The 57,671-nt window shown below is 45.7% G+C and carries 55 protein-coding genes and 2 tRNA genes (1 of these 57 cut by a window edge); 34 read left to right on the top strand and 23 right to left on the bottom strand.

What is annotated here, in order from left to right; genetic code table 11:
* Nucleotides 1–177, top strand: the 3' portion of a protein-coding gene (locus CZ502_RS05185; protein WP_076460220.1) for an asparaginase. Its footprint begins 816 nt before the window's first position; only the last 177 of its 993 coding nucleotides appear in the window; its start codon lies beyond the left edge, outside the window; the stop codon is at nt 175–177.
* Between the two features lie 57 nt (nt 178–234).
* Here CZ502_RS05185 and CZ502_RS05190 read toward each other — a convergent pair whose 3' ends face one another.
* The 6 genes from CZ502_RS05190 to CZ502_RS05215 form a co-directional block, all read right to left on the bottom strand.
* Nucleotides 235–1,212 carry a linear amide C-N hydrolase gene (locus CZ502_RS05190; RefSeq protein WP_076460223.1) on the bottom strand — a complete coding sequence of 326 codons (978 nt, stop codon included), beginning with the start codon at nt 1,210–1,212 and terminating at the stop codon, nt 235–237.
* A gap of 28 nt (nt 1,213–1,240) precedes the next feature.
* A complete protein-coding gene (locus CZ502_RS05195; protein WP_076460225.1) occupies nt 1,241–2,242 on the bottom strand; it encodes a DUF1002 domain-containing protein in 1,002 nt (333 codons plus the stop codon).
* 190 nt (nt 2,243–2,432) lie between these two features.
* Nucleotides 2,433–3,470 (bottom strand): zinc-dependent alcohol dehydrogenase family protein, encoded by a 1,038-nt coding sequence (locus tag CZ502_RS05200; RefSeq protein WP_076460227.1) that lies wholly within the window; start codon nt 3,468–3,470, stop codon nt 2,433–2,435.
* Between the two features lie 88 nt (nt 3,471–3,558).
* Nucleotides 3,559–4,440 (bottom strand): alpha/beta hydrolase, encoded by an 882-nt coding sequence (locus CZ502_RS05205; protein WP_076460229.1) that lies wholly within the window; start codon nt 4,438–4,440, stop codon nt 3,559–3,561.
* A complete protein-coding gene (locus CZ502_RS05210) occupies nt 4,440–5,396 on the bottom strand; it encodes an alpha/beta hydrolase (RefSeq protein WP_076460231.1) in 957 nt (318 codons plus the stop codon). The genes CZ502_RS05205 and CZ502_RS05210 overlap by 1 nt, the downstream gene beginning before the upstream one ends.
* 1 nt (nt 5,397) lies before the next feature.
* Nucleotides 5,398–5,937: a DapH/DapD/GlmU-related protein gene (locus CZ502_RS05215; protein WP_076460233.1), complete on the bottom strand. Its 540-nt coding sequence runs from the start codon at nt 5,935–5,937 to the stop codon at nt 5,398–5,400.
* Nucleotides 5,938–6,056: 119 nt separating this feature from the next.
* Here CZ502_RS05215 and CZ502_RS05220 point away from each other — a divergent pair, with 119 nt between their 5' ends.
* Entirely contained in the window at nt 6,057–6,941 is an 885-nt protein-coding gene (locus CZ502_RS05220) for a LysR family transcriptional regulator (RefSeq protein ID WP_076460235.1), read from the top strand.
* A 40-nt stretch (nt 6,942–6,981) separates the two neighbouring features.
* On the opposite strand, the gene CZ502_RS05225 is transcribed toward CZ502_RS05220, so the two are convergent.
* Together CZ502_RS05225 and CZ502_RS05230 are read right to left on the bottom strand one after the other, a co-directional pair.
* A complete protein-coding gene (locus tag CZ502_RS05225) occupies nt 6,982–7,401 on the bottom strand; it encodes a MerR family transcriptional regulator (protein ID WP_076460237.1) in 420 nt (139 codons plus the stop codon).
* Nucleotides 7,402–7,442: 41 nt separating this feature from the next.
* Nucleotides 7,443–7,925 (bottom strand): flavodoxin, encoded by a 483-nt coding sequence (locus CZ502_RS05230; protein ID WP_076460239.1) that lies wholly within the window; start codon nt 7,923–7,925, stop codon nt 7,443–7,445.
* A gap of 160 nt (nt 7,926–8,085) precedes the next feature.
* On the opposite strand from CZ502_RS05230, the gene CZ502_RS10785 reads away from it, so the two are divergent.
* From CZ502_RS10785 to CZ502_RS05240, 3 genes are all read left to right on the top strand, one after another.
* Nucleotides 8,086–8,235: a hypothetical protein gene (locus tag CZ502_RS10785; protein WP_200804220.1), complete on the top strand. Its 150-nt coding sequence runs from the start codon at nt 8,086–8,088 to the stop codon at nt 8,233–8,235.
* Between the two features lie 319 nt (nt 8,236–8,554).
* Entirely contained in the window at nt 8,555–9,091 is a 537-nt protein-coding gene (gene hpt, locus CZ502_RS05235; protein WP_076460242.1) for a hypoxanthine phosphoribosyltransferase, read from the top strand.
* 58 nt (nt 9,092–9,149) lie between these two features.
* On the top strand, nt 9,150–9,701 hold the full coding sequence (locus tag CZ502_RS05240; protein ID WP_083673324.1) for a PepSY domain-containing protein: 552 nt from the start codon (nt 9,150–9,152) through the stop codon (nt 9,699–9,701).
* 44 nt (nt 9,702–9,745) lie between these two features.
* Here the strand turns inward: CZ502_RS05240 and lepB are convergent, their stop codons facing one another.
* The 10 genes from lepB to rpmH all read right to left on the bottom strand — a co-directional run bounded on the left by lepB (nt 9,746) and on the right by rpmH (nt 21,432).
* Entirely contained in the window at nt 9,746–10,351 is a 606-nt protein-coding gene (gene lepB, locus CZ502_RS05245) for a signal peptidase I (protein WP_076460248.1), read from the bottom strand.
* A gap of 169 nt (nt 10,352–10,520) precedes the next feature.
* Nucleotides 10,521–11,765: a carboxylate--amine ligase gene (locus CZ502_RS05250; RefSeq protein ID WP_076460250.1), complete on the bottom strand. Its 1,245-nt coding sequence runs from the start codon at nt 11,763–11,765 to the stop codon at nt 10,521–10,523.
* A gap of 20 nt (nt 11,766–11,785) precedes the next feature.
* Nucleotides 11,786–13,336: a UDP-N-acetylmuramoyl-L-alanyl-D-glutamate--2,6-diaminopimelate ligase gene (locus CZ502_RS05255; RefSeq protein ID WP_076460252.1), complete on the bottom strand. Its 1,551-nt coding sequence runs from the start codon at nt 13,334–13,336 to the stop codon at nt 11,786–11,788.
* Between the two features lie 131 nt (nt 13,337–13,467).
* Nucleotides 13,468–15,387 (bottom strand): asparagine synthase (glutamine-hydrolyzing), encoded by a 1,920-nt coding sequence (gene asnB, locus CZ502_RS05260; RefSeq protein WP_076460254.1) that lies wholly within the window; start codon nt 15,385–15,387, stop codon nt 13,468–13,470.
* 200 nt (nt 15,388–15,587) lie between these two features.
* Nucleotides 15,588–17,531, bottom strand: coding sequence for a tRNA uridine-5-carboxymethylaminomethyl(34) synthesis enzyme MnmG (gene mnmG / locus CZ502_RS05265; protein WP_076460256.1), 1,944 nt, complete (start codon nt 17,529–17,531; stop codon nt 15,588–15,590).
* A gap of 9 nt (nt 17,532–17,540) precedes the next feature.
* Entirely contained in the window at nt 17,541–18,929 is a 1,389-nt protein-coding gene (mnmE, locus tag CZ502_RS05270; RefSeq protein ID WP_076460258.1) for a tRNA uridine-5-carboxymethylaminomethyl(34) synthesis GTPase MnmE, read from the bottom strand.
* A 154-nt stretch (nt 18,930–19,083) separates the two neighbouring features.
* Nucleotides 19,084–19,869, bottom strand: coding sequence for an RNA-binding cell elongation regulator Jag/EloR (gene jag / locus CZ502_RS05275; protein WP_076460260.1), 786 nt, complete (start codon nt 19,867–19,869; stop codon nt 19,084–19,086).
* A gap of 103 nt (nt 19,870–19,972) precedes the next feature.
* Nucleotides 19,973–20,806, bottom strand: coding sequence for a YidC/Oxa1 family membrane protein insertase (locus CZ502_RS05280; protein WP_200804221.1), 834 nt, complete (start codon nt 20,804–20,806; stop codon nt 19,973–19,975).
* A gap of 3 nt (nt 20,807–20,809) precedes the next feature.
* Nucleotides 20,810–21,163: a ribonuclease P protein component gene (gene rnpA, locus CZ502_RS05285; protein ID WP_076460262.1), complete on the bottom strand. Its 354-nt coding sequence runs from the start codon at nt 21,161–21,163 to the stop codon at nt 20,810–20,812.
* A 134-nt stretch (nt 21,164–21,297) separates the two neighbouring features.
* Nucleotides 21,298–21,432 carry a 50S ribosomal protein L34 gene (gene rpmH / locus CZ502_RS05290; protein WP_003665227.1) on the bottom strand — a complete coding sequence of 45 codons (135 nt, stop codon included), beginning with the start codon at nt 21,430–21,432 and terminating at the stop codon, nt 21,298–21,300.
* A 493-nt stretch (nt 21,433–21,925) separates the two neighbouring features.
* On the opposite strand from rpmH, the gene dnaA reads away from it, so the two are divergent.
* The 16 genes from dnaA to CZ502_RS05370 all read left to right on the top strand — a co-directional run bounded on the left by dnaA (nt 21,926) and on the right by CZ502_RS05370 (nt 40,137).
* On the top strand, nt 21,926–23,245 hold the full coding sequence (gene dnaA / locus CZ502_RS05295; protein ID WP_076460264.1) for a chromosomal replication initiator protein DnaA: 1,320 nt from the start codon (nt 21,926–21,928) through the stop codon (nt 23,243–23,245).
* Between the two features lie 176 nt (nt 23,246–23,421).
* Nucleotides 23,422–24,564 carry a DNA polymerase III subunit beta gene (gene dnaN, locus CZ502_RS05300; RefSeq protein WP_076460266.1) on the top strand — a complete coding sequence of 381 codons (1,143 nt, stop codon included), beginning with the start codon at nt 23,422–23,424 and terminating at the stop codon, nt 24,562–24,564.
* A 265-nt stretch (nt 24,565–24,829) separates the two neighbouring features.
* Nucleotides 24,830–25,051 carry a S4 domain-containing protein YaaA gene (yaaA, locus tag CZ502_RS05305; protein ID WP_076460268.1) on the top strand — a complete coding sequence of 74 codons (222 nt, stop codon included), beginning with the start codon at nt 24,830–24,832 and terminating at the stop codon, nt 25,049–25,051.
* A gap of 8 nt (nt 25,052–25,059) precedes the next feature.
* Nucleotides 25,060–26,184 (top strand): DNA replication/repair protein RecF, encoded by a 1,125-nt coding sequence (recF, locus tag CZ502_RS05310; RefSeq protein WP_076460270.1) that lies wholly within the window; start codon nt 25,060–25,062, stop codon nt 26,182–26,184.
* Nucleotides 26,181–28,130: a DNA topoisomerase (ATP-hydrolyzing) subunit B gene (gene gyrB / locus CZ502_RS05315; RefSeq protein ID WP_076460273.1), complete on the top strand. Its 1,950-nt coding sequence runs from the start codon at nt 26,181–26,183 to the stop codon at nt 28,128–28,130. Before recF ends, gyrB begins: the two co-directional genes overlap by 4 nt.
* Before the next feature lie 41 nt (nt 28,131–28,171).
* Nucleotides 28,172–30,685, top strand: coding sequence for a DNA gyrase subunit A (gene gyrA, locus CZ502_RS05320; RefSeq protein WP_076460276.1), 2,514 nt, complete (start codon nt 28,172–28,174; stop codon nt 30,683–30,685).
* Nucleotides 30,686–30,886: 201 nt separating this feature from the next.
* Nucleotides 30,887–31,183 carry a 30S ribosomal protein S6 gene (rpsF, locus tag CZ502_RS05325; RefSeq protein ID WP_076460279.1) on the top strand — a complete coding sequence of 99 codons (297 nt, stop codon included), beginning with the start codon at nt 30,887–30,889 and terminating at the stop codon, nt 31,181–31,183.
* A gap of 36 nt (nt 31,184–31,219) precedes the next feature.
* A complete protein-coding gene (ssb, locus tag CZ502_RS05330) occupies nt 31,220–31,786 on the top strand; it encodes a single-stranded DNA-binding protein (protein WP_076460282.1) in 567 nt (188 codons plus the stop codon).
* Between the two features lie 33 nt (nt 31,787–31,819).
* Nucleotides 31,820–32,056: a 30S ribosomal protein S18 gene (gene rpsR, locus CZ502_RS05335; RefSeq protein WP_003665240.1), complete on the top strand. Its 237-nt coding sequence runs from the start codon at nt 31,820–31,822 to the stop codon at nt 32,054–32,056.
* A gap of 194 nt (nt 32,057–32,250) precedes the next feature.
* Nucleotides 32,251–34,272, top strand: coding sequence for a DHH family phosphoesterase (locus tag CZ502_RS05340; RefSeq protein ID WP_076460285.1), 2,022 nt, complete (start codon nt 32,251–32,253; stop codon nt 34,270–34,272).
* A 5-nt stretch (nt 34,273–34,277) separates the two neighbouring features.
* Nucleotides 34,278–34,730: a 50S ribosomal protein L9 gene (gene rplI, locus CZ502_RS05345; protein ID WP_076460287.1), complete on the top strand. Its 453-nt coding sequence runs from the start codon at nt 34,278–34,280 to the stop codon at nt 34,728–34,730.
* A 22-nt stretch (nt 34,731–34,752) separates the two neighbouring features.
* A complete protein-coding gene (gene dnaB / locus CZ502_RS05350) occupies nt 34,753–36,141 on the top strand; it encodes a replicative DNA helicase (protein ID WP_076460289.1) in 1,389 nt (462 codons plus the stop codon).
* A 116-nt stretch (nt 36,142–36,257) separates the two neighbouring features.
* Nucleotides 36,258–37,445: an MDR family MFS transporter gene (locus CZ502_RS05355; RefSeq protein WP_076460291.1), complete on the top strand. Its 1,188-nt coding sequence runs from the start codon at nt 36,258–36,260 to the stop codon at nt 37,443–37,445.
* Between the two features lie 12 nt (nt 37,446–37,457).
* The gene (locus CZ502_RS05360) at nt 37,458–37,766 is read left to right on the top strand and encodes a hypothetical protein (protein ID WP_076460293.1); all 309 of its coding nucleotides are present in this window, start codon (nt 37,458–37,460) and stop codon (nt 37,764–37,766) included.
* Nucleotides 37,767–37,955: 189 nt separating this feature from the next.
* The gene (locus tag CZ502_RS05365) at nt 37,956–39,077 is read left to right on the top strand and encodes an NAD(P)-dependent alcohol dehydrogenase (protein WP_076460295.1); all 1,122 of its coding nucleotides are present in this window, start codon (nt 37,956–37,958) and stop codon (nt 39,075–39,077) included.
* Between the two features lie 181 nt (nt 39,078–39,258).
* Nucleotides 39,259–40,137 (top strand): PPK2 family polyphosphate kinase, encoded by an 879-nt coding sequence (locus CZ502_RS05370; protein ID WP_076460297.1) that lies wholly within the window; start codon nt 39,259–39,261, stop codon nt 40,135–40,137.
* An 83-nt stretch (nt 40,138–40,220) separates the two neighbouring features.
* Here the strand turns inward: CZ502_RS05370 and CZ502_RS05375 are convergent.
* Both CZ502_RS05375 and CZ502_RS05380 read right to left on the bottom strand, forming a co-directional pair.
* A tRNA-Lys gene (locus tag CZ502_RS05375) sits at nt 40,221–40,293 on the bottom strand.
* A gap of 138 nt (nt 40,294–40,431) precedes the next feature.
* Nucleotides 40,432–40,504, bottom strand: a tRNA-Lys gene (locus CZ502_RS05380).
* A 177-nt stretch (nt 40,505–40,681) separates the two neighbouring features.
* On the opposite strand from CZ502_RS05380, the gene yycF reads away from it, so the two are divergent.
* The 13 genes from yycF to CZ502_RS05445 all read left to right on the top strand — a co-directional run bounded on the left by yycF (nt 40,682) and on the right by CZ502_RS05445 (nt 54,138).
* On the top strand, nt 40,682–41,389 hold the full coding sequence (gene yycF, locus CZ502_RS05385) for a response regulator YycF (protein WP_076460300.1): 708 nt from the start codon (nt 40,682–40,684) through the stop codon (nt 41,387–41,389).
* A 13-nt stretch (nt 41,390–41,402) separates the two neighbouring features.
* A complete protein-coding gene (gene walK / locus CZ502_RS05390; RefSeq protein WP_076460302.1) occupies nt 41,403–43,268 on the top strand; it encodes a cell wall metabolism sensor histidine kinase WalK in 1,866 nt (621 codons plus the stop codon).
* Nucleotides 43,246–44,544: a YycH family regulatory protein gene (locus CZ502_RS05395; protein WP_076460304.1), complete on the top strand. Its 1,299-nt coding sequence runs from the start codon at nt 43,246–43,248 to the stop codon at nt 44,542–44,544. Before walK ends, CZ502_RS05395 begins: the two co-directional genes overlap by 23 nt.
* A 12-nt stretch (nt 44,545–44,556) precedes the next feature.
* Nucleotides 44,557–45,399, top strand: coding sequence for a two-component system regulatory protein YycI (locus tag CZ502_RS05400; RefSeq protein ID WP_076460307.1), 843 nt, complete (start codon nt 44,557–44,559; stop codon nt 45,397–45,399).
* 12 nt (nt 45,400–45,411) lie between these two features.
* Nucleotides 45,412–46,218: an MBL fold metallo-hydrolase gene (locus tag CZ502_RS05405; RefSeq protein WP_076460309.1), complete on the top strand. Its 807-nt coding sequence runs from the start codon at nt 45,412–45,414 to the stop codon at nt 46,216–46,218.
* A gap of 105 nt (nt 46,219–46,323) precedes the next feature.
* Nucleotides 46,324–47,592 (top strand): S1C family serine protease, encoded by a 1,269-nt coding sequence (locus tag CZ502_RS05410; RefSeq protein ID WP_076460311.1) that lies wholly within the window; start codon nt 46,324–46,326, stop codon nt 47,590–47,592.
* 88 nt (nt 47,593–47,680) lie between these two features.
* A complete protein-coding gene (locus CZ502_RS05415) occupies nt 47,681–48,178 on the top strand; it encodes a phosphatidylglycerophosphatase A family protein (RefSeq protein WP_076460593.1) in 498 nt (165 codons plus the stop codon).
* 320 nt (nt 48,179–48,498) lie between these two features.
* A complete protein-coding gene (gene trpX / locus CZ502_RS05420) occupies nt 48,499–49,485 on the top strand; it encodes a tryptophan ABC transporter substrate-binding protein (RefSeq protein ID WP_076460314.1) in 987 nt (328 codons plus the stop codon).
* Between the two features lie 6 nt (nt 49,486–49,491).
* On the top strand, nt 49,492–50,817 hold the full coding sequence (locus CZ502_RS05425; RefSeq protein WP_076460316.1) for a M20/M25/M40 family metallo-hydrolase: 1,326 nt from the start codon (nt 49,492–49,494) through the stop codon (nt 50,815–50,817).
* A 473-nt stretch (nt 50,818–51,290) separates the two neighbouring features.
* On the top strand, nt 51,291–51,770 hold the full coding sequence (gene rlmH, locus CZ502_RS05430) for a 23S rRNA (pseudouridine(1915)-N(3))-methyltransferase RlmH (RefSeq protein ID WP_076460319.1): 480 nt from the start codon (nt 51,291–51,293) through the stop codon (nt 51,768–51,770).
* A 126-nt stretch (nt 51,771–51,896) separates the two neighbouring features.
* On the top strand, nt 51,897–52,166 hold the full coding sequence (locus CZ502_RS05435; RefSeq protein WP_076460322.1) for a hypothetical protein: 270 nt from the start codon (nt 51,897–51,899) through the stop codon (nt 52,164–52,166).
* Nucleotides 52,167–52,242: 76 nt separating this feature from the next.
* On the top strand, nt 52,243–52,794 hold the full coding sequence (locus CZ502_RS05440) for an NADPH-dependent FMN reductase (RefSeq protein ID WP_076460325.1): 552 nt from the start codon (nt 52,243–52,245) through the stop codon (nt 52,792–52,794).
* A 171-nt stretch (nt 52,795–52,965) separates the two neighbouring features.
* Nucleotides 52,966–54,138 carry an iron-containing alcohol dehydrogenase gene (locus CZ502_RS05445; RefSeq protein ID WP_076460327.1) on the top strand — a complete coding sequence of 391 codons (1,173 nt, stop codon included), beginning with the start codon at nt 52,966–52,968 and terminating at the stop codon, nt 54,136–54,138.
* A 140-nt stretch (nt 54,139–54,278) separates the two neighbouring features.
* Here the strand turns inward: CZ502_RS05445 and CZ502_RS05450 are convergent, their stop codons facing one another.
* From CZ502_RS05450 to CZ502_RS05460, 3 genes are all read right to left on the bottom strand, one after another.
* Nucleotides 54,279–55,610 (bottom strand): ISL3 family transposase, encoded by a 1,332-nt coding sequence (locus CZ502_RS05450; protein WP_076460150.1) that lies wholly within the window; start codon nt 55,608–55,610, stop codon nt 54,279–54,281.
* A gap of 192 nt (nt 55,611–55,802) precedes the next feature.
* Nucleotides 55,803–56,579, bottom strand: coding sequence for a VOC family protein (locus CZ502_RS05455; protein ID WP_076460329.1), 777 nt, complete (start codon nt 56,577–56,579; stop codon nt 55,803–55,805).
* A gap of 1 nt (nt 56,580) precedes the next feature.
* Nucleotides 56,581–57,393, bottom strand: a complete 813-nt coding sequence (locus CZ502_RS05460; RefSeq protein ID WP_076460331.1) for a pyrroline-5-carboxylate reductase family protein — start codon at nt 57,391–57,393, stop codon at nt 56,581–56,583.
* Between the last annotated feature and the right edge of the window lie 278 nt (nt 57,394–57,671).

Consider the following 57,671-nt stretch of genomic DNA (forward strand, 5'->3'; position numbering starts at 1 on the left):
CTTACTAAGTATGAAGTTGGTCGCCTCGCCCTCCTTGAAGGGGCCATTAGCGCGCGGGACATGACTTCCGAAAGTGCAATCACTAAGCTAATGTGGGGTCTTGGTCAGGGGATGGATGTTTCTACAATCACCGATTTCTTTAATACTGACGTGGCCGGTGAAGTAACCCTCAATTAACAGAAAATAAAACGGCGTTCTGCTAAGCAAACAACTTGCTTAAAAGAACGCCATTATTTATTTGATTTCTTTTACCGTCAACCGGTCCGGGAGGTGGTAGACCTTGGGCTTCGTCCAGGTAAGCATCTCATCCGTTAGCTGCAGTTTTGTCGTATTCCCACGATGGTATGACTGGAAATAATACTCCCGCTCTTCTGCAACAGTTACTGACCGGTAAACGGAGTACGTCGGCTGGTGGTGCCGGTTTTGCGGAACGGTGACGCTATCTAGCAGGTGAAACTCACTGACTACCCCAGCCTCCTTGTCTGCCGGCACATCAGAACGTTCCCGCAGGTAAGCGGCCCGAATAAAGCGGGCACTCGGTGAATAGTAGCCGGGCGGGTTGGCTTTACCAGAAAGGCGGCCGGTTGTTACCCGGGGAGTATTTAGTGGTACCCGCCCAGCTCGAAAGTCAGCAGTAAAGTCCACGTACTTTTCCATTTGGGAAAGCTGCTGCGCAAAATCAGGGCTATTAGTCACGACTCCTAGTGGGTTTTCAATTACCCGCATTGGCTGGGCATTGGGTTCAATCACCACGACCCGGCCAGTCCGGTCCGCAACGGCAAAGTGCATCTCTGCTTTACCATACTTGATATTGTTGTGGACATCGCTCATCAACTCAATTTCATCGAGGTGGTCGATCACATCGGCGACTGACTTAAAGTTGCCCAAGAGGTAAAAGGCGAACTCAAACGCCGCTAACTGAACTTTCTGCTCGTTTGGCTCGTCGACTAGCTGCGCGCCGTTATCAAAAGTTAGCTTTTGGGCCATGAGCCCGTATTCGTTCACACCATCGGATACGTCTACCCGGCGGGCTGATAAGCTACCGCCGCCGATCAGCGCATACTTATTTTGGTAAGCACGGTGACGGTAGACTGATTCCCACTTAAATTGGCGGGGGATAAAAAGCGGCGAGACCGCTAAAACTGGCCAGTCCATTGTCCGGGCAAGCAGATGATGCTGATCCAATGTTACTTGGTAAATACTCGTACACATCGCGCATTCCTCCTGCCTAGTCTAACATTTAGAACCAACTACGGATCCAGTTTACAAACTTTGTCCACCATGACTGGGCCTGCTGGGAAACTTCCCGGGCATCTTGCGAATTCAAGAACTGCTTTGCCTTGTTCATCACATCCCCAGAAGAGTTCTTCACGTTATTGATCGTATCGGTAACGTGGGAGCTGTAGTCCTTGCTTGAACTAATTGGCGAATTATTGAACTGAATCAACGCGTTGATAATTGGTTGTTCATAGTTTTTCGTTTCGTTATAGATATCGCGGGCCTTTAGTTTTTGGTCAAAGGTCGTCTGGATATCATTTTGGGTTGGGGTGTCCCCCTGCTTCTTTTGTTGGTTGATTTCCTTCGTCGTATCACCAACCGCTGCCATTAATTTACCAGGATAGCTATGATCATCCTTATTGGCTTCAATTGCCCCGTTCGTTGCTCCCAGCATTTCGTTAGCGGACTGGGTGTTTTGTTCATTCAAGCTAACCCCGTCGGCCGCAATCGCCTTATAGACCCCGGTCAGTGCCGACTCACCTGATACTTCCCGGTTAGCACTGACGGTGATTGTCACATCAGTAACCCCGGCCATTTGGGCCACCATGGCGTATTGCTGGGCAGTCACCTTCGTAATATTATTATTGCCGTTAAACTTCTTAACATTAACCTTTATTCCTGAGCCAGGATCGGTCGGCACAATTGCGACTGAACTAACCATGGCCGCATTGGTCGTGGAACCATTAGGGTTAATGTACTTCTGGTAATCACTTGCGGTCGCGGTTAAGGTCGTGAAATTATCATCGACTGCCAAGACATTATTAAGTTCATTCTTATCGGCCGCTCCAGCTCCGTAGACGACATACGACTTGTTTAAGGTGTGCGTCTGTTGGCTATTGCTATTGGAGCTTTCACTAGTAGTTGTCTCCGCAGCCCAGACAGTGGACTGGGTAACCGGGACGGCTAATAAAGACACTGTTAGCGTGGATGCTAATAGTAGCTTGGTTAATTTTTTCGAGAGCATTTTATTTCTCCTTTATCAATCCATATTTCCTAAATGATAAAAAAACCGCCCATAAAATACTAGTTATTTACTAATATCTTTAGAACAGTTTAAATATCATTAGTTTACATGAGAGCGCAGAGATAAAGGTAACCACTCTGAAAACATCCCGGGATTAAACTTTTCCGAGCACGAAAAGCAAACTCCCTAACTAGCCTTCACTGACGATAACCAGGGACTTGATTGCTTCCCGCTTGTCCATTGCTTCGTAGGCCTTTTGAATCTCATCAAGGTTAAACCGCTTTGTAAATACCCGGTCAGGATGGATTTCACCCTTCAATACGGCGTCTAACAGGACTTGCCGGTCGTGGGTAGTAACGGAGGCAATGCCGCCCCGAAGGCCGATGTTCTTAAAGAATAGCCGGTTTGATGCTGGTTCCGTTTGGGGAACGCCGACCCGGCCGACAATTGCACCTGGTCGTGCTAACTGCCCCGCTTGTTCAATTGCGGATACCGCGCCGACACATTCGAGAACCGCGTCAACGCCATTACCGTCCGTCAATTCCATGACTGCCTTGATGGCATCGTCACCACGGGCGGAGACAATGTCAGTTGCCCCGAACGCCGTTGCTAGCTTTGCCCGGTCTTCGTGGTGGCTAAGGGCAATGATCCGGCTAGCACCGCGTAGTTTGGCTCCAATAACCCCGCAAAGGCCCACTGCACCGTCACCGATAACAGCAACCGTATCGCCTTCCTTAACCTCTGCACTAGCAGCAGCGTGGTAACCAGTTGCCATCACGTCAGAGAGCGTTAAGAGGTCATTCAACTGTTCATCGGTATAGTCTGCAGGCTTACCGGGAACCTTTACTAACGCCCAGTCAGCGTTGGTAAAACGAAGGTACTCACTCTGGTAACCACCGCCATCGTTTTCATCATTCATGCAGTTGCCATCAAAGCCAGCTAGGCAAGCTGCGCAGTGGCCACAGCCATGGGTAAACGGGGCAATCACAAAGTCACCGGGCTTGACGTTCTTCACATCTGCACCAACTTCTTCAACGATTCCAATAGCCTCGTGACCAACCGTCGAACCATGCTTCCGGTTAGAAATCCCCCGGTACCACCACAAGTCAGAACCACATACACACGCCCGAACAACCTTGAGAATTGCGTCAGTCGGCTTTTGAATCGCTGGCTTTTCAACTTCATGAATTTCCATCTTCCCAGGTTCCATAAATACGGTTGCTTTCATCAATATCCGCTCCTTTATCGGTCATTAGTCTTAACGCGTTAACTATAAACCTTATAGTCGACTTTAAGGCAAGTAATAACCCCTCCTGCTAATGTCGTTCTGTTGTCCATAAAAAGTTAATTAGTTCATGGTTTACCTGCGAATTATTGTGGAGCTTGCTGTGCTGCGCATCTTTTCCGGTGATTTCGACTTCACGGTATGACTTTGCCCGCCCTGCAAGCAGGTATTTTAGCGCTTTGGCAGAATTTACTGGGACATCCCCATCGGAATGGCTGCCATCTCCAAGGTCACCGTAGATGTTTAAGACCTTCGTTTCACGGGGAAATGTCTTTCGTAAACTTAACAATTCTTGATAGGTCGGATCCATCCAGTCTGGTTTACCTCCCGAACTCAGCCGCACCTGCTCTGCCTGGGGCTGACCAACTAGCCCATTATAGTGCCCAGCCAACGCGACGAGGTGGCTAATCTGCGGCAACTTGTTATTATCGTAATTGTCTTTGACATAGTTGATAATCTCAAGGTTGCCCATCGAGTGGCCAACGAGGTTAACCGTTGAACACGAATACTGCCGTTGCAGCGCGACAATGACATCCTTCACGTATGTTCCACCATGGTGATAACCTGCAACATAGTCTCCGTGCTTGCCATAACCTGCTAGTTTGTTATCTTCAAGGTTAACTTCCACAATCGGATTAACCGCCTTGGCGGGGAGCTGCCGGCTAAAAGTAACGTTTCCTTTCCGGTCAACGTTAGCTTTAACCACCGTCTTTGTCACTCCGGCACTCCGGGCAGCATTGACCATTTTCTCTTCTGCACGAGAACTACTCCCCCACCCGTGAACGAAGATCGTGGGCGTTGAGGACTGCACATAATGGATCGTTTCTGCGTGAATAGTATGCATGTCTGCAATTGCGCTGAGTCCCAAGATTACTAGGACTATCCGTCTTAAAACCGTTAAATATTTTTTCACTAGTTAAATACCTTCATAAAAAATTGTTGAATCTTCGTGAATGGTATCTTATCGACCCGATCATAAAGGTCAATATGTTCACAGTCATCAACGATATATAACTCCTTAGGCTCATTTGCTAAATTATAGGCCCGTTCCGAAAATTGACGTGAGTGGGCGTGATCACCCGCAATAAACAGAATTGGCCGAGGCGAGATTTCAGCAATGTAATCTAAGGCGGCGAATTGCATCATTGCAAGATTTGATGTCGTTGTGAAATCTCCCCGTGCGTTAGCATGGAATCCCCGGGGAACGGCATAAAACCGTTGCCATTCGTTCGTTATCGGATCGGTCTTGGGCAATGCTTCAACACTCGGGTACGGCTTGGTAGGGAAGCTTGGCTTATACTCAGGGAAACCATTAGCATAATCCGTCCACCGTTGGTTAGCAAGATCTAGCTTCATCTTATCAAGTTCTTCTTTTGATAGTTTTAACATCCCCCGGAAGTCAGTGATGTCATACATTGAAGTCGTTACCACCGCCTTTATGCGGAGATCAACCGCGGCTGCTGACAACGCGAAGCCAGCCGAACCACAGATCCCGACAACCCCAATTTTGTCACGGTCAACAAATGGTACCTGAATTCCCAAGAAATCAACGGCCGCACTAAAAGATTCAGCAAATAATTCTGGGGATGATAAGTGCCGCGGTGTCCCAGCTGATTCCCCCATGTACACCTGGTCAAAGGTAAGGACAACAAATCCCCGCTGCGCAAGTTGGTTTGCGTATACCGCTGGGCCCTGTTCCTTTACTCCCCCGTATGGTGCCCCGACAATTAATGCCGGGAATTGCCCTTGCTGATCAATGTCTTTTGCAAAGTATAAATCACCGGCAAGCTCCATTCCAAAGCGGTTGTGAAAGTGAATTTCCTTTCTCGCAACCATTGATGATAATTTAGTAATGTAGCCAAATGACATATTAGTTTCCTCCAATCTTTTTAATCACTTTTGCCGGTACCCCCGCAACTACACTATTAGCAGGGACATCCTTGGTCACCACCGCGCCAGCCGCAACTACCGCATTTTTGCCAACCGTTACTCCTGGTAAGATCGTCGCGTTAGCAGCAATCCAGGCGTTTTCCTCAATCTTAACGGGCTTTAATTCTAAACCACGCCGCTTAGCAGGGTCTAAGGGGTGGTTAACGGAAGTAATCGTGACATTTGGCCCGATTAAGACCCGATCGCTAATTTCAATGCCACCAAGGTCAGTAAAGGTCGCCCCGCCATTGATAAAGACCCCTTCACCAATTTTTAAATTCCGGCCATAATCACTATGGATTGGCAACCGGACCTCGATTGAATCGTCGATCGACTGCCCAGTAACCTCGCCAAGCGTTGCCCGAATCTCTTCTTGGCTGGGTGTGCCGCTATTCAATTTCTGTAACCGTTCCAGATTTTCCAGGGCGATTGCGGTAATTTGCGCAAATTCTGGGGAACTACTAGTAATCGTTGTCGTCATTAAACCACTCCCATTCGTTATTTCTTTACTAAATATCTTACGATTACCAACAGATGAATGTAAAATACTTATAATTAATCATATAATATAGGTAAAAAGCATCGGAGGCTGTTCATATTATGGAATTAAGGGTTTTAAGGTACTTTATCGAAGTCGTCAACCAACAAAACATCTCCAAGGCGGCTAACCAACTTCATCTTTCGCAGCCAACCCTCTCCAGGCAACTAATGGCCTTGGAAAGCGAATTAGGGGTTACCCTCTTTGAGCGTGGGCACCGGCAAATTAAGCTCACTGAAGAAGGCTACTACCTATATGACCGCGCACGCGAAATCACTAGTTTAGCAGATAAAACGGCCGCTAACCTTCACGCACAAACGGTAATTAGTGGGACTATCGATATCGGTGCCGGGGAAAGCATTGCTATCCAACCGGTCATGGATGTCCTGGGGGAAATTATTACTGCTCACCCCAATATCAAGGTAAACCTCGTTAGTGGTGACGAAAATTTTATCCACCAACACCTCGATAACGGGACCATTGACTTTGGAATTGTAATGGGGCCTGCCAGCCTCAATAATTACCACTCATTGCGCCTCCCAATGAAAAACCGGTGGGGAATCCTGATGAAAAAAGACCACCCCCTGGCCAGCCATCCTGAAATCATCCCCGAAGACCTGCTGAATCAACAATTACTTATTTCTGCGCAGGCGAAACAACAAGATATCTTCCGCAGCTGGGCCGGCTCATTAATCGACCAGTTTAACTTTAGCGGCTACTATAACCTCATCTTTAATGCTCAATTGCTCGTTCGCACCGGGGCCTGTATTGCCTTATCCTATGAGGGCCTAGCTAATCTTACTGGCAACGACGGTCTCATTTTCCGCCCACTTGCCCCCGCAATTGATGACCAAAACAACCTAATTTGGGCTAAAAACCACCAATTATCGACTGCCAGCCAGTTGTTTATCGAACAAGTAACGAAAAAATTTAAAAATAAAAGCTGAGCAGGCGGAATAAAACTCTGCTCAGCTTATGCAACGCTCATTATTTCTTTTTCTTCCTACACAACTGCTGCTTATATGCTTGGTAATACTCCCCTTCTTCGAGAAAGGGGATAACGTGGCTGTCAAAGTTCTCTAGTTTACACGAGAGGTAATCGATCATTGTGGTCAATTCATCCCGCTTGCGGACCAAGAGATCATACTGATTTTGCAACAACGATTTCTGGGCCTCCCGGCTGTCCGTCTTTGAACCGTAAAGGTCAACAAACTCACCTAATGATTCAACCGACATCCCCGCTTTACGCATCGCCTTAATAAACATGGCCCACTTCATCTCTTTTTCAGTATAGTCGCGATAGCCACTGCGATTGCGCGGCACTGGTGGAATTAAACCATTGTTTTCCCAGTAACGAAGTGTTTCCTTGGGAATATCCAAGCACTCGCTTACTTCCTTGATGTTCATCCAGTTCCCCCTCACCACGTTGAGTTTTTCGTTCGGCAACACTAGAAGGCCAGCTTTGCCAGCCAATCGTTCAACTGCTGACGGCTGTTTAAAACAGCCCCCTGCCCAAGCTTGACATCATCACCATTCTTCTTAATCGCCCGCTCCATGTATGACTGTGCACGCTCATAACCCGTAATATCAGATGTGGCAAATAGTGCGACATTTTTCCCATTAAGGTCCAAGTGGTCAATCACCGCACTAAACATCCGTGGCGGAATCGCCCACCAAATTGGGTGACCAATGATAATATTATCGTAACCACTGATATCCGGCAGGTCATCCTTAATTTCAACCCGGTAACCATGCTCATGCTGCTCAAATGTTGTCCGACTGTTATCATCATGCCAGTTGAGGTCGGCAGTTGTATATGGCTTTTGCGGGTGCACGGCGGTAATATCCGCATCCAGCTTGACCGCGATTTCCTCTGCTACCTTCTTGGTTGTTCCCGTTGCCGAGTAGTACAAAACAAGTGTCTTTTTCATTATCAATACCCCTCTATTAATCGTTTACTATATTTTAGTAAGGGCTTTCTTTTTTGTCCAATGCTTATCCTTGTCCTATTTTCAATGGCGATATCGCCACTGAAAGCCTATAATAGCCATGGATGTTTAATATTCAATTTGAAAGGACAAGTGAGTAACAATGAAATTTGTATGGTTAGCTGCCTACCTAATTACAGCGTTCTTCACTTTTACCAATCAGATGATGCTCGCAATGGATTGGATGGCTGGCACGATGTTAGCTGAAGCCGCCTATTCGGCAGGTACCAGTTTGTGGCAGAAGAAAAAGTAATATTTAACATGCAGGAATAACGGGGTTGCAATTGGGCAACCCCGTTATTCTTCACGAATTTTCTCTTAATAATCCCATTTAATGTTTTGTAATTCCTGCTAACTTCTGCCTACCATTATCAGTACTATCATAAGTTTACCAACACAAATTAAGAACATTAAAATTTGCTAGCATTAAAATAGTTAAGCTTTCATTGCCTTTTCCCTTTAAAAAGCAGAATTATGTGTTAAACTCATATAGTTAATAATAATCCATTGATTTTCGCAATTTTCCTAGCAAAACACGAACATTAGCAATGGATACACAGAGGGAGAAACGAATGAATAACGATATTGAACAAGTACTCTTCAGTCAACAACAAGTAGAACAACGCCTCGATGAATTAGCCAGCGAGTTGACTAGCAAGTACCAGGACCAATTCCCAGTGATCGTTTCCGTAATGACCGGTGCGGCTGTCTTTACTGTTGACATGATTAAGCGGCTAAATTTCAAACTAAACCTTGATTACGTCGATGTTTCAAGCTATGCCGATGGTACCCAGTCAGGGAAGGTCCGCTTAATCAAGGATCTTTCAACCGACATCAAGGACCGCCCCGTCATCATTATGGAAGACATTATCGACACGGGGCATACCCTAAAGTTTCTCGTTGAATTATTAAAGGGCCGTGGCGCTAAAAGCATTGATATCTGCGCCCTCCTTGATAAACCAGCCCGGCGTGAAGCCAAGATCGAAGCTGACTATGTCGGCTTCAAAGTACCAAATGAATTTATCGTCGGCTACGGACTTGATTACAGCGGTATCTACCGGAACCTGCCTTACGTTGGGATCTTGAAGCGCGCTGTGTACGAAAAATAGTGCTATCTAGGCCGACATAGGTTACAATTGGTGTAAGCTATGTATTCGGAGGTACATTATGTCACAATCACTTAAAAAGCGGGCGATTCATTTACTCGCTGCTGCTATTCTTACTACTAGTGCGGTTAGCGGGGCAAGTCTCATCGCTGCGCCAACGGTCAGTGCTGCTAAGGTTTCGACGAGCCAAATCAAGTTGGATGAAAAGGCCGCCGTTAAGAAGTTTAATAACAAGTACGCTGACGCTAAAGTAGACGAGATTCAGTTAGAAACAAAGGGGAACAAGTACGTTTACGAGATTTCGGGCTTCGATAACGACAAGGAATACTCCGCAAACGTCAATGCCAAAACCGGGAAGGTCACCAAGGCGCATTCAGAAAAGTTAGAGCAAAATGACGATAAGACTGCCCTTGACCTTGACAAGGCAATTAGCCGGAAAGAAGCAAACCGTCTGGCTGAAAAGGCCGCTAAGAAGGGCCACGGTCAGTCATGGACCCTTGAGACGGATAATGGGACAACCATTTGGGAAGTCGAAGTTGTCGACGGTCACAAGTCAACTGACGTTAAGATTAACGCCCACGATAAGAAGGTCATCAGTACAGAGGCCGACTAATATAAAAAAGCGTAACATGAAATTTTCGTGTTACGCTTTTTTTATTATTTATCATAGAAGTGTTGCCACTCCTTATTGACGTTTTCACGGCTCGTCTTTGTGCCCGCCCATGATGGAACTTTTACAACCCCATCGATCTTATCCTGCGGAACAAAGCCCCAGTAACGGCCATCATTAGAAACGCTCCGGTGATCTCCCAACACGAAGTATTCCCCCTTTGGAACCTTCACCGCACCGCTATTACGCAGCCAGCTATTTTGAACTGAGATACTCCGCAAGTTCCAATTACCGGTTCCAGAATCTCGCTGGGTCTTGCTAATGTAATCCTGGTTAATCTTCTTCCCGTTAACGTAGATATTGCCATCCTTTGACCGGACAGTATCACCAGGAAGACCAATCACCCGCTTAACGTAGTCTGTTTTTACCGATACCTGTGGGTCAACACCATTCGCATCGAAAACGACGACGCTCCCGTGGTGAATCTGTGCCCGTTTCAAGCAAAAGACCCGCTCGTTATTTTGCAGGTTTGGTTGCATTGACGGACCATCGACCCGCACGATTTGGAAGAAAAATTGCTTGATTAATAATGCGATTATTAACCCAATAATAATGGGAATAACCCAACTCATTGTTTCACGAAATGCTTTCATTACGATTCCTCAATTTCTTTAATTAACTAATATCATCATACAACTAGCTAGATAAAGTGGGAAGTTCTTTTTATAAATCGCAAAATATTTTCATAATTTAAAACAGCCAGCTGGTGGCAGCATCGACCTTTCACCAACTGGCTGTTTTCAGGTATTAAAAAGTTAGCAACTACTTTTTCTCCACAAAGAACCGGTTAAAGTTCTTTTGGTAGTTATAATTAATCCGTTTTTCAAGCAACCACCGCATAAAATTCGTGTCCTTGTCGTAATGGAAAGTGGTCCCATAACGGCCCTCATCAATGAGCTTTTCTGCTTGTTGCTTGATTTCATTATCCTTGGCATATTGAAGGAAGGTCTTCTTTGAAACCCCCAGCCAGAGTTTATACTGGCTTTCATCCTTGTTACCATAGATTGTTTCCTGGTCCTTCAAGCGGTCAAAAACATAGTCCTCGACTGGGAAGGTCGCTAATTGGTAGCCGTTTAAGGAAACAAAGAAACTGCTCCGACCCTGCCGTGGGTTGAGGTCAAACACCTTGAACTGTTGGTCACGGCGGTCATACTTCAGGTCAAAGTTTACAAAGCCAATAAATTCAATACTTTCAAGGAAATTCTTGATGTTGTCATAGATCTGTTGGTCATAGGCCGGCATAATCGCAACGTAGTTACCAACATTGGCCGGGTTGCAGTCTTCAAGCAGGGGGTGACCAAGACACATCATCTTTACCTGGTGGTCCTTATCAACGTAGCAGTTGATCGTCCGCATATTACTATCATCGCCGGGAATAAATTCCTGGAGAATCAAGTCACCCTTATACGGACTGTGCTCGTAAATAATTTCAAGAACTTCCGCTAACCGTTCCGGCGTCTTAATAATATATGCCTTCTCATAGCCCGCAAAGTTCCCCTTATGCCACTGAACCGCATCGGCAGCCTTCAGGGCGATTGGGAATTCAAATGGGGACTTATAGTTCCGATAATCGGTATCCGGCTTTAAGATATCAGTCTTGGGGTAAGGCAGGCCGTATTGTTCACAAACATTATAAAATTCTTCCTTGTTGGTAAGGGTTGCGACCTCATCGTAGTCAGCATATGGACAGAACATGTGCTTGGATAGTTCTTTCCGGTTCTTTGCCACTAATTCCGTATAGTCATCCCCACAGGAAATCAACACGGTCTTCTTCCCCTGCTTAGCAAAGTTATCAGCCGCGTCAATCAGCACCTTGGTAAAGACATCTGGTGATTGCAAGTTTTCATGATAGTGCAGCTCCACAATCTTCGAGTATTTTGTCGGGGCCAGTGGCTGGCGGGCATAAAGCTGGGACTTGATCCCGTATTTTTCATACATCGAACGGGCCATCCCGTATGCGTTAAAGTCACTACCTAGAATCAATGGAACAAAGGGTTGTTCACTCATTGGAATAATCTCCTCTTTAATTATTTTTCAATTTTAGCAATGTAGTCATGGGCAATTTTTACGTCGGTCGGATATGGAACGTCATGCCCCTTAATCTTTTGATAAGGGTCCTCACCCTTCCCCGCTAAAACAACAATATCATCATCGTCACTGCCGTCAATTGCCTTTTTAATTGCCGTTTCCCGGTCCATCTCAAAGGAAACATCACTGACCCGCTCGTGGTCAATGTAGGAATCTATTTCCCGGGCAATTTTTAACGGGTCTTCAAAACCTGGATCATCCGTCGTGAGAATTACCTCATCTGGCTGTTCCTCGGTCAACGCCTTCCCAAAGCCAGGGCGGCGCGAGATCCCTTTATCACCAGTAGCACCGAGGACAACGGTAACCTTCCCAGCGTTCGTTTGCCGCTTTAGGAATGCTAACAAGCGCTTTAGACTAGCATAGTTGTGGGCATAGTCAACGTAAATTGTCCCGTGTTGCTTAGTGGGGATCATCTCCATCCGGCCACGAATATGCACATGGTCAAGGGTTGCTAAGGCATCTGCTTGCGTGGCCCCTGCCAAGCCACTAGCGATAATTGCGGCCACCGCGTTCCCCTCATTGTAATCACCAGGAACGCTGGTCGTATACCGGCAGTCCAACTGTAATTGCTTAGCCTTTTCTGTTAAGGCAGTTAATTCAAACTCACTTTCGCGCAGGTCTTCTAAGTCATTGCGGTATTCAAAATCCACTGCTAACCCATCTGGTAGCTGTAGGTCAGCACCATGGCGGGCAAATAAAAAGATATCCCCTGGCTGGCTCGTCGCCTTTGCTGTGTAGTAGACATCAGTAAAGTACGCTGTCTCCGCATTGATTAGACAAACATCAGAATTAACCAGCAACTGCTCTTTGCAGTGGAGGTAGTCGGCAAAGGTTGGGTGTTCATTGCGGCCAATGTGGTCGGGAGAAATATTAAGAAAGATCCCGACATTGTACTTTAAACCATAAATCCGGTTCTTTTTATAGGCTTGTGAAGATACCTCCATTACCAGGTGCGTCATCCCGTTGTTAACCGCTGCCCGCATGTCGTGAAAAAGGTCAAGGGATTCGGGAGTTGTCAAATCAGACTTAAATTTGTCCTCCTTCTTATTACCAAGCACCCGGTCCAGCGTTGAGAATAGGGCGATATGCTTATCCGTTGCCTTCGCCAGGATATGGTCAGCAAAATAAGCCGTCGTCGTCTTCCCCTTGGTCCCAGTGATTGCAATGATAAAGAGGTCATTTTGGGGATAGCCATAAAACGCTGCCCCCAGGAGGGCCATTGCTTTTTGCTCATCATTGACAATAATCGCTGGCAAGCCGGCACCTTCAGGGTATTCTTTTTCGGCAACGTAGGCGATTGCCCCCGCTTCCCTAGCTGATGCTAGGTATTTCGGCAAAAAATTACCCTTGCAAAAAAAGAGGGTTCCCGGTTTAACTTTCCGCGAATCATAGGATACACTCGTCGCGGTGAAATCAGTTAAATTACTAACATGATCCAATAAATGATGCTCCCGCAATAACGCGAGCGCAGGTGTAATATGCAATTCCATTTGCAAATGACGCTCCTTAAATTCAATCTGCCCCTATATTATTCCATTTTTCACGATAAAAATAAACTAAGGGTGGTTCAAAACTCTCACCATAAGAAAAGGCCGGGTTCCCCCAGCCTTCTTGTGTTTAACTATGCTTGCGCGTGGGCGGTTTGCTTTGCCTTATCGATTCCTGATTCATCAGGCTGATAGTTGTCGATGAAGTAGAGCTTGTACCAGGTCAAGAAGGTGTAGATTGTCCAGATCTTCCGCCGACCATCAACCTTACCTTCAAAGTTATCATCAGCGAGCTTGAGCAGCTTGTCTTGGTCAAAGAATTCCTTAACAAAATCCTGCTCAAACAATTCACGAACTTCTTGGTAGTACTTCTTTTCCCGCAGCCATGCACGAACCGGTGTTGGGAAGCCCATCTTTGGCCGCGTTGCCCATTCTTCTGGCAAGTGACGGTTAGCTGCCATTCGGAAGGCCCACTTCGTATCTTTGTAGTTAAATAAGTACTTCGTTGGGGTTGTCTCGGCCACCTTCATCACTTCTTTATCAAGCAATGGCACCCGAATCTCAATCGAGTTTGCCATACTCATCTTGTCAGCCTTTAAGCAGATGTCACCCGGCATAAAGCGATGTAAGTCCACGTATTGCTTCTTAGCAACTTCATCGATGTCCTTATCTTCCATCTTATCAAAGAGCGGGTTCAAAATATCAGCAATCGTTGGCCCACAATCAAATTCTGGCTTCAAGTAGTCTGCTGCTTCTTCAGGGCTAAAGATGTAAGCCTGCCCGATAAAGGTATCACGAGCAGGAGCCAAGTTGCGGTACATATGCTCTTGACCGTGGAAGTGCTTGCCCTTAAGCCATTCAGCAAACTTGTAGCGCCGCTCACGTGGCATCTTCTTCAACTGGTCCGTAACCCAACGGATAAACTTAACCTTGGTGTTAAAACCATAGTCAATATAACCAGCAAATAATTCGTCGGCCCCTTCACCGGAAAGGAGAGCCTTATAACCATTGTCCTTGGCAAGCTTGTTTAGGAAGTACAGTGGAACAACTGATGGGTTAGAGTCTGGTTCATCCAGGTAGTACTGGATCGTTGGAAAGGCGTGGAATGCTTCCTCATTCGTTAGCTTTTCGTCAGTATTCTTCAGCCCCATCTTAGCAGCTAGTTCCCGTGCCTGCTTGGTCTCATCATAAGTACTATCAAAACCAATTGAGAAAGTATTATTTGGCTTCATCAAAGCAGTAACTAAACTCGAGTCTACCCCGGCAGAAAGGAAGGAACCCACCTTGATCCCTTCGTCAGCGTATGAATGCGCCTTAACTGATTCTTGAACAACCTTATCAATCTTGTCGACTGCTTCATCAAAGCTCTCGTCTGCTGGTGCAAAGTCTTCATCCCAGTATTGTTCCATCGCAAACTTACCATCTTTGTAGGTAAAGTAGTGCGCTTCGGGGAGCCGGTAGACCCCCTTGAAGAATGTTTCCTGGGTAACCGGGTACTGGAAGGTCATGTAAGGCTTTAGTGCTTCTTTGTTCAATTCCTTGTTAAAGTTCGGGTGGTCAAGGAAGGCCTTGATTTCAGAGCCAACAAAGAATGTCCCGTTCATCTGGGCATAGTAAAGCGGCTTGATCCCAAAATGGTCCCGGGCACCAAACATTTCCTTGGTCTTCCGGTCCCAGATGATAAAGGCAAACATCCCCCGCAGCTTGTTAACAATCTTCTTGCCCCATTCTTCGTAACCATGCAGGATAACTTCAGTATCGGCATGGGTCGTAAAGGTGTGACCCTTTTTAATTAATTCTTCGCGTAATTCTTCGAAATTATAAATTTCACCGTTAAATTCAATCGCTTTTGAATCGTCCTCATTAAAGATCGGCTGATTACCAGACTTAACATCAATAAAACTCAACCGGCGGAAGCCAAGAGCAACGTCATCATCAACGTACTGACCTTCAGCGTCCGGTCCCCGGTGAATGATCCGGTTCTTCATCTTTTTGATTAATTGGTCTTTAATTTGTGGTTTTTCATTATCAACGAATGCAACAATCCCACACATTATAAACTTCCTCTTCTTTCTCTTAGATTCACAGGTCTCAATATCGTAATTATTTTTTCGCAATAGAAACTCGAACCTAAATTATATCATATAATCACTAATTTTAATGAACTAGCAGCTTTATTTAATAAAGCCATAAGAAATCCTAGCGGGCGCCGTCTGCTGCCCTTCTTGACCATTAATTTCGATTTCCCGGGAAATTACTTCTCCGCACTCTTGGAAAACTTTCCCTGGCGAATATAAACACTCAAAATTGCAATATCTGCTGGGTTAACCCCACTAATCCGGGAAGCCTGGGCAAGGGTTTCTGGGCGGATCTTTTCGAGCTTTTGCCGTCCTTCAGTTGCCAAGCCATCGATATCTTCATAGTCAATGTCAGCTGGAATCCGCTTAGCTTCCATCCGCTTCATCCGCTCAACCTTGACCTCTTCCTTCTTGATATAGCCAGAATACTTCAGTTGAATTTCCACCTGTTCAATCACGTGCCGGTCAAGCTCTTCTGCTGGCGCCGGGATGAACTGGGCAAGCGTCGCGTAGTCAAAGTATGGCCGCTTCAATAGGTCAGCGGCAGCGACTCCATCCTTTAAGCAGTTATCCCCGTGCGCTTCGATAAAGTCGTTGACTGCTTCATCATTAGGTTTCAGCTTAATGTCTTGCAAGCGGTGAATCTCAGCGGCGACTTCCTTTTTCTTGTCCTCCATCTTGGCAAGCCGTTCGTCACTAACGAGGCCAACCTTATGGCCCATCTCCATCAACCGGAAGTCAGCATTATCATGCCGTAAAATCAGCCGGTATTCTGCCCGACTAGTAAGCAAGCGGTATGGTTCTTTCGTTCCCTTCGTTACAAGGTCATCAATCATTACCCCGATGTATGCATCGGAACGTTTGAGGACAAATGGTTCCTTCCCCAGGGCCCGTAGACCGGCATTAATCCCGGCAATCAGCCCCTGGCCGGCTGCTTCTTCATAGCCAGACGAACCGTTCGTCTGCCCAGCAGTGTAAAGGTTCTTAATCAGCTTCGTTTCCAAGGTTGGGTGGAGTTGGTACGGGGCAACAACATCATATTCAATTGCGTATCCCGGCCGCATCAGCTCTGCTTTTTCTAGCCCCTTGATCGAATGAACAATTTTTTGCTGGATTTCTTCTGGCATCGAAGTCGAGATTCCATCCAGGTAGTATTCGTCTGTATCCCGGCCTTCCGGTTCAAGGAAGACCTGGTGCCGTGGCTTGTCCGCAAAGCGCACAATCTTATCTTCAATTGATGGGCAGTAGCGCGGCCCAACCCCCTTGATCACTCCGGAAAACATCGGTGCCCGGTTGAGGTTATCGCGGATAATCCCGTGCGTCCCTTCGTTAGTGTAAGTCAACCAGCATGATAATTGCTCGCTGACTGGGATGTAGGCACTGTCAGGCGTGTCAAAACTGAAGTGGTGGGGCTCTTCATCACCCGGTTGCTCCTCAGTTTCGTCGTAATTGATTGTGGTCCCGTTAACCCGTGGCGGCGTACCAGTCTTAAACCGTTCAAGGTCAAAGCCAAGTCGCTCCAAATTTTCGGACAACTTAACAGCGGACTTAGAATTATTCGGGCCTGATTGGTATTGGAGTTCACCAATAATAATCTTCCCCCGGGCAGCCGTACCGACCGTCAGCACAACCGTCTTGGCATGGTAGCGGGCCCCGGTGTTAGTGATAACCCCCTTGCAGACGCCATCTTCAACAATTAGGTTGTCAACCGTTGCTTGGCGTAAGGTCAGGTTCGGTTCTTCTTCAATCGTCTGCTTCATCGCCCGGTGGTAGGCATGCTTATCCGCTTGTGCCCGCAAGGCGCGAACAGCGGGGCCCTTCCCGGTGTTTAGCATCCGCATTTGGATGTAAGTCTTATCAATGTTATGGCCCATTTCACCACCAAGGGCATCGATTTCTCTGACGACGATCCCCTTTGCCGGTCCCCCGACTGACGGGTTACATGGCATAAAGGCGACCATCTCAAGACTAATGGTAATCAGCAAAGTCTTATTCCCCATCCGGGCAGCGGCAAGGGCGGCTTCACTTCCGGCGTGGCCAGCGCCAACGACAATTACATCATAACTGCCCGCCTCATATTGGACAGCGTCAGATGTCTGCAATGCTTCTGAACTCTTCATTAATTTTCCCTACTTTCCTAAACAGAATTGGCTAAATAACTGGTCTAATAACTCATCCTGGTAACTATCACCGGTAATTTCTCCCAGCAAATCCCAGCAATGGGTCATATCAATTTGTACGAGGTCAACGGGCATCCCGTCGGCAATCCCCTTCAAAACGTCATTTAAAGCATCATTAGCCTGGTGGAGCAAGCCAATGTGGCGGGCATTCGTGACCATTACTGTATTTTGACTATTCTCGATTCCCTCATTGAAGAACATGTGGTTAATCCGGTCACCAAGTTGATCCATCCCCTCATGCTTAACAATCGAGGTTTCAATCAATGCGTCACTGCCAACCAACTTCTTTAATTCATCAAGGTCAACCTTCGTCGGCAGGTCCGTCTTGTTTAAAATAACAATTCGTTGTTTTTCCATTGTCGCCGTTAATAACTCCCGGTCTTCAGCAGTTAATGGGGCCGAACTATCAATCAATAGCAGGATTAAGTCGGCTGCATCAAGGGCCTGACGACTTCTTTCAACCCCAATTTTTTCAACCTGGTCATTGGTATCACGAATTCCTGCAGTATCAATTAACTTCAGCGGCACCCCGTTGACATTAACATACTCTTCAATTACGTCGCGGGTGGTTCCGGCTACGTTAGTCACGATTGCCTTGTCTTCGTGAAGTAGCGAGTTGAGCAAACTCGACTTACCAACGTTTGGCCGCCCAATAATGGCCGTCGCTAACCCTTCCCGGAGAACCTTCCCCTGCTTAGCGGTTTTCAGCAGCGCTTGAATCCGTTGCTGGATATCAGTTGCCTTTTCCTTTAACATCTTCGTCGTCATTTCCTCAACCGCATCGTATTCGGGATAGTCGATATTAACTTCAACCTGGGCAAGGACATCAAGAATGTCTTGTCGTAAGTGGCGAATCAACCGCGATAGGCTACCATCAAGCTGGTTTAACGCAACCTTCATCGACTTATCTGTCTTTGCCCGGATCAAATCCATCACCGCTTCGGACTGGGATAAGTCCAGCCGCCCATTTAAAAAGGCCCGCTTAGTAAATTCGCCTGGTTCCGCCATCCGGGCCCCGTAGCTTAAAACCAGCTGTAAAATCCGGTTAGTCGCTAACAAGCCCCCATGACAGTTAATTTCAATGACGTCTTCACGGGTGTAGGTTCGTGGCGCCCGCATCACCGACACCATCACTTCATCTACTTCTTCACCGCTATCGGGATCGACGATGTGCCCATAATTGATCGTATGGCTCGCCACTTTTGATAGGTTCTTCCCCTGATATACCCGTTGGGCGACTTTGACTGCATCATCCCCACTAATCCGGATAATGGAAATTCCCCCTTCACCAACGGGAGTTGAAATTGCCGCAATTGTATCAGTTTCACTATTTGCCATCGTCCTTGCTCCTTTCTAATAAAAAAAGCGCCAAGTCCACATCTAGCATCTCTCTTACTAAACATGGTCAAAGCACTTTCACTACTTTAACGAGTAATTAATTTTATAACCGCTCATATTCTAAAATCATTATTTTAAATTGTCAATAAATTAGTTAGTTTTTCGGGGCAATCACAATACTACGGTATGGTTCCCGGCCGTGGGAGTATGTCTTAACATGACTGTTCCCCTCCAAAGTCTGGTGGATCAACTTCCGCTCCCGGGCAGGCATTGGATCTAAAAAGACTGCTTTTCCACTTGCGACAACCTCCGTTACTGATCGTTCCGCTAAGCTTTTAACAGCTTCTTCCCGCCGTTTACGGTAATCCGACGTGTCGAGAATAACGGTTGTTTTCGGCGCACCGTGATAGTCCATAAAGGTATTGCTCAACTGTTCGAGGGCATTAATCCGCCGCCCATGCCGGCCAATAACCTTCCCCGACGCCGCCGTCTGCAAGTCAATTTTAAGTTCGTGTGCTTGAACATCAATGATCTGCGGAGCAACCTTAATTCCCAGCTGAGTACAGACATCGGTTAAATATCCCACTAGCAATTGGCCACCGTGCTGGACACGGTCGATATTTGCTTGGTGACGACGTTTGATCTCTGCTAAGTCGAGTTCATCAACTTCACTATTCGTCGTTTCTTGGGGCGCCTGCCGTTTTTCGCTAACCGGGGCTGGCTTAACTGCACTTTCGCTGTTTGTCATTTGTGGCTTTTCAAGCGTTTCCTTGGTAGTTACCGTTGCCGCAACTTTTGCTAGACGACGACCGATTCCGAAAAAGCCTCGCCGTGGTTCTTGAATAACTTCTAGTTGAAGCTCCTGGTTTGCCGTTAGCTTTAGCTGCTTTTTCGCCTGCTGTTTTGCATCCGCAATTGTCGTTCCTACAAAAATTGTCATATTCGTATCCCCTAACCAATTAGTTCTGCTACTTATTTTACACGTCTTTTAAGCAAAATAAAAAGGAGACCACACTGGCTCCTTTTTCACTAAAACTAGCATTTTACTTCCGCCGACTTTGGTAAGCACGACGCTTAGCCTTTTCAATCTTCCGCCGCTTGGCTTTTTCGGCCCGCTGCTTTTCTTCACGTTCCCGCCGAATCTTAAATGGGTTTTGGATAATCAGCGTCTGCACGACCTGGAAAGCGTTCGTCACAACCCAGTAGAGCGTAATTGCTGATGAGAATCCTAATGCCATAAAGAACACCATAATTGGCATAAAGTACGTCATCGTCGTCGTCATCGAATTCTTTTCTGGCATCGAGGCCATCGACAACCACGAACTGACAAAGGTGAACAATGCGGCTAGCACTGGCATTACAAAGTATGGGTCAGTATGCCCTAACTGCAACCATAAGAATGTCCCGTTCCGCAGGGCGGTTGTCCGCCAGATGGCTTGGTACAGTGCCCACATAACTGGCAGCTGGATTAACAGTGGCAGCATCGATGCCCATGGGTTGACCCCCGCTTCCTTGTACAGCTTTTGAGTTTCCATTTGCATCTTTTGCATCGAATCCCGGTCACGTGATGAATACTTCTTTTGGATTGCCTTTAGTTGGGGGGCAATTTCCTGGGTCTTCATCATTGACTTTGTTTGGTAAAACATTAGCGGTAATAGGATGATCCGGATAATAATCGTAAAGATAATAATCCCCATCCCGTAACCACCAAAGTGCTTGGATAGCCAAATAATAAATTGTGAACAGTTGTAAATAATATAGTGATCCCAAAAGCCGGTACTGTGGCTAGTGACTGGCTTATTAGAGCAGGCAGCCAGAAATAGTGTCAAGCTCATAATTGCCCCTAAGCTCAGGAACCGTTTCATCTTCTTATTCAAACCTTAATCCTCACTTTTTTCATCTAATAAGTGTGCACGGTTTAAAACATGCACGAGGTTCTTCTTTGTTTCTGCCATCGATAAACCGTCAGCCGCCGGACGAGCAATTACCAAGAAGTCAACGTCAGCGCGCAACTGTGGCTTAACTTCTAGCAATGTCTGCCGGATCCGCCGCTTCACCCAGTTACGGTGAACAGCATTCCCAATCTTTTTTCCAACTGAGATTCCAACACGAAAATGCTTCTGTCCTGGTTTTGCCATTTGATAGATGACAAATTTATGGTTGGCTACGGAATTATGGGTTTCAAAAACCCGTTGAAACTCACTTTCCTTCTTTACGCGATATGATTTTCTCATGTGTATAATCCCCAGCCTTATTCGTAAATATAAAAAAGGGGCAGGCATCCTCCAACTTCAACGATTCCAATGGCTCGCCAAGCTGACTGCCCTGCCCCACACAATAAAAAAAGCCACTGTAAAAGTGGCCGTGGTTATGCAGATAATACTTTTCTGCCCTTTTGACGCCGACGTGCTAATACCTTACGGCCGTTACTGGTGCTCATGCGCTTACGGAAGCCATGGACACGTGCACGGTGACGCTTCTTTGGTTGAAACGTGCGCTTCATACAATTGCACCTCCTATTTCAAATGAGTGGTTTGGTTTCTAGAGTCTCTAAAAGACGATCTCTTCAAACATACTTTGGTAGTATAACACATATCTCAAAATTAATAAATGACAAAATTTTATTGAAAAAAATTAGTTATCCACATTATTTCAAAAACAATCCACAGCGTTGTGTAATTCGCCCTTCTGTGGACAAGTTATCAACAGCGTTTTACCGGACTTTTCCCCAAGTCAACAGCTGTTATTAAAGTTATCCACAAACCTGTGTAAAACTGTTGATAAGTCTAATTAATGCCGCTATATCAACCACTTAAATCAACACTTGTTTGTGGATAACTCTTGTTAATAACTTTATTTCCCTGTTTTTCACACCACTGGGGACAATTTACACACTGCGTTGTGTAAACTTTTTTATTATTATCCACTTGCCTGTGGAAAACTCCGCAAGGTAATGATAAAATACCGTTTGTAATTTAAACTTAGGGGGAATTATTTTGACTGAGCTCGATTCTCTGTGGGAAGCGATCCAAAATTCATTCCGTCAAGATACCACACAGGTAACCTTTGACACTTTGATTGCTCCGGCAAAAGCAATTTCTCTCTCACAAAACCAGCTTGAAATTGAGGTGCCCACATCGGTGCACCGCGATTTTTGGCGCCATAATTTAAATGACCGGCTCAAAGACTACGCCCAGCATGAACTCGGACGACCAATTGAACCGCATTATGTTTTAGAGGGAGAATTTACCTATACAAATAAGACGCAACAAAACGTAACACCAACTTTTGAGATGGATACGCCATTAAATCCCCATTATAATTTTGGAACATTCGTCGTTGGTGAAGGAAATAAGATGGCCCACGCTGCGGCATTTGCCGTCGCTGAAAGCCCCGGTAGTCTCTACAACCCTCTCTTCATTTATGGGGGGGTTGGCCTTGGTAAGACCCACTTGATGGAAGCAATTGGTAACCATATGCTGCAAGTAACCCCCAACGCCCGGGTCAAGTATGTCACCAGCGAAGACTTTACGAATGATTACATTAATGCCATCCGGAATAACACAACTGAACAACTGCGGGAAGAATACCGTAATCTCGACCTGTTACTTATTGACGATATCCAGTTTCTTGCCAACAAGGAAGGAACGCAATTGGAATTCTTCAATACATTTAACGCTCTTCATGACCGTAAAAAACAGATTGTGATGACTTCTGACCGGATTCCCAACGAAATTCCGGAACTGCAAGACCGGCTCGTTTCGCGGTTCCGTTGGGGTCTAACCGTTGAAATCACGCCACCAGACCTCGAAACCCGGATCGCAATCCTAAGAAGTAAGGTTGAAGAAGACCATATTGATATTGGCAATGATACCCTTAACTACATCGCTGGGCAGATTGACACCAATATTCGTGAACTCGAGGGCGCCCTCACCAAGGTGCAAGCGTATGCCAACCTTAGCGGTGAACGGATTACCCCAAGTTTAGCGTCCCAAGCACTAAAAGGGTTGCATAAAGCCGGTAATACCGATATCTCAATTGCCACAATCCAAAAAGAAGTTGCAGAATTCTACAACATCACGCAAACTGATATTCTCGGCAAGAAACGGGTCAAACAAATCGTGATGCCCCGGCAGATTGCGATGTACCTTTCGCGTGAACTTACTGACTCTTCATTGCCAAAGATTGGTAACGAATTTGGCGGCAAGGATCATACAACCGTCCTTCATGCTATCGATAAAATTGAAGCAGGCTTAAAAAAGGATACTGACCTCCAAAATGATATTGCAAAGTTAAAAGCGAAACTTCGCGCCTAGCTGTGGAAAAGTCAGCACTTTTTCCTCAAGGTTATCCACAAGTTATCAACAGGTGGATAAGTCTAAACATCAAGCTTTTTCAAAGTTATCCACAGTATTAACAGGACCTACTACTACGACTATTTTTTAAACTATTAAATATATTTATATACATAACAAAAAGAGGAATGATCGCCATGAAATTTACAATTAATCGGACTGCATTTATTTCCCAACTTAACAATGTGTTACGAGCAATTTCTTCAAAAACAACTATTCCAATCCTAACGGGACTAAAGATGGTCGTAAATAACGACAACATTGTTTTAACTGGAAGTAATTCTGATATAACGATCGAAAGTGTTATTGATGCTAATAACGCAGACTATGACCTGACAGTTAGTGACCCAGGTGCCATTGTGTTACCTGCCCGTTTCTTCAGTGATATCGTTAAAAAGCTGCCTGATAAACAAGTAACTATTGAAGTTACAAGCGGGTTTCAAGCAGATATTACTTCAGGAACTGCAAAGTTCCAAATCAATGGCCAGGATGCAGAAAATTTCCCGCACTTGCCAGAAGTTGAAACAAACAAAACAGTTACGTTGCCGAATGATATCCTAAAAGAAGTTATCCGGCAGACCGTTATCGCTGTATCAAAGCAAGAAAGTCGCCCAATCCTCGCGGGGGTCCACATGACCTTGAGTGACGGGGTATTGACTGCCGTAGCAACGGACAGTCACCGTCTTGCACAACGGAAAGTGACCTTAGATAGCGTTGACAATAACATTGATTTTAACGTTATCGTTCCTGGGAAGAGTATGGACGAACTTTCTGGAATGATCAGTGACGTTCACGAAGATGTACAGATGCAGGTAACGGAAAACCAGGTGCTGTTTATCTTTGGCAATACCCACTTCTATTCACGCCTACTGGAAGGAAACTACCCAGAGACTAGTCAGTTGATTCCTGATACTGCTGATACGACAGTTGAATTAGATGCGGGAACTTTCTTATCTTCAATTGAGCGGGCATCATTGCTTTCTCACGAGAGTCGTAATGACGTCGTTAAGTTAAGTTTGAAGCCATCCGAAAACTTTGTTCGAATCAGCGGCGATTCCCCAGATATTGGGATGGTTGAAGAAGAAGTTGCAACGACTGCCTTGGAAGGAAACGACCTTGAAATTTCCTTTAACCCTAACTACATGAAGGACGCATTACGGTCATTTGGTCAATCAACGATTAAGATTTCATTCACTTCACCGTTGCGGCCATTTACCCTGGTCCCAACTGAAGACGCCGAAAACTTTGTTCACTTAATTACGCCAGTACGGACATTTTAATAGTCAATAATCCCTGCAGGGAGGCCGTGGAAAAGACGATGTTTTTTCTACGGCCTCCTTATTAGTATGCTTTTTATCCATACGACACAGTGTGTTTTTGACGGTTGCCTTTTATTAGCGGGCATTTTTTTGGCGTTAGAGCAAATTTGGGTATTTTTTAAGAAAAATGGGTAAAATACCTCTAACGGGCTGAGAAGGGCCAATAAGGCGATATTAGCCTTTAGATTGTGGTATAATGGACACTAGAAAAAGTAGGTGAAAAACATTGGAAGAGAAGTCGGTATTAATTGACCGTCCTTTTATTACACTAGGACAATTACTCAAAGAAGAAGGAATCATTCCTACTGGTGGTGCAGCGAAGTGGTTCTTAAAGGAAAATACAGTATTAGTTAACGGTGAAGCAGATACGCGGCGTGGCCGTAAGCTGTACCCCGATGATCGGGTTGAAATTGCGGATCAGCAATCATTTGTTGTCAAGAGTAAGTAGGGATATCCATGATTCTGACGGAATTGCATTTACATCACTTTCGAAATTATCAGGATCTAACCGTTCACTTCGCTCCCGGAGTGAACGTTTTAATTGGTCAAAATGCGCAGGGAAAGACCAACATGTTAGAAGCAATTTATGTCCTTTCCCTAACCAAAAGCCATCGGACAAATAATGACCACGATTTGATTAATTGGCAGGAAAAGTCAGCGCGGATTAGCGGTGTTGTCCAAAAGAGTGTCGGCAAGGTGCCGTTAGAATTGCAGTTTACTAGTAAGGGGAAAAAGGCCAAGGTCAACCACCTCGAGCAGGCGCGGTTATCACAGTATGTTGGCCAGCTAAATGCGATTTTATTTGCCCCGGAAGACCTTACCCTCGTCAAGGGGTCGCCAGCCTTGCGCCGGCATTTTATGGACCGGGAATTTAGCCAGATGAGCAGTAAGTACCTTTACAATGCAGGGCAGTACCGGACATTGCTTCGGCAGCGCAATAAATACCTTAAGCAGTTGAAGTATCACCAACAGACGGATCGTGTCTTGTTAGGCGTCTTATCCGACCAGCTTGCGGCGTTTGGGGCGGAGGTGATTGTCGCGCGTCAGCATTTTCTAAAGGACTTAGAAAAGTGGGCGAGTGCTTTGCATAAAGAAATCTCCTTAAACCAAGAGCAACTGCAGCTAGGGTACGTTAACCAGCTAAAGATCAATGACCAAACGACGGTCGAAGAGGCTTACCAGACCCTATTTAAGCTTTACCAGGATAATGAACAGCGGGAGGTTGACCAGGGAACGACAATGTACGGTCCCCACCGTGATGACATTCGTTTTATGGTCAACGGCAAGAACGTTCAGGCGTTTGGCTCACAAGGGCAGCAGCGGACAACGGCTCTTTCAGTGAAGTTAGCAGAGATTGACTTGATGAAAGAGCAGACGGGGGAATACCCGTTATTGCTGTTAGATGATGTGTTATCCGAATTAGACACGATTCGGCAGACCCACCTGCTAACGGCAATTCAAAATAAGGTGCAGACATTTTTGACGACGACCAGTTTAAGCGATGTTGCCCGCCAACTAATTAACGAGCCAACCATTTTTGAAATTGAACACGGCACTTTGAACAAGGAGGAACTAAAGTGAGCGACGAACAACAAAAAGAAACCAAAGCTGAGTTGGCTAGTGAATACGATGCTAGCCAAATTCAAGTTTTAAAGGGGTTAGACGCGGTTCGGAAACGGCCAGGGATGTACATTGGTTCAACATCTGCCCAGGGGCTTCACCATCTTGTTTGGGAAATTGTCGATAACGGGATTGATGAAGCGCTGGCCGGCTTTTGTAATGAAATCAACGTGATCGTTAACCCTGATAACAGTATTACGGTTAAGGATAATGGCCGGGGAATCCCCGTCGACACCCAAAAGGAAACCGGTAAGCCAGCGCTTGAGACAGTCTTCACGGTCCTCCACGCTGGTGGTAAGTTTGGCGGCGGTGGATACAAGGTCTCCGGTGGTCTTCACGGGGTGGGGGCCTCTGTCGTCAACGCACTATCAACTGAACTGGATGTTACGGTTGCCCGGCAAGGCAAGCGTTACTACATGGACTTTGATCATGGTCATGTTAACTCCCAAATGAAGGTCATCGGGGAGGACTTGCCAGAAGCAGATCACGGGACGACCGTCCACTTTAAGCCAGATCCGGATATTTTCCGTGAGACGACGACCTATAACATCAAGACCTTGACAGATCGCTTGCGGGAATTAGCCTTCTTGAACAAGGGCCTTAAGATTACGATCGAAGACTTACGGGACGAAGAGCATGAGCGCAAAGAATTCCACTATGAGGGTGGGATTCGGCACTATGTTGAGTTCTTAAACGAAAACCAAGAAGTCCTTTTTGACCCACCGATTTACGTTGAAGGAAAGGAAAACAACATCACGGTTGAAGTTTCCTTGCAATACACGGATTCGTACCGGAGCAACTTATTAACCTTCACTAACAATATCCATACCTACGAAGGGGGAACCCACGAGACTGGGTTTAAGATGGCCTTAACCCGGGTAATTAATGACTATGGGCATAAGGCCGGGGTCTTAAAGGCTAACGAAACCCTTTCTGGGGATGACGTTCGTGAAGGGTTAACGGCGGTTGTTTCAATCAAGCACCCTGACCCGCAATTTGAGGGGCAGACCAAGACGAAGTTGGGGAACTCAGATGCACGGACTGCCACTGATCACGTCTTTGCGGAGACCTTTAACCGCTTCTTATTGGAGCACCCTGATGAAGCGCGGCAGATCATTGAAAAGGGGCAGTTAGCCTCTAAGGCACGGGTTGCTGCTAAGCGGGCACGGGAAGTTACCCGGAAGAAGAGTGGCCTGGAAATTAGTAATTTACCTGGTAAATTAGCGGATAACACGAGTAAGGACCCTGAGATTTCAGAACTATTTATCGTCGAGGGTGACTCCGCCGGTGGTTCTGCTAAGCAGGGACGGTCACGGCTGACCCAAGCAATCTTACCTATTCGGGGAAAGATTTTGAACGTCGAAAAGGCAACTCTTGACCGGGTGTTAGCCAATGACGAAATTCGTTCGCTGTTTACTGCTCTGGGTACTGGTTTTGGGGAAGACTTTGATATCACCAAGGCCAATTACCATAAGCTAATTATTATGACTGATGCCGATGTCGATGGTGCCCACATTCGGACCTTGTTGCTGACCCTCTTCTACCGGTTCATGAAGCCGATGATTACCCATGGCTATGTTTACATTGCGCAGCCACCGCTATACCAGGTTCGTCAAGGAAAATTTGTTAAGTACATTGAGAGTGATGAAGAATTAGAGCGGGTTGTTAACTCCCTTCAGCCTAGTCCCAAGCCAGTAATCCAACGGTACAAGGGGCTTGGTGAAATGGACGCAGAACAGCTATGGGAAACAACGATGGACCCAGAAAACCGGCACTTATTACGGGTTAAGTTAGATGATGCTGAACAGGCTGATAAGATCTTCCCAATGTTGATGGGAACTAAAGTAGGTCCACGGCGTGACTTTATCGAAGAAAACGCTAAGTTTGTTGAAAACCTTGACCTGTAGCGAAGAGTTGCTGTTGTTGACACAAAAAAGGAGGAACGACATTGGCTGAACATGATATGCCAAATCGGATCACGGACGTCAATCTGACAAGCCAGATGAAAAACTCATTCTTAGATTATGCGATGAGTGTTATCGTCTCCCGGGCGTTGCCGGATGTTCGTGATGGATTAAAACCGGTGCAACGCCGGATTCTATACGGAATGAACGAATTAGGGGTTACCCCTGATAAGCCTTACAAGAAGTCTGCTCGTATTGTTGGGGACGTAATGGGGAAGTTCCACCCGCACGGTGACTCTTCGATTTATGAAGGGCTTGTCCGGATGGCGCAGGACTTTAGTTACCGCTACATGCTGGTTGACGGCCACGGGAACTTTGGGTCCGTCGATGGTGACGGTGCTGCGGCCATGCGTTATACCGAAGCAAAGATGAGCAAGATTGCGGTGGAAATGCTTCGTGATATTAACAAGGACACGGTCGACTTCCATGACAACTATGATGGGACGGAAAAAGAACCAGATGTATTGCCAGCGCGCTTCCCTAACCTGTTGGTCAACGGGGCCTCAGGGATTGCCGTGGGGATGGCCACCAATATCCCTACCCACAACCTAGGAGAAGTCATCAGTGGCTTACACATGCTGATGGATGACCCAAACGTGACAACGGAACAACTGATGAAGGCGATCCCTGGTCCTGATTTCCCAACCGGTGGAGTTGTAATGGGAAAGTCAGGAATCCGCAAAGCCTATGAGACTGGCCGGGGAACGATTATCGTCCGGGCCAAAGTGGATATTGAAGAACAAAAGAACGGTAAGCAACGGATTGTCGTTCACGAGATTCCGTACATGGTTAACAAGGCAAAGTTAATTGAACGAATTGCTGACCTTGCCCGAAATAAAGAAATCGACGGGATTACGGACGTTAACGATGAAACTGACCGTGATGGGATGCGGATCGTAATTGATGTTCGCCGGGATGCAAGTGCCGAAGTCATTTTGAACAACCTTTATAAAATGACTTTGATGCAGACGACGTTCAACTTCAACATGCTAGCAATCGTCAACGGCGCACCAAAGATTTTGAGCTTGAAGCAAATCTTACAGTACTACCTTGAACACCAAGAATCGGTTGTTCGGCGGCGGACGCAGTTTGAATTGAAGAAGGCACAGAGCCGGGCACACATCGTTGAAGGGTTACGGATTGCCCTTGACCACATTGATGAGATCATTAACATTATCCGTTCTTCCCAAACAAGTGAAGTGGCAAAGAATCAATTGATGAGCAACTATGGCCTCTCAGACCGGCAGGCCCAAGCCATCCTTGATATGCGGCTCGTTCGGTTAACCGGCTTGGAACGGGAAAAGATCGAAGACGAGTATCAAAAGTTGATGGCGGCAATTGCGGATTACAAGGATATCCTTGCCCATAAAGAACGCATCAACCAAATCATTTACGATGAATTGATGGAAATTCAAAAGAAGTTTGGTGATGCGCGCCGGACTGAACTACAAGTCGGGGATATTACAAATATCGAAGACGAGGACTTGATTGAAGAAGAAGATATCATCGTAACCTTGACCCATAACGGGTACATCAAGCGGTTGCCAGTTGATGAATTTAAATCGCAACATCGTGGTGGCCGTGGTGTAAAGGGAATGGGCGTTCATAAGGACGATTTTATTGAACAGCTTATTTCGAGTTCGACCCATGACGTATTGTTATTCTTTACCAATTCTGGAAAGGTGTACTCGATGAAGGGCTATGAGGTTCCTGAATATGGGCGGACTGCCCAGGGGATCCCGATCATTAATCTCTTGGGAATTGACAACCAGGAAAAGATCAGCGCGGTGATTAATGTTTCGCATGAAACAAATGATGATGACAAGTTCCTCTTCTTCACTACGAAGTACGGTACCGTTAAGCGGACTGCGGTTGAAGAATTTAAGAACATTCGGAGCAATGGTCTTAAAGCGATTAGCCTCCATGACAATGATGAATTAATTGCCGTCGAGGTAATCAAGGAAGACCAGCCGATGATTATTGGGACGCACAATGGTTACGCCCTAAGCTTTAAGTCATCAGTTGTCCGCTCAATGGGGCGGAGTGCTGCGGGTGTCCGTGGTATTCGCCTGCGCGGTGAAGACTACGTAATTGGGGCTGCACCACTGAACCAGGATAGCAATGTGCTGGTAATCAGTGAAAATGGTTTCGGAAAGCAAACTGCCGCAAAAGAATACCCAATCAAGGGACGTGGTGGTCTCGGGGTCAAGACGGTCAATGTGACAAAGAAGAATGGTCCATTAGTCGGCTTGACGACAGTTAACGGGGATGAAGATATCATGCTTGTGACGGACCAAGGGGTCATTATTCGCTTCGGAATCGAGAGCGTCTCCCAAACTGGCCGGGCAGCAGTTGGTGTCCACCTGATTAAGATGGATGATGATGCACGGGTGGCAACAATTGCGAAGGTCGACAAAGAAGATGATGACCCTGATGAGCAAAATGTTGCGGTGTCCGCTGATAATCAAACCGGGGAAGAACAATCGACAGAAAATTAGCATAAATAAAGTGCAATTTTAAAATTTTTGCGTATATATATTATAGAGACCGCAATTTCAGGATTTCTTATTAGATGTTCCTTGTTTTAAATAGTATTTTATGCTATATTTTATGTCTGTGAGTATACGTACAGACGTCTACTCTCCTTGTTCTTCTCAAATGGTGGGAAGAGCCAGAGTCCATAAGGAGGTGTAACATTCATGGAAACACGCAAATATGAAATTACTTACATCATTCGTCCTGATATCGAAGAATCTGCAAAGAGCGAATTGGTAGATCGCTTCGACAAGATCTTAGCTGACAATGGTGCAACTATCGCTGACTCAAAAGATTGGTCAACTCGTCGTTTTGCTTACCCAATCGCTAAGTACACTGAAGGTACTTACCACGTTGTAAACTTAACTACTGACACTGACCAAGCCTTAAACGAATTCGATCGTTTAGCTAAGTTCAGTGATGACATTCTTCGTCACATGATTGTTAAGCTTGATGCTTAATTAAATCGTCATTAAATTCAGAGAGGAGAAAGATCTATGCTTAATCGTGCAGTCTTAACTGGGCGTTTAACAAGGGATCCCGAGTTGCGGTACACAACCAGCGGGACAGCAGTCGTATCATTTACCCTTGCTGTTGATCGGCAATTCCGAAACCAAAATGGTGATCGCGATGCTGACTTTATCAACTGCGTCATCTGGCGTAAGTCCGCTGAAAACTTTAGTAACTTTACTCATAAGGGTTCACTTGTTGGAATTGAGGGACGGATTCAGACCCGTAACTACGAAAACCAACAGGGAAACCGGGTTTATGTTACTGAAGTTGTCGTTGATAACTTTGCCTTATTAGAACCACGGCAAAATGGTGGGATGAACCAGGGTGGCCAACAACAGCCGTTCGCTGGTAGCAATCAACAGCCATTTGGTGCCCAGGCTCCCCAATTTGGTAATGCTCAGCCACAACCTGGAAATAACGCTCCTCAAAGTAATCCGTCACCAAGCAACAATGGATTTGATAACGGTCAAACCGCTGGCAACCAGTTCCCTGGAAGCAGCGATGATGGTGGTCAATCAATTGATTTAGCTGATGACGAGTTACCATTCTAAATAATCTTTTACTCAGAATAGGAGGGTAATTTCATGGCACAACAACGTCGGGGCGGACGTCGTCGTCGTAAGGTCGACTTCATCGCCGCTAACCACATCGAATACATCGATTACAAAGACACTGATTTATTACGTCGGTTCATTTCTGAACGAGGTAAGATTTTACCACGTCGGGTTACTGGTACCAGTGCTAAGAACCAACGTAAGTTAACTATCGCTATCAAGCGTGCACGGATCATGGGTCTTTTGCCATTCGTTGCAGAAGACTAATCTGTGAATTAAATATTATTAAAAAGACTAGCGCGGCTGGTCTTTTTAATTTTTAAAGATTACCACAATCGATTGGGGAGAATATCGTGAGCCGGTGCTTTTTAGTTGAGGTTATTAGTGGAAGAATTCATCTTTAACGGGTGGTGTGATATGATAGATTTAGCCAAAATCTTAGCTATTTTGGGAGGATTAATATGCAAAAATTTTTCAGTCGCGAGAACTGGGAATTCTTTTTTGAACACCCAGCCGTCCGCTGGAATGTCTGCTATATCATACTTTTAACAATTATTGGTCTTATTTTTGCTTTTATGGCCAACTGGATTGTTGGGACTATTATCCTGGTAGTCGCAATTTTCGGTGGAATTATAAGTATACAACGATTAAGAAAAATAGTTATTGATGCTCATGAATACTTAAATGAGCTGACCTATCAAGTACAACGGGGCCAACAAGAGGCGTTATTGGAAATGCCTGTTGGAATGATTATGTTAGACCGCCGTCATGAGGTTGAATGGATTAACCCGTACATGGCGCGCTACTTTAACCTTGAAATTGTTGTGGGAAAACCAATTAACGATGTTGATTCAGACTTAGCGACATTAATTGAAGATCATGCGGATAATCGAAAGACGCAGGTAGTGACATGGCGTAACCGTCGCTTTGAGTTTCTGGTCCAGCACCAGGGACGGGTTATCTATTTAATGGATATCACAAAGTACGAATTGATCAGTGCTCAGTACCAAGACGAACAGATCTTCTTGGGGAATGTTTACCTTGATAATTACGATGAGTTAATTCAGGGGATGAGTGATTCGGATGTTTCTAACCTTCACAACTACGTAACTTCTGAAATCAGTGCTTGGGCAAACGCCAACCACTTGTTAATGAAGATCATTGATGATGATAATTACCTGATCATCGGTCACCAGGCCTCCTTGCGGGAGCTTGAGAAGCAAAAGTTTAAGATCCTTGATACTATTCGGGAGAATACTTCCAAGCAAAATTCACCAGTGACGCTTAGTGTGGGGATTGCTTATGGGGAAAATGACCTTGTTAAGCTTGCTGACACGGCGCAGAACAACCTTGACCTGGCTCTTGGCCGTGGTGGAGACCAGGTTGTCGTGCGGGCGCAGGACCAGGAAGCGCGGTTCTATGGTGGAAAGACCAACCCAATGGAAAAGCGGACCCGGGTACGGGCGCGGATGATCAGCCAGGCGCTCCAAGAACTGATGGCCCAGTCGGACCAATTATTCGTGATGGGTCACACCAACCCGGACATGGATTCGATTGGGGCCTGCCTCGGGATTCGCCGGATAGCGGAAATGAATGGCCGGGAGTGCTGGATTGTCGTTAACGATGAGCACTTGCACTCTGATATCCAGCGGTTGATGGCGGAGATGGATAATTACCAAAATATTAAGGACCATATCATTTCGCCAGCCACGGCCCTGGAAAAAGTTACCAACAATAGTTTACTGGTAATGGTGGACCATGCTAAACGGGCGATTACCATTGCCCCCGACCTATATGATAAAATGCAAAATAGGTTAGTGATTATTGACCACCACCGGCGGGGCGAAGATTTCCCTGAAAACCCATTGCTGGTCTACATTGAGCCATATGCCTCGTCGACGTGCGAGTTAATCACGGAAATGTTTGAATACCAGCCACGGGAAGGAAAGGGCTTGAATAAGCTGGAGGCAACGACAATGCTGACGGGGATTCAAGTCGATACCAAGTCCTTTACCAAGAGTGCGGGGACGCGAACCTTTGATGCGGCTAGTTATTTACGGTCTGCCGGGGCTGATGGGTTGATGATCCAGTCCTTTATGAAGGAAAATCCGCAGACATTTATGAAACGAAATCACTTAATTTCTCGTGCAGAGATAATCAATGCTAAAATAGCATTGTGTGCAGGTGAAGAGGGACAGGTATATGACCCGGTCACCGCTGCGCAATCTGCGGACATGTTGTTGCAGATGAGCGGGATTGAAGCTTCATTTGTTATCTATGCACGCGCTGATGGGAAGGTCGGCATTTCTGCCCGGTCGATGGGCAATGTTAACGTCCAAGTGATCATGGAAGAAATGGGTGGCGGTGGTCACCTTGCAAATGCAGCGACCCAGATTAGTGATAAGACAATTGACCAGGTTAAGCAGGAGTTGTTGACAATTATCAACAAACCTGACGAAGACCAGGATGAACCAGAGGAGTGACAGTAATGAAAGTTATTTTTATGCAAGACGTACGTGGCCGTGGTAAGCGGGGCCAAGTTAAAGACGTTCCTGACGGTTATGCCCAAAACTTCTTAATCAAGCGGGGCTTGGCAAAACAAGCCACTAAGGCTGCGATGAGCCAGTTAAAGGGGCAACAACGGGCTGAAGAAAAGCACGCGGCCGAAGAATTTGCGGAAGCTAAACGGATGAAGAAGATTTTAGAGGCTGATGACACAGTTGTTGAATTGAGTGGGAAGGCCGGAACAGATGGCCGGATGTTTGGTTCAATTTCAACGAAGCAGATTGCGACAGCTTTGCAGAAGCAGTTTGACTTGAAGATCGACAAGCGCAAGATTGAATTAGCAGCGCCAATCAAGGCCCTGGGTTACGTTAATGTGCCAATCAAGCTGCACCCGCAAGTAGAAGCAACAATTAGCGTGCACATCGCGGAAAAGTAATGATTTAAGGAGCGGTATCGCCATGGATAATGCACCAGTGCAAGAAGAGCCACGCGATATAGAAGCCGAAAAAGCAGTTCTTGGGGCTGCTTTTTTGAGTAAAAACGCGTTAGCCGATGCAATGGAATACTTGGAGCCCCGGGACTTTTACCGGAAGGCTCACCAGATCATTTTTGAAAAGATGATCCAATTAAATGATGATGATCAGCCAATTGATCCGTTGACGATGAAGAACGTCCTTGACCAGGATAACCAAACGGAAAATGTTGGTGGAATTGCTTATATTGGTGAACTGGCGACCGCGGTACCGACCGCTGCCAACGTCGTGTACTATTCTAAAATTGTCCACGATAAGGCAGTTTCGCGGCGGTTGATCAATACGGCGACGAAGATTATCAACGATAGCTATGCGGATGATGGAAAGATTGAAGAACAGTTGGACCGGGCAGAACAAGAGATCATGGCGATTTCGGAAAATAGTCGGCAGACTGGTTTTCAAAGCATTCGTGACGTATTGGAACAATCGATGCACCATGTCAGCGAGTTATCGCGGCAAGATTCGGAAATCACTGGCTTGTCGACCGGTTACCCCCAATTGGATGAAATGACGACCGGCCTTCATAGTGATGAATTAGTTATTATTGCTGCCCGGCCAGCCGTGGGAAAGACTGCCTTTGCGTTGAACATTGCCCAAAACGTTGCGACCCGGACTGATAAGACGGTTGCGATCTTCAGCCTCGAAATGGGGGCAGAATCGCTGGTTAACCGGATGCTGTGTGCGGAAGGAAATATCAGTGCTAACCACCTGCGGACGGGGCAGCTGACTACGGACGAGTGGAACAGCCTCTTTGTGGCGTCTGGGGCATTAAGTGATGCCAGCATCTTCATTGATGACACCGCCGGAATTAAGGTGGCTGAAATTCGGGCCCGGTGCCGGCGGTTAGCCAAGGAAAAGGGCAACCTCGGCCTGATTGTCATTGACTACCTCCAGTTGATTGAAGGGAGTAACCCCGACAACCGGCAACAGGAAGTTTCAGAAATTTCGCGGCAACTAAAGAAGCTTGCTAAGGAATTAGGGGTGCCGGTGATTGCACTTTCCCAGTTATCGCGGGGAGTCGAACAGCGGCAAGATAAGCGGCCAGTGCTGTCTGATATCCGGGAGTCAGGGTCAATTGAGCAGGATGCCGATATCGTTAGTTTCCTCTACCGTGACGACTATTATGAGCACGCTGAGGGTGACGACGATCAGCAGCAAGGTAACCAGCAAAATGACGATGACAATAGCGCAAGTGAAGTTGAAGTCATTATTGAAAAGAACCGTAGTGGTCCGCGGGGCACGGTCAAATTATTATTCGCGAAGTCCTATAATAAGTTTGCGCCGATTTCATATGTTCCAGAGGATAATAATTAATTAACACGAAAAGGGTATTTCAGACAAAACTGGGGTAGCCTTTTTCATTTATAAAGTCATTAATAGAGATTTTATTGGAAAGTAAAGGTATCATAGTAATTGAGGAGGCGTTAATAATGAACCGTCAAGGAGTTGAATTAAAGTGGCTATTATTTGGCATGTTCCTGGGGAGCATTGGTAATAGCTTTGTGTGGCCACTAACAACAATTTATATTCACGACCAGCTACACGAATCGTTAACTATCTCGGGGATTGTCCTGCTTTTTTATTCAGGCGCCAATGTTGTTGGTAGTTACGTCAGTGGGCTATTATTTGACCGGGCGAACCCCCGGCACCTGATGATTGGCGGGACGTTATTAGCGACCGTCGTAATGGCCATCATGATTCCGTTTAACGGGTGGCCGGTTTATGGGATCCTGCTGACAGCAATTGGTTTTTTTAACGGCTGGATTATCACGATGGTTAACTCGTTTGCTACCCGTTCGGGACGTGATGGACGCTATGTTTTCAACATGCTCTACTTCGCCAATAATTTGGGGATGGTGATCGGGACAACGATTGTGGGGCCCCTTTACCAATACGCCCACGGGAATGTCTCCCCGATGTTTGCGATCACGACTATCCTGTACGTGATGTTCTTACTCGTTGTTATCCGCCACTTTAAAGATAGCCGGCAGATTGCGCCAACTAGTAGCGATGAAGCCCAGCCAACCGCGGTAAAGATTCCGGCGGCCAACCTGTGGATCAGCTGGATCTTTTTCATTGCCCTGTGTGTCATCTGGACGATGTACGAGCAATGGTCAAGTAACCTGTCAGTCTTTATGACCGACCAGGGGATCTCGATGACGAAATATAGTCTTTTATGGACGTTAAACGGGGTCTTGATTGTTGTCTTGCAACTGGGGATCACTTACTTAAACCGCTGGTACAACCGGCCGTATTTGCAAGTCTTCTTAGGAATCTTTACGATTGGTTTTTCCTTTGTCCTGTTACTCTTTGCCCGTTCATATGGCTGGTTTGTTGCGGCGATGGTTATTCTAACGATCGGGGAGGCAACCGCCCTGCCAACGATGCCCGCAATTGTCAATAGCCTGTCGCCCGCGGCAGTAAAGGGAAAGTACCAGGGAATCTTAAATGCTTTCTCGTCTTTAGGAAAGGCGTTTGGCCCGTTGTTTGGGGGGCTGATGATTGAGGCGAGTTCTTACCACGTTTTATTTGTAATTTGCGCGGCTTCGATTTTCGTGATGGAGGCAATCGTGATGGTTGTTGTTAAATTGCAGCAAAGCAAGGTAACGGAATACTAAAGAAGTGAGTCGATGTTTTACAATAATTTTGACAATGTTCAGGGGGAAGACCGCTGGGGGATGGTCGGCAAGACTGGTGACCCCTTCCGCGAGGACTGCCAATTAAACTTACCGTGCTACCAGTGTCAGCAGGTGCCCTTAGTGATCGCCGAACGCAACTGGGCGGCGACGAATAATGATGATTCGCAGCGCTACCAGATTGTGGTCAGCTGCGAACACTGTGGGGCGGTCGATTATTTCACCGTTAATGATGGCCGGGAAGGAAAGAACGGGAAGCTGCGGCATAGTCACCGCCAACCGACAATTGAAGACTTAATTTGAGAACCGCTGACGTTTGGCGGTTCTTTTTTGATGGTGATATGAATTTTTTGGCATGTGTTTAGCAGGATCATTTCCTATTAGAAGAGCAACTTTATCAACTCATTTTAGTAAGCGCTTTCAAAAAGTGAGCGTTTTGTGATAAGATAAACAATGTAGAGTCGTTTAGATCAGTATAGGAGATGTTACTTTATGAAGATCAAAGCCGCAATTGTTGATGAAAAAGGTGCAAAATTTGATATTCGTGATGACGTTGAATTAGCAGAAATGCAGCCAGATGACTTGCAGGTTCACATGGTGGCATCGGGGATTTGTCACTCTGATGAGGCGCTGCGGAAGGGGGATGCCGAGATTGGCTACCCAATTATCCTTGGTCATGAAGGAGCCGGGATCGTGGAAAAGGTTGGGTCCGAAGTTAAGGACTTCAAGCCGGGCGACCATGTTATCCTTTCGTTTTACGGTTGTGGAAACTGCATTAATTGCTTGAAAGGGCAGCCAACAAAGTGCTTAAACTATGCTGCTAATAACCTCTCCGGGGTTCGTCCCGATGGTAGTGCGCACTTTACTGAAGGTGGGCATCAAGTCGACGATATGTTTGACCAATCATCGTTTACTTCGACGACCGTTGTTCGGGAACGGAATGCTGTTAAGGTTCCGAAAGATCTTGACTTGCGGAAACTCGGCCCACTAGGCTGTGGTTATGTTACCGGGTCTGGGACCGTCTTTAATACATTGAAGCCAGCGCCGGGGTCAACGATTGCGGTCACTGGTACCGGGGCTGTCGGTCTTGCTGCAATGATGGCCGGGAAGATTTCTGGTTGTACCAAGGTAATCGCAATTGACCGGTACGATGCCCGCCTTGACCTGGCAAAGGAACTAGGTGCTACCCACACAATTAATACGACTGATCAAGACATGGTGAAGGCTATTCAGGACTTAACTGATGGCAAGGGCGTTGACTACATCGTTGATACGACCGGTGCGACAAAGGTAATGGAGGATGCAATCCAGGCATTAGCACAAGGGGGCGTCCTTGCAGCGATTGCGGTCACTGCTAACCACATTGATGTAAATACCTGGGATGACCTGTGCCCTTCTGACCGGACAATTATCGGGGTTAACATGGGTGATTCGATTCCCCAAGTGGACATCCCACGGTTGATTGAATTCTACAAGCTCGGCATGTTTGACTTTGATAAGACGGAGAAGTTCTATGACTTTAGCCAGATCAATGAGGCAAATGCTGACTCGGTATCAGGAAAGACGATCAAGCCAGTACTTATCATCGATAAGGATTATCAGCCAGGTGATTAATCCACGCGGTTAGGTAGAGTGCTAGTAAGCTTTTTAGGGCTTGCTGGCGCTTTTCTTTTGCGAGGATTTTAGTGAATCTGTTTTATGTTGGGATATTTTGGGTAAAATAGCTAAAATTAGAAGATTACCGGTATCGTTAAGCAATTGCTTTTGCTAAGATAGGCATAATGAGGTGAGCATAATGGAAATAAGTAAATATCGTTATACTGGGAAAGACTTTAAGATCAAGGCAGCACCGACGATGGTCAAGGATTCGGCTGCTGAATTGAAGAAGATAAAAAAACAAATCCAGGTAAATGTTAAAGAAATCCGTGATGCACAGAAAATGATGTACGCTCGGCGTCATTACGGGGTCCTGGTCGTTTTTCAAGCGATGGACGCAGCCGGTAAGGATAGCATGATCTCGCATATCTTTGCGGGAGTTAACCCGGTCGGCTTTAAAGTTGCCAATTTTAAGCAACCGACCAGCTTAGAGTTGCGCCATGACTACCTATGGCGGGTCAACCGTGAGCTGCCGTTAAGGGGTGACATTGGCGTCTTTAACCGGTCATATTATGAGGACGTCCTTGTTTCCCGTGTTCACCCGGAGATTATCTTAAATTCAAACCTCCCGGAGATCCATTCCCTTCAGGATGTTGATGACCACTTCTTTGAAAAACGGTACGAAGATATTCGGGAATACGAAAAGTACTTAAGCCACAATGGCTACGTTGTGGTCAAGTTCTTCCTCCATGTCTCAAAAGAAGAACAGAAGAACCGGTTCCTTTCACGGATTAATACCCCGGAGAAGAACTGGAAATTCTCGGCGGCCGATATTCGGGAACGGCAGTACTGGGATCAGTACCAGGAGGCCTACGAAAAGGCGATCAACGCGACTGCAACGAAGGAAAATCCATGGTATGTTATCCCGGCCGATGACAAGTGGTATTCGCGGTTGATTGTTTCTGATATTTTGACCAAGCAAATTAAGAAGCTACCACTATCCTATCCGACGATGACCCCAGAACAAGAAGGGGAGCTAGCTAAGGCCCGGCAACTGCTCCTTGATGAAGATAAATAAAACAAGCGCGGTAACCAGTTCCTTGGTCCCGCGCTTGTTTTCGCTAAAAGAAAAAGCTACCGACGAATCGGTAGCTTTAGTAATGGGCAGTCAGGGGATCGAACCCTGGACCCACGGATTAAGAGTCCGTTGCTCTGCCAGCTGAGCTAACTGCCCATGTCATTGACAACATAAATAATAATATCAACTTTTATGATATTTGGCAAGAATTTTTTTAAATTAATTTATTTTTCTTTGCCGACGTATTTTGGAAAAGAAAAAGGCCACCGATAATGGTGACCTGTAAACCTCTGATGGGCAGTCAGGGGATCGAACCCTGGACCCACGGATTAAGAGTCCGTTGCTCTGCCAGCTGAGCTAACTGCCCATATCCTGTATCAGAATACTTAATTATAATAAACCACCCCACCATAATTGTCAAACCTTTTTTTGATTTTTCTAAATTAGTGATGAAATTTGCCCCTGTGCTATAATAGAGGCACTAAAAAGATAACAAGAATAGTAAATAGACAATCAATTAACCCAATTGGAGGGAACCATTGATATGACAAAGAAAATTTTAGTTGTTGATGATGAAAAACCGATTTCTGACATTATCAAATTTAACCTGGAAAAAGAAGGGTATGAAGTCGTTGTTGCTTACGATGGTGAAGCCGCGCTTGAACAAGTCGAAGCAGAAAGTCCTGATTTAATTATTCTTGACTTGATGCTTCCGAAGATTGATGGCCTTGAAGTTGCTAAGCGGGTACGTGCTAAGCACACGACGCCGATTATCATGGTAACGGCCAAGGATTCAGAATTAGACAAGGTCCTCGGTCTTGAATTAGGGGCGGACGACTATGTCACCAAACCGTTTTCTAACCGTGAATTAGTTGCCCGGGTCAAGGCAAACTTACGGCGACAGGCCACGTTGAAGGCGCCAGCGGAAGAAGACAATAATACTGATATTCAAATTGGCGACCTGACGATCCACCCCGAAGCTTACACGGTTACTAAGCGGGGAGAAAATATCAACTTGACCCACCGCGAATTTGAGTTACTCCACTACCTCGCCCAACATATCGGTCAGGTAATCAATCGTGAACACCTCTTACAGACTGTTTGGGGTTATGACTACTTCGGCGATGTGCGGACGGTTGATGTTACTGTCCGGCGGCTGCGGGAAAAGATTGAAGACAACCCGAGCCATCCGCAATGGCTAGTTACCCGGCGGGGGGTTGGCTACTACCTGGCAAATCCTGATCAGAATTAGAGGCTGAACCATTGTGAACAGCAAGTTGAAATTTTACCAATCGATTCGTTTTAAAATCGCCCTCGTATTCGTGCTGATGCTAATGCTGACGCTCGAATGTGTGGGGGCGGTTTTTGTGCGTCAATTGGAACACCAAAACCTAAATACGTTTAAGCAGACGATCGAACTGCCGTCCTACGTTGATAATTCACTGGGCGAGCAGTTGTCCCGGTCAAATACGAAGAAGGCCAATAAGCAAATTAGCCAGATTCTTTCGGAAGTCAATAACAATAATATTTCAGAAATTCGGGTCGTCGATAACAAGAGTGTGATTCGCGGTACCAGTAACAATGATAACCGCAGTATTATTGGGCAAAAGATGACCGACCAGGCCGTGAAGGCGACCCTCTTGAATAACCGGTCGCATACCGAAAACCTGTATGATAATTCCAACCATACCCGTTACTACATTAACGTTATCCCGCTAGTGGACAACAGTAATAACAGTGTTGTCGGGGCGGTTTACCTTCGCGCAAGCCTAGAGAGTGTCTACTCCAATATCAACAACATCACCCTGGTCTACCTATCGGCGGCGATGATTACGATTGTGATTAGCCTAATCCTCGCGATTATTATTTCCCAGGAAATAACCCGGCCAATTGAAGAGATGCGGAAACAAACCCTGCGGATCGCCCGGGGCGACTATTCTGGCCAGGTCCGGGTAATGGGCAATGATGAGCTGGGGCAACTCGCCGGGGCAGTTAATAACCTGTCCGTGCGGGTGGAAGAAGCCCAAGAGTCCAGTGATTCTGAACGGCGGCGGCTTGATAGCATCCTTTCCCACATGTCTGATGGGGTGCTGGCAACTGACCGGCGCGGGAATGTTACTATCGTCAATAGCATGGCAATTCAGTTGCTGGGTGTCGACCATGAAGACGACTTGATCGGAAAGTCAATTATCGACGTTCTCGATATCCGTCATGACTATACCGTCCGTCAGCTGGTTGATAGTGAGCAAAAGGAAATGATCCTTGATATGGCTAATTCGGGTAATAATTTGATCTTGAATGCCTACTTTTCACCAATTCAGCGGGAATCAGGGTTTGTTAGCGGCCTTGTCTGTGTTCTTCATGATGTCACGAGCCAACAAAAAGAGGAACGGGAGCGCAAGCAATTTGTTTCCAACGTCTCCCACGAATTACGGACCCCGCTTACCAGTGTGCGGTCGTATGTTGAGGCGTTGAGTGATGGCGCATGGCAGGATAAAGAAATTGCCCCGCAATTCTTGAAGGTGGTCCAGGATGAGACTGACCGGATGATCCGGATGATCAATGACCTCTTGAGTCTGTCGCGGATGGATGCCGGAACGACCAAGTTAAACCTCGAATACGTGAATATTAACGAGCTGTTTAACTACATCCTTAACCGGTTTGACATGATTATCAAAAAAGAGGAAGACCCGAAAAAGAAGAAGTATACGATTGAGCGCTACTTTACGAAGAAGGATTTATGGGTTGAAATCGACACGGATAAATTCACCCAGGTAATTGATAACATCATGAATAACGCGATTAAGTATTCACCGGACGGTGGGGTCATCACCACCCGCCTATTAGAAACGCATAACCACGTTATTCTGAGTATTTCTGACCAGGGCCTTGGGATTCCGCGAAAGGACCTTGGCCGAATCTTTGACCGTTTCTTCCGGGTGGATAAGGCCCGAAGCCGCAAGCAGGGCGGTACCGGTTTAGGTCTCGCCATTTCCAAGGAAGTTATTAATATGCTAAACGGGCAAATCTGGGTAGATAGTGTTGAAGGCAAGGGCTCGACGTTCTATATTTCCTTGCCATATGTACCTTATGAGGAGGACGAATGGGATGATCAGGAAACTGAAGACTAACTGGCAAGCAATCGCCTTAACGGTTGTTGTAATTATTAGTTTAGTTCTTTCGTGGATTATTTGGACCAACCCGTTTCCTTATGAGGGGGCCCGGCACGAAAACTTTAGTAATAGCCAGTCGCAACAGTTCACCCCCCAGTCAATGGGTGATGTCTACCTGCCGACAAAGGCGATTCAAACGGGTAAGGATGGCAGGCAAAATCAGTTATTCAGCCAAAAAGCCAATTTGGTGCTGAGTGTCAAGAAACAGTTACAGGGGTGGAAGCTCGGCCGGACGAGTATTGTTAAACGGGATAACAGCGATGTCTATCTCAGTTACTTACGGCGGCGAAACTCCCTGATGCTCACCTATCCCGATGAGATTCCATCATCGGTATTCAATGAGACCTTTTCCCAAGCCATTGATACCGCCCGGGTTGGGCAGATAAACCATATCGTGATTCCGTTAAACGGTCAGCGGGAGATTTACCTCCTAAGTGACCACCGCTACGGTGTTTACCAGGTCCGGGTTTCAAAGGGGAGTACTAGTAAGGTCAAGCGATTGTTGGCGCCGATGAAAAAGATCCCGGTTGACCACAAGATTATTAATGGGACAGCGGTAATGATGTATCCACGGTCGTTTGAGTTGCCGGTAATTGGTTACCAAATTACGAGCCAAAACATTGATAACCTTAGTGCAAGTTTGATGAGCACTAGTCAGCATACAACGATTACGGCTAACCGAAGTGGCAATGAGACGATTTATACGGACGGGACTAATAAGCGGCTAATATATAACCGTAGTATTGGGACAATGAAGTATGAAAACTACTTGAGCAAGGATGACCGGGAATCAACGAGTCTGATATACCCGCACTTCTATACAAAGTTAACGAAGATTGGGATTCCACTGGATAATATCCGCTACGATAGTGCTAGCGCCCATGGTCGCCGCCTCACTTACCGTTCCTATGTGAATGGTTTTCCCATCTTTAATAATAATGAGTATGGTGAAGTTACTATGGAATCGACCAGTGGCGGTAATGAACGCTACTGGATGAGTCTATATAGCCTTCAGGTGCCGCTACCGATCAACCACCAGAATGTCAAGTTACCATCGAGCACTGAGGTTATTAACCAACTTCACGCAACGAACCGGTTGAAAGACGTTAATAACTTGCGACTTGGTTATGCTTGGAAGACCGAAAATAAGAACCACCGGACGGTTAAGCTAGTGCCGACGTACTTTGTAAAGTATCGTGGTCACTGGGTTGAATATACGTACTTGGAGAAATAGGAGGGGTCGAAGATGAATTTTAAACGTATTCAGTGGATATTCCTCCTGGCCTTTCTGCTTTTTGACATTATCGTCGGTAGTTCCCTTGTCCTCGAGACACGTTTTACGGTGTCAAATGGGCAGCAGAACCGCCAGTCAGCAGTCCTAAAAGAAATGAAAAACGACTCGATTAGCTATGGTGAACTGACTGGCAAGCGGCAGACTGGTTATTATATTGCCGGTAAGCGGTCCGCAGATAACGGGGTGCTCGAACAAGAAAGCAATAAGCTTCGTAATCAAGATGCCCACTTCTCTTCGGAAACGTTGACGAGTGAATTTGATGACCCGCTTAAAATTAACCCCGAAAATCCCGCTAAACGGCTCAACCAGCTAGTAATGAATAAAAAGATGGTGGTGCTAGGGAAACATTACCGCTATAATGAGCAATTATCTGATAAGAACACCATTGTCTACTCCCAAGTCCTCGAAGGCTTACCGCTGGTTGGCAGTGATGGCCAGTTACGGTTCCGCGTAAATTCCGATCATGAGGTGACGGGGTATACGCAGACCTACTTACAAGATGTTGAAGTATTGCGGCAACGCTCCAATACAATTAGTCAACGACGGGCCGTCACCTGGCTGTACAAGCACAACCAGATCCCGAATAATTCTCGGATATTATGGGCAAACTTATCGTATGCCAAGCTGTTAAATACCACGACCGACAATAAGGCGGTCTACGTGCCGACCTGGGTTGTCGAGATTCGGACAAAGAACTCCGGCGCGGTTCAACGCTTGCAGGTAAATGCCTTCAATAGCACGGTGATGAAGGAGTCGCCAGACAGTGTAAATACTAATTCATTAAATAATAACTAAGGAGTAATTCGCGTGGCAGAAACAGATCCGTTGCGTTACAGTATCCTAGCTAGTGGCAGTACTGGTAACGTCACTTATTTAGAAACAAATAATCACCGAATTTTGATTGATGCTGGTCTAAGTGGCAAGCGGATTGAAAATTTGATGAACAAAATTGACCGCTCCCTAAAAGATGTCGATGCGATTTTCGTAACGCATGAGCACAGTGACCATACCCACGGGGTTGGTGTATTAGCGCGACGTTATGGGATGGACGTGTATGCCAATGAGGGGACGTGGCAGGCGATGGCTAGCAAGGTCGGCAAGATCCCCCTTGAACAAAAGCACATCATCGCCCCTAACACGGTAAAGGACTTTGGTGACATGGATATCGAAAGCTTTGCCGTCTCTCATGATGCGGCCCAACCCCAGTTTTACCAGATCCATCATGACAATAAGACCTTTTGTGTTTTGACGGATACTGGCTATGTCTCTGACCGGGTGGCGGGGACGATCCGCGATGCCGATGCATACCTGATGGAGTGTAACCATGATACGGAGATGTTGCGGATGGGGCCTTATGCCTGGTCGTTAAAGCAGCGGATCCTGGGGGATGAAGGTCACCTCTCAAATGAGGAGGGGGCTGATGCCTTGATGGACATAATTGGGCACCGCACGAAGGAGATTTTTCTGGGGCACCGCAGCCAGCATAACAATATGCGGTCACTAGCCCACTTGACGGTTGCCAGTTTAATGGAGCAGCACGACTTTGGGGTAAATCATGATTTTAACTTGCATGATGCGGAACCGGAAACGCCCAGCAAATTAATGACTTTATAGTGCAAAGGCGAAGAGATTAATGTTTTTACTGAATTTGTTCAATTATTTTTCACATTTAAATTGTAATTTAATAACAACAAATTCAATTAGGGGAGGAGCTTATGAATGAATAAGATGTTTAAAAATCTGCGTGGACGCTTGTGGCTAGGGGTTATCCTCGTCGGTTTGCTTGCCGGTTTAATCGGTAGTGGGATTGGACTGGGAATCAATAACATGGTGCAAAACCACGAAGAAGTAACCGGCACCCGGGTACCAAGCAGTTCTAATAAGAATGGCGGCACCAAGGTCAATAAAAACAAGGCGGACTTAAACGGTGAGGCTTCCCAGGCATATAAGTCAGTTCAAGGGGCCGTTGTTAGTGTGATCAATAAACAAAAGGTCCAACAATCAAGCGGGACGCTAGGGATCTTTGGTTATGGCAGCAGTAGTGACAACAGTTCTTCAGCGGACAGCAACAAGCTGGAAACTGCCAGTGAAGGTTCTGGGGTTATTTACAAGAAGGATGGTGACTCCGCCTATGTCGTAACTAATAACCACGTTGTAAAGGGGTCAAACGCCCTGCAAGTAATCTTGAGCAACGGAAAAAAGGTTAACGCTGACTTGGTTGGGGCAGATTCCGCAACCGACTTAGCAGTTTTGAAGATTAACTCCAGTAACGTTAAGACGGTGGCATCGTTTGGAAACTCAAACTCAATTGTCCCTGGTCAAGATGTATTAGCGATCGGTTCACCAATGGGGAGCGAATACGCTAATACCGTTACGAAGGGGATTGTTTCTGCCAAGAACCGGACACTAAAGGCGGGCACGGATGGGACCCTCACGTCAGTTATTCAAACCGACGCGGCGATTAACTCCGGTAACTCTGGTGGCCCATTGATCAACATGGCAGGACAAGTAATCGGGATCAACTCGATGAAGTTGGCATCTGATACCCAGGGGTCGTCTGTTGAAGGGATTGGTTTTGCGATCCCAAGTAATGAAGTAGTGACGATTATCAACCAGTTAATCAAGGACGGCAAGATTTCCCGGCCATCACTAGGAATCAGCATGGTGGACTTGAGCAATGTTACCTCCGACCAACAGCAATCAGTGCTAAAGCTACCAACAAGTGTTACTAAGGGGGTCGTGGTCATGGATGTGAACGGCGGCTCTGTCGCTGACACTGCAGGCTTAAAGCAGTATGACGTGATTACCAAGCTGGGTGATACCACCATTACCGACACGGGTTCGTTGAAGGCCGCCTTGTACAAGTACAAGGTTGGTGACACGGCCAAGGTTACTTACTACCGTGACGGTCAACAGCAAACAGCAACCCTCCACCTAACCAAGAGTACTGATACAACAAATAACTCCACCCAAAATGATGGAGAATAAGCAAATAACGGCTGGCATTCGTGTCAGCCGTTATTTTGCTTTAAAGGGGTATAATGGAGGGAGTACTTTGAAAAGGATGGTGGACCAGATGAATAATCCACGTTTTAAGTATCCAGACACCAAGGCGTATAACTTTGTGGTTCAGCGTCTCCAAGACCGGGGCGTCAACTTGGACGACCTAGCGCAGATCGTTTATGACACCCAGAAGAAGTTTGAACCAGAATTGACTCTTGAGTTTTGTCAGACGGCGCTAGTGGACGCCCTGCACAAGCGGGAGCTATTAAACAATGCGATGGTGGCGTTAGAACTTGACCGCCTAACCCAGGAAGGGAAGGTCGAAGAGCCCCTAGCAAGTATTATTAAAAATGATGTTGGGGTCTTTGGGGTGGATGAAACCCTCGCCCTGCAGATCGCCAATATTTACGGGACAATTGGGACAACTAACTTTGGCTTTTTTGACCGGGAGAAGAACGGAATTATCGCCCGGTTTGACCGCGACGGAATCCATGTGAATACGTTCATTGATGACTTGCTAGCGGCAATTGTGGCCGCGGTTTGTGGGAAGATTGCCCATCAATATGCTTAAATTAGTTTTTTTTAATTTTTTAATTGACATCTAATTTTCTCCCTGGTACAATAATTGCAATTCATCAAGAGGAGTAAATGACAAATGAGAAACCAAACTTTACAATTTAATAATTGGCAAAGCCGGTGACTCAGGAGTAACCGTTGTACGGATACAACCTGGGTTGATTCACAGATTGTATCTGTACCGGCTTTTTAATTGAGTATTAAGGCCTGTACGGATTCACGTACGGGCTTTTCTTTATCTTTTTATTTAAGAAGGAGATTCCCGTTCGTGGAACTCCTTCTTATTTTTTATCCAGGTGAAAGGTGGTAATTATTATGAAGAAAATTATCAAGTATCTTGTTGTGACGATTATTATTGTCGGTGGGTATATGGGGCTTTTACAGCTTCATCGGCAGACAACGAAACCAGTTGTTGGTATTTTGACGATGATGCATCACCCGGCCCTTGACCAGATTCAAAAGGGGGTCGTTGCGGGATTAGCTGCTGAAGGTTACCATGATGGCAAAAATATTAAGATTGAATATCAAAATGCAAATGGTGACCAGAGCAACTTAAATACAATGGCAAGTAAACTCGTTAATGATAAGGCAAAAGTTACGGTAGGAATCACAACCCCAGCTTGTCAGGCACTTGCTAATGCAACTAAGGATATTCCTGTAGTGATGGGCGGCGTTGGTGACCCAATTGGTGCTGGTCTTGTTAAAGACGAAAAGCAGCCGGGAGGAAACGTCACAGGCGTTCACGGGATAAATCCTAGTGCGCAACAAATCGCCCTTGTGAAGAAATTTATCCCTAATCTAAAAACCCTTGGTGTAATCTATACGTCCAGTGATCCGTCTTCGGAAAGTCAATACAAAACAATGGTTAAGGCTGCTAAACAAATGCATGTAAATCTTAAAACCTACACGATTGCTAATAGCAATGAGCTCGATCAAGTTTCACAGACAATGTTGAACAAAGTTGATGCTGTGATAGTCCCTAGTGATAATACAATCGCCGGATCAATGGGGACGTTAGTAAAGAATGCGAATGCAGTTAACAAGCCGGTTTTTCCAAGTGCTGATACGATGGTAAAAGACGGTGGTGTAGCAACGATTGGTCTGAGTCAAGATGGGCAAGGATTTGAAGCTGGGAAGATGGCTGCACGAATTTTGAAGGGTGAAAAAGCAAGCACAATGCCAGTAAACGACTATAAACATGGTGAACCAGTGCTTAACTTAAAGCAGGCCCATAAATTAGGGTTAAAGATCCCAGCAGATTTCCAACAAGCAGCCGAACAAGACGGTAAGGTATTTAGGTAGTGGCTAATGGATAAGATTGAAAAATATATTACGGCAGAAAAATTACGGTTTGCGAAAATCCTTGGAGAATTTATTGAGCAAGCTGGCATTAGTGAGACTGGTGAAGGCATTCGGGCAAGCTATACTTTTATTATTCAACTGTTAGAAAAATTACTTCATGCGAAAGTTAAAGTCTATCCGACAACTACTTCCCCGGTAATTGTCGCTACTATTGAGCCGGGAAAGCAAAGAACTATCTTAATGTATGCGCACTATGATGTAATGGCAGCAGGAAATCTTGACGAATGGCAAAGTGATCCGTTTAAGCTGATTAAGCGTAAAGAAAAATTCTATGGCCGAGGAACGGGGGACGATAAAGGACAACTAATTGCCCAAATTTGTGGCCTCTATGTTTATCAACGACTATATGGGCATTTTCCTGTGACAATTAAATTATTTTATGAAGGACAGGAAGAAGCGGGAAGTATTGATTTACAAAAGATTGTGCATCAGTTACGAGATACTGACTTACGCGGGGTCAAAAATGTGGTTGTTAGTGATGGTGCTTATAATGGGCATCATATGATCTCGTTAGGTAATCGTGGTGGATTAGGATTTCGCTTAACCGTTAAAGAAAATGATAGTGATCTTCATTCGGGTAATTTTGGTAATGTTGCACCTAATGCAGCTTTAAAACTGGTTCAGCTTCTTAATCGGCTTGTTGATCCAACTACTGGAATAGCGCGGATTCCAGGTTTCTATGACGGGATTAAGCAGGCTAGTGATGAAGAGAAGAAAATAATTGCAGAATTACCCAAGCCATTGACCCACTATTATTCAGCAATGGAATATTACCAGCGATTGATGTTTTACCCGACAATTAATATTAATGGGATAAGTAGTGGCCATGTTGGCAAAAGAATAAAAACTATAATTCCCGGAAGAGCAACAGTCCAAATGGACATTCGGTTAGTGAAGGGACAATCAATAAAACAGATAAAGTGGGCGATTGAAAACCTCTTTATAAATGAAATGGCACGTGGGATTGTGAAAATTGAGTGGCTAGTCGAAACGCCGCCGAGCAAAGTTGATATAACTAGTTCATTTCTTCAACTACTGCAAGAAGCCGTTACTAGTGTCACAGGGAGATGTTTATTGCAACCAGTAATGCCAGGAACAGTGCCTAATTATGTATGGGAAAAGGAGTTAGGAGCTGATGTCTTCACGATTCCGTTAGCCAACAGTGACCATCATGCACATGCTGCTAATGAAAATATTGCTGTAAAAGATTTTTTTGATGGGATAGCGATATATGCGTATTTTTGTCAAAAACTTGGCGACCGATTTAGTTAGAGAATCCCTAATAAGTAATTTCCGAATACTTTAATTTTGTGATCACCGAATATTCGCAAGATAACAATCTGTTGCATCGGGGCCACACCCTGTGTTGTAATTCGTTAGAAATACGTTAAAATAAGACAGGGAAATCTCCTGTGGATAAGTCGGTGGATAACTTTCGTCCTCTTTAGGAATTTTTAAGAATTATTGATATAATAGGAATTCTAATTGTTAAAAAGTTATCCACAGGTAGGGCACTAAGATGTGGATAAGTGGATGTTTAAACGAATTTGTTTTGCTGAACGCTTGTGTACCAACGGATTCGGAAATCCACAGCGAACGATTGTTTTTGTTGATAACTGTGGATAAGTAATTTTTAAGAAAGCGTTTTTTCGCCAAAAAATTAGCCGAACATTCGGTAAACGTTAAACAATTCTCGTGAGCCTGTGGATAACTTTGTGGATAAGTTGTGGAAGGTAGTGGATATCTTGAATATAAAAATTATTGGTGTGGGAAAGCTAAAGGAAAAATATTTTAAAGCCGGAATTGCGGAATACGCGAAACGGCTCGGCCGCTTTTGCAAGTTTGAAATCGTGGAGGTACCAGATGAAAAGGCACCGGAATCACTAAGTCAGGCCGAAATGGACGAGGTGATGGCAAAGGAAGGAGAACGAATCCTCGCGAAGATTAAGGATCGGGAATACGTGTATGCTTTAGCGATTAAGGGGAAGGAACGGACGTCAGAAGAATTCGCCAAAGAAATTAATCAACTGACGACGTACGGGCATAGCGACATTACCTTTGTCATCGGTGGATCATTGGGACTCAGTCCGGCGGTGCTTAAGCGCGCGGATACGCAAATTTCGTTTGGCCGCTTCACACTTCCCCACCAACTGATGCGGTTAGTATTGACCGAGCAGATTTACCGGGCATTTACGATCATCAATGGCCTTCCTTATCACAAGTAATTAAGGATTTATTGGGATTGTTAATTTTCGTTATGGCTTTCGGCGGTTACCGTTTATCGCGTTAAGAAGATGGTATAGTTAGCTTGTACCCTTGTTTAACTGATGAATGGAGGATGCAACTATTTGATGGAAGCTGACGAATCGCAGCAATTACGGTTTAAAAAGATGCTGGTTATGATGCTGCTAACGGTGGGCTTGTCACTAGGCTTGATGACCACCCGGGTAGCGGCAAGGGAAGTTTTTGATGCCCAGCCACTAGTGTTGACGACCAGCGATGACCGGGGTGAAATGCCAGCGGGCAAGCGGCACCAGTTTCGGGCAAAGCTTTTGCGGAATTGGTGGCAGGTGCGACAACCAAAGTATGTAATTTATCGGCCGCTTTTTTACAAACGCTAATTAACTGCCTTGCAGGGGGAATCAATTGCCTTTGCAGGGCTTAAATTTTAAAATAAGGACAAAGGAGGGTTGACGAGTGCAAAAAGTAGGAATTGTTATCGGTAGTGTTCGTCCTAACCGACGGAGTATGCAAGTTGCGGCCTGGCTTAAGCGCCAGCTACAAAAAGAAACGAAGGTGCAATATGACCTAATTGATCTAAAGAAGGTTGACTTGCCAATGATGGCGGAACCACACCTTCCCGTCACCGGTCTGTATACCCAGCAAAAAACGCGGGCGTGGAGTGCACTGATCCAGCAATACGATGGCTTTATCTTCGTCTTTCCCCAATACAACTGGGGCTATCCAGCAGTGCTTAAAAACGCGATTGATTACCTGGCAAAGGAATGGCAAGGGAAGCCGGTTAGCTTGGTAACGTTTGGTGGTCATGGTGGTACGCAGGCCCAACTTGCGATGAAAATGGTTATTGCAGGGTTAAAGATGCAGGCGTTGCCAGTCAACTTACAAATTGACCTCTTGCCAGCAGACAGCTTAGCAGTCGCAGAGCGGAAATTAAATAGCTATAATTGGCAAGTAGAGTTATTAAGTGAATGTTTTGATAAATTTTTTAAGCAACAGAGGATAAAATAGTATTAATTTGTGATAGAAAGTGCAAAGTAGGGTACTTTGTAAAACATATTACTGTAAAATGTGGTTATTTTGCCCTAGATAATGAAAGAAGTCACAATTTTATCATTGCAAAAGGCCGCTACTTGGTTAATAATAGAAAGCGTATTCAGATACCATGAGGAGGGTATTTTTATGAACAGACAATTTGATTTCTTAATGCCAAGTGTTAACTTCTTTGGCCCAGGGGTTATTGAAAAGATTGGTGATCGTGCAAAGATGCTCAATATGAACAAGCCATTAATTGTTACAACTGATGGTTTGGCTGATATTGATAACGGTCCAGTAAAGCAAACGCTTGCTTCTTTAGACAAGGCGGGCGTTGACTATGCCGTATTTACTGGTGTAGAACCTAACCCAAAGATTCGTGACATCAAGGCCGGTAAGAAGATGTACGAAGAAGAACACTGTGACTCCATTATCACTGTTGGTGGGGGTTCAGCCCACGACTGTGGTAAGGGTATTGGGATCATCTTGACTAACGGCGATGACATCTCCAAGTTAGCCGGAATTGAAACCTTAGACAACGCTCTTCCACCACTGATGGCCGTTAACACGACTGCTGGGACTGGTTCAGAATTGACTCGTCACGCGGTTATTACTAACGAAGAAACACACTTGAAGTTCGTTGTTGTTTCATGGCGTAACATTCCATTGGTATCATTCAACGACCCAATGTTAATGCTTGATATTCCACAAGACATCACTGCTGCTACTGGTTGTGACGCCTTTGTTCAAGCAGTTGAACCATACGTTTCTGTTGACCACAACCCAATCACTGATAGCCAATGTAAGGAAGCTATCCAATTGATCCAAACTGCTTTACCAGAAGTAGTTGCTAATGGTCACAACGTTGAAGCACGGACAAAGATGGTTGAAGCTGAAATGCTTGCCGGAATGGCCTTCAACAACGCTAACCTTGGTTACGTTCACGCAATGGCTCACCAACTTGGTGGTCAATACGATGCTCCTCACGGTGTATGTTGTGCATTACTGCTCACTACTGTTGAAGAGTACAACTTGATTGCTTGCCCAGACCGTTTTGCTGAATTAGCAGAAATCATGGGTTACGACACGACTGGTTTGACGACGATGCAAGCCGGCCAAAAGGCAATCGAAGGAATGAAGGAATTGTGCAAGGCAATTGGTATTCCAGGCTCAATCAAGGAAATCGGTGCTAAGCCAGAAGACTTCGAATTGATGGCTGAAAATGCCCTCAAGGATGGTAATGCCTTCTCTAACCCACGTAAGGGAACGAAGGAAGAAATCGTTCAACTTTACCAAAAGGCTTACGATGGTATTTACTAATTAAAATAAGCATTAAGTATCAAGAGGATGGGAATAATTTATTTTCCATTCTCTTTTTTGCTTTCACCGGAAAACTAACTAGCACCCCAAATAAAAGGCTCTTCGTCAAGAAGTACTGATAGAAAAAATTAAATAACTTTTCAAGCAGCTCGTGCCAGACTTTTGGTATGGGCTGTTCTTTTGTTTTTCCAATTGATGGCAATGTATGAATTTGGTAAAGCGAGGAGAATACGTGCCCGAAAGTTGAAGAAGTTCCGGAAACCATAAGCAGTCCGCTTAATTACTTTGATTTTGTTGTTAGTTCCTTCAACTGGCCCGTTAGTATAGTTGTCATATTTGAAGCTAGTGATGATCTCTGCTTTGTGTATGCGCAAGGTCCGTTGAACTTTTTGAAGTGGTTGTGGCAGAAGGGTCCATTTAATAGCGAGAAGATGGTTGAGTTCTTTCTGATCGCGGTGGTTGATTGCGAGAATCAGGTCTTGGTAATAGCGATACGCCTGTCTTAGATCATCGTCGTAGGAAAGCAAGCGATGGACTACTTCAACGTCGGTTAATTGCGCATAGTGAAAGTTACGGCGCGACCAGTAATTATCGTATTTAAGGGAAGCTGATGGCGTTAAGATCAGTTTCCAGAAACGTTTTAAGGCCCGCCATTGATGAGTTCCTTTACCAGCACGATTCATTGCCTTGATTCTGATTTTGTTTAAGGCCCGGTATGCTTGTGCGACCACGTGAAAGTGGTCGGCGATAATTAACGCATGAGGGAAAAGCTCATGAATTAAATGACGATAGGGAGTATATAAATCAACAGTAACCGTTTGTACGGCCAAACGAGCGGAGCGATCATAGCGGAGAAAGTAGTTATATAAGTAACGGCTGCGTCGTGACAAAATAATGTCTAAGGTGCGTTTATTTTCAATATTCATTAAGATCATACTCATGTCACTGGGCGCAAATCGGCCAGATTTGAAGTCATCAAAGGCGATGTGGCGTGGTAACCAATGATAATTAGGCTTAAAGACTTGATCGAGGTTAGAAATGATGCGTCTGACAGTCCAATCAGAGACACCAAAAGATTTGGCAATATCAGTTTGCGATTCATTAGTTGATAATTGCATCATAATACGCTGTTTGACGGCTAAGGCGATGTGATGACGATATTTAAGATCAGTAACCTTGGCGAAATCAGTAACGGTCTTAGGACAATTTTCTGAAGGCTTACAGATATACTTCTGCTTGCGAATTGACCAAATGGTTGGCTTGTAGTGCAGCGATGGCCCTAAACTCCGCACAGTTTTAAAGCCATTCTTGCTCATTAATTGTCCGCAAAGAGGACAATGATGGGGATAACTTTGCGTAAGATGGACAACGATCAAGTTACCTTGATCCTCAATCGGGTTTTTGAAATGTTTGATATCAAGTTCAAGGTGGCGATCTTTAATTCCTAAAGCAATTTTGGTAGAATAATTCATGAAAGATGGTCCTTTCTTAAACGAAGACGGGGTCCAACCATCTTTCGTTTTTTTATTTTAAATTTTAAAACAAAATAAGCACCGATGTTAAATCCATCAGTACTTAAAATTGTAGACCCAAATAAAATGCCCCCAACAGCGGAAAACCGCCTGTTGGGGGCATTATCGTTGGTAAGCGGGTGACACCTACGCTTATTTGTTAGTGGTTAAGGCAAAGTTAATTTGTCCTAATGCTAGTTCTGCGACGCTTGTTGCACCGTTGAAGACTAGTTTGATCAGGCGATTTTCTGGACCGGGCTTAAAGATAAGTTGCCGGTCGCTGATGGTAATTACCTCGCCACTTTCTTCGTGAACGGGAGTAATCATTAACGCCTTTCCTAGTGCGGCGGCAGCCTGTTGGGGGTCCGTGACGTGGAAAATGGCCTGTTTAACATAGATATCGCCAGCGGGGTGCGGCTTGATTAAGCCTTTTTCTTTTAACGTCTGTTCTCGTTGCTGGTCTGCTTCTCCCCATTGAATAAAGAAGGGGAAGGGGAGGTTATTTGGCAATTTATCGTTGACGTAGAAGATTTGCCACTGGATTAGGTTGCCGTGCGGGTCGACCCGTTTTCCACTGGTAATCTCGCCGACGTCGACCCCGGCAGCAGCAAGGCGGCGGTGGGTTGCCTTAATATCGCTTGAACGAATTGCGATCGTCGTAAAGCGTTGGATGCCGTTAAAGTAGTCTTGCACTGCCTCGTAAATCCCTGAATTATTTTCATAGGGGAAGGCGGCCGCTTGCTTCTTATCGGCGACCGTTAAGAGTTCGAGATAGTTTATGCCAAAGTAGTCGAGGGCGTTTTTGGTTCCCCAGTATTGGTGGTTACCGCCGGGGGTAAATCCAAAGCCGTGGTCATTGAAATACTTAACCGCGGCGTCAAGGTCAGTGACCGCAACCATCGTGTGGTCCCAGTTTAAGGTTTCTGTCATTTTAATCACCTGCGTTTTGCTTGCCGAGTTCCTTTGTCCGTTTAACAGCTGCTACAACGGCGTTTTCGAGTCCTGATGCAAACGAACTCTTGTCTAATTCGTGCTGGGCAGTGATACCGACGCCCCCGGCGGAATTATTAATATCAAGCAATTCGGCGGGGTGTTTACCACTTTGTTCGACGAAAGCGGCTGCTGCCTTGAGGTTTTCCAGGGCAAGCTTGTTTGCCTGTTGCCGTGGCATTCCCGCGAGAACACCAGCGTTGGTAAAACTGATTAGGAAGTTATAGATGAAGTTTGGCCCGGTAACCCCGTAGCCAGTAAAGACATCGAGCAGGGATTCGGCGATATATTCTACCTTCCCGAAGCTATTGAGAAATTCTTCAACGTTCGCCTGGTTGGCCCGGTCGTTCTTGACCACCCCGCTATACCCCAGCGCGACATCGGTAAGGGTGTTGGGGATGATCCGGGTAACGGCAAACTGGTCGTCAGCGGATGTGAGCTGGTCGAGGGAAACCCCAGCGATGATGGAAATGACGTCGTGCTGGTAACCGTGTTCGACTAGGTTCTTCATAATCGCTGCCCAGTTATCTTGTGGCCGGACCCCTAAAATGACGATGTCTGCACTAGTAACTTCATCCCAGTCAGGTTCCCGGCTTGCTGAAAAGCCATACTGCTCTTGCAGGTACTTGATCCGGGAAGCTGCGATATCGACAATCCCGGTCTCGTTTGCATTAATTACGTCCTTCTTTAATGCTGCTCGTAACATTGCTTCAACCATTTGGCCACCACCAAATGAGTAGATTTTTACTGTCATTAAAGTTCACCTCTTAGTATTGTCCTAGTTTAATCCTAACTTATTTTGGGGATGAAGGCTAATCAAAAGTCATTGCCAAAAATTTAAATTCACGAATTGGTCTAGTTGAACTTGTTGAACAAGGCAGACCTCCTTGCCCTTAACGCTTTCTTTAATAAAAAGGGGCTAATTATCCATTTTTATGTTATAAAATGAACTTTACATTTGCCGATAGTCAAAATAAATATCAAGCAAATGGCTTGAATTGGTCTAGTGTTTAGTTATAAAATGTAAGCGCT

Origin of the sequence: Limosilactobacillus caccae (genome assembly GCF_900156885.1) — a bacterium.
GTDB classification, from domain to species: domain Bacteria; phylum Bacillota; class Bacilli; order Lactobacillales; family Lactobacillaceae; genus Limosilactobacillus; species Limosilactobacillus caccae.

Coding starts and splice junctions, on each gene's coding strand:
- CZ502_RS05210 (WP_076460231.1), bottom strand. CDS start 5,396: ATGTCATTTGGCTACATTACTAAATTATCATCAATGGTTGCGAGAAAG.
- ssb (WP_076460282.1), top strand. CDS start 31,220: ATGCTTAATCGTGCAGTCTTAACTGGGCGTTTAACAAGGGATCCCGAG.
- CZ502_RS05400 (WP_076460307.1), top strand. CDS start 44,557: ATGAATTTTAAACGTATTCAGTGGATATTCCTCCTGGCCTTTCTGCTT.
- rpsF (WP_076460279.1), top strand. CDS start 30,887: ATGGAAACACGCAAATATGAAATTACTTACATCATTCGTCCTGATATC.
- dnaN (WP_076460266.1), top strand. CDS start 23,422: ATGAAATTTACAATTAATCGGACTGCATTTATTTCCCAACTTAACAAT.
- rpsR (WP_003665240.1), top strand. CDS start 31,820: ATGGCACAACAACGTCGGGGCGGACGTCGTCGTCGTAAGGTCGACTTC.
- CZ502_RS05200 (WP_076460227.1), bottom strand. CDS start 3,470: ATGAAAGCAACCGTATTTATGGAACCTGGGAAGATGGAAATTCATGAA.
- CZ502_RS05255 (WP_076460252.1), bottom strand. CDS start 13,336: ATGGAATTGCATATTACACCTGCGCTCGCGTTATTGCGGGAGCATCAT.
- jag (WP_076460260.1), bottom strand. CDS start 19,869: ATGACAATTTTTGTAGGAACGACAATTGCGGATGCAAAACAGCAGGCG.
- mnmG (WP_076460256.1), bottom strand. CDS start 17,531: ATGAAGAGTTCAGAAGCATTGCAGACATCTGACGCTGTCCAATATGAG.
- CZ502_RS05415 (WP_076460593.1), top strand. CDS start 47,681: ATGAATAATCCACGTTTTAAGTATCCAGACACCAAGGCGTATAACTTT.
- trpX (WP_076460314.1), top strand. CDS start 48,499: ATGAAGAAAATTATCAAGTATCTTGTTGTGACGATTATTATTGTCGGT.
- rnpA (WP_076460262.1), bottom strand. CDS start 21,163: ATGAGAAAATCATATCGCGTAAAGAAGGAAAGTGAGTTTCAACGGGTT.
- CZ502_RS05355 (WP_076460291.1), top strand. CDS start 36,258: ATGAACCGTCAAGGAGTTGAATTAAAGTGGCTATTATTTGGCATGTTC.
- CZ502_RS05445 (WP_076460327.1), top strand. CDS start 52,966: ATGAACAGACAATTTGATTTCTTAATGCCAAGTGTTAACTTCTTTGGC.
- yycF (WP_076460300.1), top strand. CDS start 40,682: ATGACAAAGAAAATTTTAGTTGTTGATGATGAAAAACCGATTTCTGAC.
- CZ502_RS05195 (WP_076460225.1), bottom strand. CDS start 2,242: ATGCTCTCGAAAAAATTAACCAAGCTACTATTAGCATCCACGCTAACA.
- CZ502_RS05435 (WP_076460322.1), top strand. CDS start 51,897: ATGGAAGCTGACGAATCGCAGCAATTACGGTTTAAAAAGATGCTGGTT.
- CZ502_RS05395 (WP_076460304.1), top strand. CDS start 43,246: ATGATCAGGAAACTGAAGACTAACTGGCAAGCAATCGCCTTAACGGTT.
- CZ502_RS05190 (WP_076460223.1), bottom strand. CDS start 1,212: ATGTGTACGAGTATTTACCAAGTAACATTGGATCAGCATCATCTGCTT.
- CZ502_RS05410 (WP_076460311.1), top strand. CDS start 46,324: ATGAATAAGATGTTTAAAAATCTGCGTGGACGCTTGTGGCTAGGGGTT.
- lepB (WP_076460248.1), bottom strand. CDS start 10,351: ATGAAAGCATTTCGTGAAACAATGAGTTGGGTTATTCCCATTATTATT.
- CZ502_RS05225 (WP_076460237.1), bottom strand. CDS start 7,401: ATGAACATCAAGGAAGTAAGCGAGTGCTTGGATATTCCCAAGGAAACA.
- CZ502_RS05450 (WP_076460150.1), bottom strand. CDS start 55,610: ATGAATTATTCTACCAAAATTGCTTTAGGAATTAAAGATCGCCACCTT.
- CZ502_RS05425 (WP_076460316.1), top strand. CDS start 49,492: ATGGATAAGATTGAAAAATATATTACGGCAGAAAAATTACGGTTTGCG.
- CZ502_RS05215 (WP_076460233.1), bottom strand. CDS start 5,937: ATGACGACAACGATTACTAGTAGTTCCCCAGAATTTGCGCAAATTACC.
- asnB (WP_076460254.1), bottom strand. CDS start 15,387: ATGTGTGGGATTGTTGCATTCGTTGATAATGAAAAACCACAAATTAAA.
- recF (WP_076460270.1), top strand. CDS start 25,060: ATGATTCTGACGGAATTGCATTTACATCACTTTCGAAATTATCAGGAT.
- hpt (WP_076460242.1), top strand. CDS start 8,555: ATGAATAACGATATTGAACAAGTACTCTTCAGTCAACAACAAGTAGAA.
- CZ502_RS05360 (WP_076460293.1), top strand. CDS start 37,458: ATGTTTTACAATAATTTTGACAATGTTCAGGGGGAAGACCGCTGGGGG.
- mnmE (WP_076460258.1), bottom strand. CDS start 18,929: ATGGCAAATAGTGAAACTGATACAATTGCGGCAATTTCAACTCCCGTT.
- CZ502_RS05250 (WP_076460250.1), bottom strand. CDS start 11,765: ATGAGTGAACAACCCTTTGTTCCATTGATTCTAGGTAGTGACTTTAAC.
- CZ502_RS05460 (WP_076460331.1), bottom strand. CDS start 57,393: ATGACAGTAAAAATCTACTCATTTGGTGGTGGCCAAATGGTTGAAGCA.
- rplI (WP_076460287.1), top strand. CDS start 34,278: ATGAAAGTTATTTTTATGCAAGACGTACGTGGCCGTGGTAAGCGGGGC.
- CZ502_RS05340 (WP_076460285.1), top strand. CDS start 32,251: ATGCAAAAATTTTTCAGTCGCGAGAACTGGGAATTCTTTTTTGAACAC.
- CZ502_RS05365 (WP_076460295.1), top strand. CDS start 37,956: ATGAAGATCAAAGCCGCAATTGTTGATGAAAAAGGTGCAAAATTTGAT.
- CZ502_RS05240 (WP_083673324.1), top strand. CDS start 9,150: ATGTCACAATCACTTAAAAAGCGGGCGATTCATTTACTCGCTGCTGCT.
- dnaB (WP_076460289.1), top strand. CDS start 34,753: ATGGATAATGCACCAGTGCAAGAAGAGCCACGCGATATAGAAGCCGAA.
- CZ502_RS05220 (WP_076460235.1), top strand. CDS start 6,057: ATGGAATTAAGGGTTTTAAGGTACTTTATCGAAGTCGTCAACCAACAA.
- CZ502_RS10785 (WP_200804220.1), top strand. CDS start 8,086: ATGAAATTTGTATGGTTAGCTGCCTACCTAATTACAGCGTTCTTCACT.
- CZ502_RS05370 (WP_076460297.1), top strand. CDS start 39,259: ATGGAAATAAGTAAATATCGTTATACTGGGAAAGACTTTAAGATCAAG.
- CZ502_RS05455 (WP_076460329.1), bottom strand. CDS start 56,579: ATGACAGAAACCTTAAACTGGGACCACACGATGGTTGCGGTCACTGAC.
- rpmH (WP_003665227.1), bottom strand. CDS start 21,432: ATGAAGCGCACGTTTCAACCAAAGAAGCGTCACCGTGCACGTGTCCAT.
- CZ502_RS05230 (WP_076460239.1), bottom strand. CDS start 7,925: ATGAAAAAGACACTTGTTTTGTACTACTCGGCAACGGGAACAACCAAG.